53 protein-coding genes (1 of these 53 running past the window's edge) are annotated in these 56,543 nt (G+C 70.2%); 13 read left to right on the plus strand and 40 right to left on the minus strand.

Features of this window, described 5'->3' with window-relative positions; genetic code table 11:
• Positions 1-858: 858 nt before the first annotated feature.
• Complete coding sequence (locus AB0H88_RS43510; RefSeq protein WP_357654656.1) at positions 859-1,302, minus strand: MarR family transcriptional regulator; 444 nt, start codon at positions 1,300-1,302, stop codon at positions 859-861.
• An 88-nt stretch (positions 1,303-1,390) separates the two neighbouring features.
• Between AB0H88_RS43510 and AB0H88_RS43515 the strand changes: the two genes are divergently transcribed.
• Entirely contained in the window at positions 1,391-1,774 is a 384-nt protein-coding gene (locus AB0H88_RS43515) for a PPOX class F420-dependent oxidoreductase (protein WP_357654657.1), read from the plus strand.
• A gap of 230 nt (positions 1,775-2,004) precedes the next feature.
• Here AB0H88_RS43515 and AB0H88_RS43520 read toward each other — a convergent pair whose 3' ends face one another.
• Positions 2,005-2,604, minus strand: a complete 600-nt coding sequence (locus tag AB0H88_RS43520) for an HAD family phosphatase (protein ID WP_357654658.1) — start codon at positions 2,602-2,604, stop codon at positions 2,005-2,007.
• A 31-nt stretch (positions 2,605-2,635) separates the two neighbouring features.
• On the opposite strand from AB0H88_RS43520, the gene AB0H88_RS43525 reads away from it, so the two are divergent.
• Entirely contained in the window at positions 2,636-4,111 is a 1,476-nt protein-coding gene (locus AB0H88_RS43525) for a glycosyltransferase family 39 protein (protein ID WP_357654660.1), read from the plus strand.
• Positions 4,112-4,159: 48 nt separating this feature from the next.
• On the opposite strand, the gene tyrS is transcribed toward AB0H88_RS43525, so the two are convergent.
• Entirely contained in the window at positions 4,160-5,425 is a 1,266-nt protein-coding gene (gene tyrS / locus AB0H88_RS43530; RefSeq protein ID WP_357654662.1) for a tyrosine--tRNA ligase, read from the minus strand.
• A gap of 84 nt (positions 5,426-5,509) precedes the next feature.
• Here tyrS and AB0H88_RS43535 point away from each other — a divergent pair, with 84 nt between their 5' ends.
• Entirely contained in the window at positions 5,510-5,911 is a 402-nt protein-coding gene (locus AB0H88_RS43535; RefSeq protein WP_357654663.1) for a PH domain-containing protein, read from the plus strand.
• Here the strand turns inward: AB0H88_RS43535 and AB0H88_RS43540 are convergent.
• The 9 genes from AB0H88_RS43540 to argC are packed head-to-tail and all read right to left on the minus strand — an operon-like array spanning position 5,851 to position 15,081.
• Positions 5,851-6,684, minus strand: coding sequence for a DNA-3-methyladenine glycosylase (locus AB0H88_RS43540; RefSeq protein ID WP_357654665.1), 834 nt, complete (start codon positions 6,682-6,684; stop codon positions 5,851-5,853). The genes AB0H88_RS43535 and AB0H88_RS43540 overlap by 61 nt on opposite strands.
• Before the next feature lie 8 nt (positions 6,685-6,692).
• Complete coding sequence (argH, locus tag AB0H88_RS43545) at positions 6,693-8,114, minus strand: argininosuccinate lyase (protein ID WP_357654879.1); 1,422 nt, start codon at positions 8,112-8,114, stop codon at positions 6,693-6,695.
• A gap of 32 nt (positions 8,115-8,146) precedes the next feature.
• Positions 8,147-9,346 (minus strand): argininosuccinate synthase, encoded by a 1,200-nt coding sequence (locus AB0H88_RS43550; protein WP_357654667.1) that lies wholly within the window; start codon positions 9,344-9,346, stop codon positions 8,147-8,149.
• Positions 9,347-9,375: 29 nt separating this feature from the next.
• Positions 9,376-9,882 carry an arginine repressor gene (locus tag AB0H88_RS43555; protein WP_357654668.1) on the minus strand — a complete coding sequence of 169 codons (507 nt, stop codon included), beginning with the start codon at positions 9,880-9,882 and terminating at the stop codon, positions 9,376-9,378.
• Positions 9,879-10,820, minus strand: coding sequence for an ornithine carbamoyltransferase (gene argF, locus AB0H88_RS43560; protein ID WP_357654670.1), 942 nt, complete (start codon positions 10,818-10,820; stop codon positions 9,879-9,881). The genes AB0H88_RS43555 and argF overlap by 4 nt, the downstream gene beginning before the upstream one ends.
• Positions 10,817-11,983, minus strand: a complete 1,167-nt coding sequence (locus tag AB0H88_RS43565; RefSeq protein ID WP_357654672.1) for an acetylornithine transaminase — start codon at positions 11,981-11,983, stop codon at positions 10,817-10,819. The genes argF and AB0H88_RS43565 overlap by 4 nt, the downstream gene beginning before the upstream one ends.
• Complete coding sequence (gene argB / locus AB0H88_RS43570) at positions 11,983-12,855, minus strand: acetylglutamate kinase (RefSeq protein ID WP_357654674.1); 873 nt, start codon at positions 12,853-12,855, stop codon at positions 11,983-11,985. The genes AB0H88_RS43565 and argB overlap by 1 nt, the downstream gene beginning before the upstream one ends.
• Positions 12,852-14,003, minus strand: a complete 1,152-nt coding sequence (gene argJ, locus AB0H88_RS43575; protein ID WP_357654675.1) for a bifunctional glutamate N-acetyltransferase/amino-acid acetyltransferase ArgJ — start codon at positions 14,001-14,003, stop codon at positions 12,852-12,854. The genes argB and argJ overlap by 4 nt, the downstream gene beginning before the upstream one ends.
• Before the next feature lie 55 nt (positions 14,004-14,058).
• Positions 14,059-15,081: an N-acetyl-gamma-glutamyl-phosphate reductase gene (gene argC, locus AB0H88_RS43580; RefSeq protein ID WP_357654676.1), complete on the minus strand. Its 1,023-nt coding sequence runs from the start codon at positions 15,079-15,081 to the stop codon at positions 14,059-14,061.
• A gap of 217 nt (positions 15,082-15,298) precedes the next feature.
• Between argC and AB0H88_RS43585 the strand changes: the two genes are divergently transcribed.
• Positions 15,299-16,960: a class I adenylate-forming enzyme family protein gene (locus tag AB0H88_RS43585; protein WP_357654677.1), complete on the plus strand. Its 1,662-nt coding sequence runs from the start codon at positions 15,299-15,301 to the stop codon at positions 16,958-16,960.
• Between the two features lie 44 nt (positions 16,961-17,004).
• Here the strand turns inward: AB0H88_RS43585 and AB0H88_RS43590 are convergent, their stop codons facing one another.
• From AB0H88_RS43590 to nuoB, 6 genes are read right to left on the minus strand one after another with little or no spacing between them, the layout of a single operon-like run.
• On the minus strand, positions 17,005-18,468 hold the full coding sequence (locus AB0H88_RS43590) for an NADH-quinone oxidoreductase subunit C (protein ID WP_357654678.1): 1,464 nt from the start codon (positions 18,466-18,468) through the stop codon (positions 17,005-17,007).
• Positions 18,465-19,973: a proton-conducting transporter membrane subunit gene (locus AB0H88_RS43595; protein WP_357654680.1), complete on the minus strand. Its 1,509-nt coding sequence runs from the start codon at positions 19,971-19,973 to the stop codon at positions 18,465-18,467. Before AB0H88_RS43595 ends, AB0H88_RS43590 begins: the two co-directional genes overlap by 4 nt.
• Positions 19,973-20,632 carry a hypothetical protein gene (locus tag AB0H88_RS43600; protein ID WP_357654682.1) on the minus strand — a complete coding sequence of 220 codons (660 nt, stop codon included), beginning with the start codon at positions 20,630-20,632 and terminating at the stop codon, positions 19,973-19,975. The genes AB0H88_RS43595 and AB0H88_RS43600 overlap by 1 nt, the downstream gene beginning before the upstream one ends.
• A 5-nt stretch (positions 20,633-20,637) precedes the next feature.
• Complete coding sequence (locus AB0H88_RS43605; RefSeq protein WP_357654881.1) at positions 20,638-21,564, minus strand: NADH-quinone oxidoreductase subunit H; 927 nt, start codon at positions 21,562-21,564, stop codon at positions 20,638-20,640.
• A gap of 5 nt (positions 21,565-21,569) precedes the next feature.
• Entirely contained in the window at positions 21,570-23,552 is a 1,983-nt protein-coding gene (locus AB0H88_RS43610) for a proton-conducting transporter membrane subunit (protein ID WP_357654684.1), read from the minus strand.
• The gene (gene nuoB, locus AB0H88_RS43615) at positions 23,549-23,926 is read right to left on the minus strand and encodes an NADH-quinone oxidoreductase subunit NuoB (protein ID WP_357654685.1); all 378 of its coding nucleotides are present in this window, start codon (positions 23,924-23,926) and stop codon (positions 23,549-23,551) included. The genes AB0H88_RS43610 and nuoB overlap by 4 nt, the downstream gene beginning before the upstream one ends.
• A gap of 383 nt (positions 23,927-24,309) precedes the next feature.
• On the opposite strand from nuoB, the gene AB0H88_RS43620 reads away from it, so the two are divergent.
• From AB0H88_RS43620 to AB0H88_RS43630, 3 genes are all read left to right on the plus strand, one after another.
• Positions 24,310-24,708 (plus strand): hypothetical protein, encoded by a 399-nt coding sequence (locus tag AB0H88_RS43620; protein ID WP_357654686.1) that lies wholly within the window; start codon positions 24,310-24,312, stop codon positions 24,706-24,708.
• Positions 24,709-24,773: 65 nt separating this feature from the next.
• On the plus strand, positions 24,774-25,133 hold the full coding sequence (locus tag AB0H88_RS43625) for a nuclear transport factor 2 family protein (protein ID WP_357654688.1): 360 nt from the start codon (positions 24,774-24,776) through the stop codon (positions 25,131-25,133).
• Between the two features lie 165 nt (positions 25,134-25,298).
• The gene (locus AB0H88_RS43630) at positions 25,299-26,591 is read left to right on the plus strand and encodes an MFS transporter (RefSeq protein WP_357654689.1); all 1,293 of its coding nucleotides are present in this window, start codon (positions 25,299-25,301) and stop codon (positions 26,589-26,591) included.
• Positions 26,592-26,697: 106 nt separating this feature from the next.
• On the opposite strand, the gene AB0H88_RS43635 is transcribed toward AB0H88_RS43630, so the two are convergent.
• From AB0H88_RS43635 to infC, 8 genes are all read right to left on the minus strand, one after another.
• Positions 26,698-26,931: a hypothetical protein gene (locus AB0H88_RS43635; protein WP_357654690.1), complete on the minus strand. Its 234-nt coding sequence runs from the start codon at positions 26,929-26,931 to the stop codon at positions 26,698-26,700.
• Between the two features lie 217 nt (positions 26,932-27,148).
• Positions 27,149-29,704: a phenylalanine--tRNA ligase subunit beta gene (locus AB0H88_RS43640; RefSeq protein WP_357654692.1), complete on the minus strand. Its 2,556-nt coding sequence runs from the start codon at positions 29,702-29,704 to the stop codon at positions 27,149-27,151.
• Positions 29,704-30,744: a phenylalanine--tRNA ligase subunit alpha gene (pheS, locus tag AB0H88_RS43645; RefSeq protein ID WP_357654883.1), complete on the minus strand. Its 1,041-nt coding sequence runs from the start codon at positions 30,742-30,744 to the stop codon at positions 29,704-29,706. Before pheS ends, AB0H88_RS43640 begins: the two co-directional genes overlap by 1 nt.
• Positions 30,745-30,914: 170 nt before the next feature.
• Positions 30,915-32,003: a PAS domain-containing sensor histidine kinase gene (locus tag AB0H88_RS43650; protein ID WP_357654694.1), complete on the minus strand. Its 1,089-nt coding sequence runs from the start codon at positions 32,001-32,003 to the stop codon at positions 30,915-30,917.
• 50 nt (positions 32,004-32,053) lie between these two features.
• Positions 32,054-32,857, minus strand: coding sequence for an RNA methyltransferase (locus AB0H88_RS43655; RefSeq protein WP_357654695.1), 804 nt, complete (start codon positions 32,855-32,857; stop codon positions 32,054-32,056).
• Between the two features lie 177 nt (positions 32,858-33,034).
• Positions 33,035-33,418 carry a 50S ribosomal protein L20 gene (gene rplT, locus AB0H88_RS43660; RefSeq protein ID WP_219538506.1) on the minus strand — a complete coding sequence of 128 codons (384 nt, stop codon included), beginning with the start codon at positions 33,416-33,418 and terminating at the stop codon, positions 33,035-33,037.
• A 23-nt stretch (positions 33,419-33,441) separates the two neighbouring features.
• Positions 33,442-33,636, minus strand: coding sequence for a 50S ribosomal protein L35 (gene rpmI, locus AB0H88_RS43665; RefSeq protein ID WP_225298242.1), 195 nt, complete (start codon positions 33,634-33,636; stop codon positions 33,442-33,444).
• A gap of 124 nt (positions 33,637-33,760) precedes the next feature.
• Positions 33,761-34,378, minus strand: a complete 618-nt coding sequence (infC, locus tag AB0H88_RS43670; protein ID WP_357654884.1) for a translation initiation factor IF-3 — start codon at positions 34,376-34,378, stop codon at positions 33,761-33,763.
• 330 nt (positions 34,379-34,708) lie between these two features.
• Here infC and AB0H88_RS43675 point away from each other — a divergent pair, with 330 nt between their 5' ends.
• Together AB0H88_RS43675 and AB0H88_RS43680 are read left to right on the plus strand one after the other, a co-directional pair.
• Positions 34,709-34,984, plus strand: a complete 276-nt coding sequence (locus AB0H88_RS43675) for a type II toxin-antitoxin system Phd/YefM family antitoxin (RefSeq protein ID WP_357654697.1) — start codon at positions 34,709-34,711, stop codon at positions 34,982-34,984.
• Positions 34,981-35,229, plus strand: coding sequence for a hypothetical protein (locus AB0H88_RS43680; RefSeq protein WP_357654698.1), 249 nt, complete (start codon positions 34,981-34,983; stop codon positions 35,227-35,229). The genes AB0H88_RS43675 and AB0H88_RS43680 overlap by 4 nt, the downstream gene beginning before the upstream one ends.
• Here the strand turns inward: AB0H88_RS43680 and AB0H88_RS43685 are convergent, their stop codons facing one another.
• The 9 genes from AB0H88_RS43685 to AB0H88_RS43725 form a co-directional block, all read right to left on the minus strand.
• Positions 35,230-36,087 (minus strand): shikimate dehydrogenase, encoded by an 858-nt coding sequence (locus tag AB0H88_RS43685; protein WP_357654700.1) that lies wholly within the window; start codon positions 36,085-36,087, stop codon positions 35,230-35,232. It abuts the gene before it with no gap.
• Between the two features lie 316 nt (positions 36,088-36,403).
• The gene (mltG, locus tag AB0H88_RS43690; protein WP_357654702.1) at positions 36,404-37,558 is read right to left on the minus strand and encodes an endolytic transglycosylase MltG; all 1,155 of its coding nucleotides are present in this window, start codon (positions 37,556-37,558) and stop codon (positions 36,404-36,406) included.
• Between the two features lie 226 nt (positions 37,559-37,784).
• Positions 37,785-38,807 carry an endolytic transglycosylase MltG gene (mltG, locus tag AB0H88_RS43695; protein ID WP_357654704.1) on the minus strand — a complete coding sequence of 341 codons (1,023 nt, stop codon included), beginning with the start codon at positions 38,805-38,807 and terminating at the stop codon, positions 37,785-37,787.
• A 496-nt stretch (positions 38,808-39,303) separates the two neighbouring features.
• Complete coding sequence (gene ruvX, locus AB0H88_RS43700; protein ID WP_357654706.1) at positions 39,304-39,786, minus strand: Holliday junction resolvase RuvX; 483 nt, start codon at positions 39,784-39,786, stop codon at positions 39,304-39,306.
• 1 nt (position 39,787) lies between these two features.
• Positions 39,788-42,460: an alanine--tRNA ligase gene (gene alaS, locus AB0H88_RS43705; protein ID WP_357654707.1), complete on the minus strand. Its 2,673-nt coding sequence runs from the start codon at positions 42,458-42,460 to the stop codon at positions 39,788-39,790.
• A 17-nt stretch (positions 42,461-42,477) separates the two neighbouring features.
• Positions 42,478-42,708: a hypothetical protein gene (locus tag AB0H88_RS43710; protein WP_357654709.1), complete on the minus strand. Its 231-nt coding sequence runs from the start codon at positions 42,706-42,708 to the stop codon at positions 42,478-42,480.
• A complete protein-coding gene (locus AB0H88_RS43715; RefSeq protein ID WP_357654711.1) occupies positions 42,705-43,079 on the minus strand; it encodes a DUF948 domain-containing protein in 375 nt (124 codons plus the stop codon). Before AB0H88_RS43715 ends, AB0H88_RS43710 begins: the two co-directional genes overlap by 4 nt.
• A 302-nt stretch (positions 43,080-43,381) precedes the next feature.
• Complete coding sequence (locus AB0H88_RS43720; RefSeq protein ID WP_357654712.1) at positions 43,382-44,683, minus strand: replication-associated recombination protein A; 1,302 nt, start codon at positions 44,681-44,683, stop codon at positions 43,382-43,384.
• Positions 44,684-44,826: 143 nt separating this feature from the next.
• A complete protein-coding gene (locus tag AB0H88_RS43725; RefSeq protein WP_357654714.1) occupies positions 44,827-45,306 on the minus strand; it encodes a hypothetical protein in 480 nt (159 codons plus the stop codon).
• A 152-nt stretch (positions 45,307-45,458) separates the two neighbouring features.
• Between AB0H88_RS43725 and AB0H88_RS43730 the strand changes: the two genes are divergently transcribed.
• Positions 45,459-46,382 (plus strand): peptidylprolyl isomerase, encoded by a 924-nt coding sequence (locus AB0H88_RS43730; RefSeq protein ID WP_357654716.1) that lies wholly within the window; start codon positions 45,459-45,461, stop codon positions 46,380-46,382.
• 67 nt (positions 46,383-46,449) lie between these two features.
• Here the strand turns inward: AB0H88_RS43730 and aspS are convergent, their stop codons facing one another.
• From aspS to AB0H88_RS43745, 3 genes are read right to left on the minus strand one after another with little or no spacing between them, the layout of a single operon-like run.
• A complete protein-coding gene (gene aspS, locus AB0H88_RS43735) occupies positions 46,450-48,186 on the minus strand; it encodes an aspartate--tRNA ligase (RefSeq protein ID WP_357654717.1) in 1,737 nt (578 codons plus the stop codon).
• Positions 48,183-49,442, minus strand: coding sequence for a histidine--tRNA ligase (gene hisS, locus AB0H88_RS43740; RefSeq protein ID WP_357654718.1), 1,260 nt, complete (start codon positions 49,440-49,442; stop codon positions 48,183-48,185). The genes aspS and hisS overlap by 4 nt, the downstream gene beginning before the upstream one ends.
• A gap of 10 nt (positions 49,443-49,452) precedes the next feature.
• Positions 49,453-50,133 carry an MBL fold metallo-hydrolase gene (locus tag AB0H88_RS43745; protein ID WP_357654720.1) on the minus strand — a complete coding sequence of 227 codons (681 nt, stop codon included), beginning with the start codon at positions 50,131-50,133 and terminating at the stop codon, positions 49,453-49,455.
• A gap of 139 nt (positions 50,134-50,272) precedes the next feature.
• Here AB0H88_RS43745 and AB0H88_RS43750 point away from each other — a divergent pair, with 139 nt between their 5' ends.
• The 3 genes from AB0H88_RS43750 to AB0H88_RS43760 all read left to right on the plus strand — a co-directional run bounded on the left by AB0H88_RS43750 (position 50,273) and on the right by AB0H88_RS43760 (position 53,662).
• Positions 50,273-51,166: a peptidylprolyl isomerase gene (locus AB0H88_RS43750; protein WP_357654722.1), complete on the plus strand. Its 894-nt coding sequence runs from the start codon at positions 50,273-50,275 to the stop codon at positions 51,164-51,166.
• Positions 51,167-51,226: 60 nt separating this feature from the next.
• Positions 51,227-52,456 carry a DUF349 domain-containing protein gene (locus AB0H88_RS43755; protein ID WP_357654724.1) on the plus strand — a complete coding sequence of 410 codons (1,230 nt, stop codon included), beginning with the start codon at positions 51,227-51,229 and terminating at the stop codon, positions 52,454-52,456.
• A gap of 90 nt (positions 52,457-52,546) precedes the next feature.
• On the plus strand, positions 52,547-53,662 hold the full coding sequence (locus AB0H88_RS43760) for a cupin domain-containing protein (RefSeq protein WP_357654725.1): 1,116 nt from the start codon (positions 52,547-52,549) through the stop codon (positions 53,660-53,662).
• A gap of 5 nt (positions 53,663-53,667) precedes the next feature.
• Here AB0H88_RS43760 and AB0H88_RS43765 read toward each other — a convergent pair whose 3' ends face one another.
• Positions 53,668-55,857 carry a bifunctional (p)ppGpp synthetase/guanosine-3',5'-bis(diphosphate) 3'-pyrophosphohydrolase gene (locus AB0H88_RS43765; protein ID WP_357654727.1) on the minus strand — a complete coding sequence of 730 codons (2,190 nt, stop codon included), beginning with the start codon at positions 55,855-55,857 and terminating at the stop codon, positions 53,668-53,670.
• A gap of 175 nt (positions 55,858-56,032) precedes the next feature.
• Positions 56,033-56,543 carry the 3' portion of an adenine phosphoribosyltransferase gene (locus tag AB0H88_RS43770; protein WP_357654728.1) on the minus strand. It continues 8 nt past the right edge of the window, so only the last 511 of its 519 coding nucleotides appear in the window; its start codon lies off the right edge, out of view; the stop codon is at positions 56,033-56,035.

Below are 56,543 nucleotides of genomic sequence, written 5' to 3' on the forward strand. Positions count from 1 at the left end.
GGTTGTGCATCATGCACTGGCTTTTAACACACTGTTGAGTTCTCAAGAAACGGACGCGTACTCCCCAACCTGCGAGAGGCGTTCATTTCGTTTTCGTTGTGCCTTAATCTTATCGAGCTTGTCGGCTTCGTGCAAATCGGAGACTTGCTTGGAGTCGAGCAACCTAGCTAAGATTGTGCACCCCGTCTCCGGGGCAACCCTCGTAACTTACCGTGCCATCCTGGGCTTGTCGAATCAACCGATTTTCCGGTGATCTGAGCGCACCCGAGACGACTCGTGCCAGCGAGCGCATGGAAGCGCCTGGCCGAGTGGCTCTGTTCTCAAGGGGTTTGCCCTGGGGGCCCGTCCGCCTGCTCGGCGTCCGGCTCACTCCCGGGGCGAAGAGAAGATTAGGTCGCCGTTCGCCCTACGTCAAATCGGCGTTCACGCCCGCTCTCCAGGTCTCCGCAGGATTTCCGGCATGGCCGGCCCTGATCTGCGAAAACGCAGAGCAGATCGGAGACTCGAAGCGTCCAAGCCACGGAAACTAGGGACATTGCGGGACATGTTCCTAGTTTCCGAGGGAGATCGCGGGACATGTCGCGGCTCGGAACCATTGCCGACTCGCCAGGTCGCTCTTGGGGTGCTGCGGCCTCTCCTCCAGGAACGGATCCCGGACCGCACGGATCCCGGACCGAGCAGAAGCGCGGACCGACAGGTGAACGTGGCACTGCGGGATGACGTCCCGCCGAATGGTGATCCACGATCTCGTTGCATGGCCTCTACCAGGGATGATCAGGGCCGAGTGGCCGAGAAACCATACCGCTCTGCGGGACGTCATCACTGCGGAATGCCCGGGATAGAGGCCGGGGTAAGGGTTCACAGTTGCGAGGATGCCCGGTCGATCGCCGTTCCGCAGCGCCGGAGGAGGGAGCGCAGGGTGTCACGCTCCTCTGTGGTGAATTCGTCCGCTATCGCCTGCTCTATTCGCACCGCCCGCTCGTCCGCCTTCTCCAGCGCGGCGCGGCCGGCGTCTGTGAGCCGGGTCTCCAGGACATTGCCGTGCCATGGGTGCGGCGTACGTTCGACCAGCCCGCGTGCCTCGAGGTTTTTCAGCACCACGGTCATCGCCTGCGGGGTCACCAGGCAGGCTCGGGCGAGCGCGGCGGCCGAGATGCCGGGGTTGGCCGCTAATACGTAGAGCGTCGCGTACTGCGGCACTGTCAGCCCCGCGGGCCTGACCGCGACCTGCTTGGCGGCGATCAGTTCCTGCTCGGCTCGCTTGATGTCGAGGCCGAGACGTTCCTCTGCGGGCATGCCCATGGTACGAGATAGTACAAGCAATCTAGCGTTGACGATTATCAAAGCTTTGATAGCGTGCATAGCCGTACACCGAATGAGGAGGCGTCACATGATCCCTGAGAGCCATCTGGACCTGTTGACCAGGCCGCTGTTCGCGCATCTGGCCACCATCGCGCCAGACGGGAAGCCCCATGTGAACCCGGTCTGGACAGTGTGGGACGGGGAGTTCCTGCGCTTCACTACGACCACGGACCGCCAGAAATACCGAAATGTCGCGGCAAATGGGAGCCTGGCGGTTTCCATCAACGACCCCGACAAGCCGTACCGGTACCTGGAGATCCGGGCAGTGGTGGAGCGGATCGATCCTGACCCGTCGGGCGACTTCTTCGACGTGCTCGCCACCCGCTACGGCCTGCCGTATGACCGGCCGGTGGGCGACGCGGAGCGGCGGGTGGTCATCGTCGCCCGGCCGACACGTACGACCAGCCAGTGAAACGATCAACGACCTGCCGGTGAAGCCCGGGGGCGGCCGCCATGACCCGAGCCGCCGCCCGAGCAACTCCGGGAGTGCCACCCCGGAAGGGAGTGCGATCCCGGAAGGGAGTGCGATCCCGGAAGGGAGTGCGATCCCGGAAGGGAGTGCGATCCCGGAAGGGAGTGCCACCCCGGAAGGGAGTGCGATCCCGCCAGTGCGAGACCGCTGCGGGTGGGCGGTATGGACGCTCAAGACCCCCCAGAAAGCGTGAGCGCGCGCACCTGCGCCGGCGACGTGAACAGCTCCGCCGCCATCCCCGCCTCCCGAGCCGCGACCACATTGACCTCGCTGTCGTCGAAGAACAGCGCCTCCCCCAGCTCCACCCCCAACCGCTGGGCGCAGATCTCGTACGCCCGCCGGTCCGGCTTCGCCACCCCGATCCGGCACGAGTACGTCAGCGACGCGAACCGTCCCAGCCAGTCACCGTGCCGCGCCTCCCACACCGGCACCAGGTCGGGGACGATGTTCGACAGCAGCCCCAGCGTCCTTCCCCGATCGGCCAGTTCGTGCACCACGGCGACCATCTCGTCGTCCACGTGGCACCAGCTCTCCAGGTCGGCCGCCATCAGCGCGTCCACGTCGGCGAACCGTGTGCCCAGCCGTCCGGCGACCGCCGCCCAGTACGCCAGAGCGTCCTGACCGGCGTCATAATCGGGCCGGCACCCCCAGTACGCCTCCCAGAAGCGCTCCCCCGGCACGTCGGCAAGGTCGACGAGGTTCTGTTTGGCGTCAGCCGTCTGGACGCGGGCGATAACTCCGTAAAGGTCGAACACGATCACTTCAGGCATAAATCTGAGCCTATGCGCGTATTCTGCCCCGGTGACCACCGCCTCCACCCTCGCCCCTCCAGCCCGGCCAGTCGTACGTTCGCGCAGGTCGAGCCCGTGGTGGGTGGCCGGAATCGCCGGAGCCGTGGCGTTCAGCGGCTCGGGCTCCGCCTCCCTGAACGGTGACGAGCTGGCCACGATCAGCGCCGCGTCGCGGTCGTTGCCGGGGCTGTGGGAGCTGGCGCGGCACATCGACGGTCATTTCCTGCCGTACTACCTGTTCATGCAGCTCTGGGCGCAGGCCGGGACCGCGGAGCTGTGGCTGCGGCTGCCGTCGGCGCTGGCCATCGGGGTCGCCGCGTGGTTCCTGGTGGACCTGGGGCGGCGGCTGCACAGTACGTGGGCGGGGGTGACGGCCGGCCTGCTGTTCGCGGCGCTGCCGTCGGTGTCGTACTACGGTGCCTTCGCCCGATCGTACGCGCCCGCGGCCGCCGCGGTGGTCTTCTCGTTCTGGGCCCTTCACCGCGCCACGCGAGCCCAGGAGCAGGCCCCGCGAGCCCGGCAGGCCCAGCAGCCGGAGGAGCGCGCGCCCTGGGTGATCTATGCGGCGGCAGTGGGGTTGGTGTGCTGCACGCATCTGTTCGCGGTGCTCGTGCTGCCCGCTCAACTGGTCGCCGTCGTCGCGCTGCTCCCCCGCCGTACCGTGCTCCTGAGGTGGGCGCCCGCGGTCGCCGTCGGCTGCCTGCCCGCGCTCATGCTCGGTCTGGTCGGGTACGGCGAGCGGCATGCGATCAGCTGGATCCCGCAGCGCGGGGCGGAGGTGCTGCTGAAGTTCCCGAAGATGGCGGCGGGGAGCACCGAGGTGGGGGTGGTGCTGTTCGTGGTGGCGCTGGCCGGCGTGGTGCTGCTCCGTAACAGGCCGTGGGCGGGGACGCTGCTGGGCTGGCTGGTGCTGCCGCCCGTCCTGCTGCTGGCCGTGTCGCATCTGGTGACGCCGGTCTATGTGGACCGGTACCTGTTCGTCGCCGCGCCCGCTCTGGCGTTGCTGGCGGGGATCGCGGTGGCGAGTGTTCCGCGGGGAGGGGTGGTGGCCTGCTGCGGGCTGGTGGTGGTCGCCGTGGCGGTGGGCGTACCGCAGCAGGTGGAGGTGCGGGAGGCCAACGGGCGCTTCGAGGACTTTCCGTGGGCCGTGCGCAAGGTGGACGCGCGGCCGGGGGACGCGATCGTGTTCGGGCAGAGCTCGGTGCGGGCGGGGTTCGACTACTACCGTGACGGGTCGATGCCGGACGACGTGCTGCGACTGGGGGCCGCTCCGGAGGCCGAGGGGTTCGGCTTTCCTGAGCGCGATGACGTCGGCGCCGCGCTGGCCGATCGGGGGCGGGTCTGGGTCGTGTGGCGCGGGGTGAAGTCCGCCGGGCAGAAGCTGCCGCGGGTGAAGGCCGTACGGGAGGCGGGCTACGAGCAGACCGGGGCCTGGCACTCGGCGGAGACGCCCGGCCTCACCGTAGCCCTGTTCGCCCACAGATAAGCCCAGGGTCCTTCCCCCGGGAAAGGGGAAGGACCCACCCAACTCAAGTCAGCCGACCTCGACGCCGCCGACCGCCTTCTTGCCGCGTCGCAGCACCATGAACCGCCCGTGGAGCAGGTCCGAGGCCTCAGGCACGTACGCCTCATCGGTGATCTTGACGTTGTTGAGGTACGCCCCGCCCTCCTTCACCGCCCGCCTGGCCGCCGACTTCGACTCCACCAGCCCGCTGTCCGCCAGCAGGTCCACGAACGGCGCCCCGAGAGCCGGGACCGTCGCCTTCGGCACCTCGGCCAGCGCCGCCGCCAGCGTCGAGCCGGGCAGCTCTTCGAGCGACCCCTGACCGAACAGCGCCTTGGACGCCGCCACGACGGCCGCCAGTTCGTCGGCGCCGTGGACGAGCGTGGTCAGGTCCTCGGCCAGCGTCCGCTGCGCCTCGCGGGCGAACGGGCGGTCGGCGACCGCCTTCTCCAGCGCCTCGATCTCCTCGCGCTCGCGGAAGGTGAACACCTTCAGGAAGCGCACCACGTCGCGGTCGTCGGCGTTGAGGAAGTACTGGTAGAAGGCGTAGGGAGAGGTCAGCGCGCCGTCGAGCCAGACCGACCCGCCTGCGGTCTTGCCGAACTTGGTGCCGTCGGCCTTGGTGATCAGCTTGCCGGTCAGGGCGTGCACGTGGCCGCCCTCGACGCGCCTGACCAGGTCGACGCCGGCCGTGATGTTGCCCCACTGGTCGCTGCCGCCGACCTGGAGCGTGCAGCCGTTGCGCCGGTAGAGCTCCAGGTAGTCGTTGGCCTGCAGGATCTGGTAGCTGAACTCGGTGTAGCTGAGTCCCTCACCGCCGAGCCGGGCCGCTACCGACTCGCGGGCGAGCATCCGGTTGACGGGGAAGTGCTTGCCGATGTCGCGCAGGAAGTCGATGGCCGACATCTCGGCGGTCCAGTCCAGGTTGCTGACCAGCGCGGCCGAGGTGGGGCTCTGGTCGAAGGTCAGGAACTTCTCCACCTGCACCCGGATCCGGGAGACCCATTCCTCCACGACCTCGGTGGTGTTGAGTACGCGTTCGGTGCTGCGGCCGCTGGGGTCGCCGATCAGGCCGGTGGCGCCGCCGACCAGGCCGATCGGCTTGTGGCCCGCCCGCTGGAAGCGGGTCAGGATCAGCAGGGTGGCCAGGTTGCCCATGTGCAGGGACGGCGCGGTCGGGTCGAAGCCCGCATAGACCGTGATCGGACCCTTCGACAGCGCCCCGCGCAGGGCGTCGATGTCGGTGGTCTGCGCGAGGACGTCGCGCCATTCGAGCTCATCGAGAATGTCGGTCACGGTGCTGGCTTTCCAGGAGACGTCGAGTGGTTACAGACTGCCCGATCGCACCGGATGACCGCCACTTGGATACTCTCGGTCGCCATGTGGAAGGTCCGTCGCGAGCTGGCCGTTTTCAAGATCCTAGGGGCTGTGGTGTGTGCCGGTCTCGCCCTGTTCTGGTATGCGCAGGGTGATGTACGCGGGGTGGTGCTGGCCGTGCCGGCCGCCCTGCTGGTGGGGGCCATGGGGTTGCGTGACGTCCTGGTCCCGGTACGGCTGGCGGCCGACGAGAGCGGTCTCACCGTGGTGCACGGCTTCGCCGGCCATCGGCACGTCCCGTGGGAGGCGATCGAGGACATCCAGGTGGACGTACGCAGGAGGTACGGGCTGCGCAGCGAGATGCTGGAGATCGACACGGGCGACCACCTGCACATCTTCAGCGCTCACGAGCTCGGTGCCTCCCCGACCGAGGTGGCCGCGGTGTTGCGGCGGCGCGGGGCGTGAGCCCGGAAGGGCGAGACGGTCGGGTCGCCGTCGATCCAGAACCGCCACGGGGTGTCCTTGGCGGTTGAGATCCCGGTGCGCGGCCCCGACCTGATCGTGTCCGCCTCGGCGGGCCGCCCGCCGAGCACGGCCACGGTCCCCTTGGGCAGCCCGGTGAGCCAAGCCGCGTGTTCGGGCTGATCACCGCGAGAGCCGCGAGAGCCGTCTCCCGTCTCATGGAAGTGCGGCAACACGGCCGGCGAGCCCTCCCATACGGCGTCGAGCCCGTTGTGCTCGCGCGCCAGCCCGAGGGCGACCGCCAGCCGGGCGGGGCCGCGGGCGAGGTCGCGGTCGGCGATCGGCTTGCGCCGGGAGGCAGGTGGGCCGCCGCCGTCCACATAGGCGCCTCCGGAGCCGTCCACATCGCCGCCTCCTGAGCGGCGCGAGCGGGCCAGGTCGGCCCGCGCCACCACCTCACCGGCCCGCAGCAGCACCGCCGACCCGTGGTCCTCGGGCAGGCACACCAGGTTCGCGCAGAAGTGCATGCCGTAGGTGAAGTACACGTACAGATGCCCAGGTGGCCCGAACATCACCGCGTTCCTGGCGGTCCGTCCCCGGTAGGTATGGGCCGCCGGATCCTCGCCGGGGCCGCCGTACGCCTCGACCTCGGTGAGGCGGACCGCGACCGGACCGTGCACGAGCACGCGCCCGAGCAGGTCGGGCGCGACCACGTGCGACGGCCGGTCGAAGAAGCCCCGTGGCAGGGGCGCCGAATCCAGGGTCCCGGATTCCATGCCGGGCGCTAGGCTCCCGCGGCCCACGCCGCCTGGGCGTCGACCGTCTCGCGCAGCGCGACGAGCTGGTCGCGGACCCGGTCGGGCGCGGTGCCGCCGTGGGACTTGCGGGCGGCGAGGGCGCCGGGGACGTTGAGCACGTCGCGGACGTCAGGGGTGAGGTGCGGCGAGACCTTGCCCAGCTCGTCGTCGGTCAGGTCGCCCAGGTCCTTGTCGTTGACCTGGCACCACACCACCAGGTGGCCGACCGCCTCGTGCGCGTCGCGGAACGGCACGCCGCGCCGCACGAGCAGCTCGGCGAGGTCGGTGGCCAGCGCGAAACCGTCGGGAGCCGACGCCTCCAGGCGCGCGGTGTTGACCCGCATGGTGGCGACCAGGCCGGCCATCGCGGGCAGGACGAGCAGCAGCGTGTCGACCGAGTCGAACACCGGCTCCTTGTCTTCCTGCAGGTCACGGTTGTAGGTGAGCGGCAGGCCCTTGAGGGTCGTGAGCAACGCCATGAGATTGCCGATGAGCCGCCCGGACTTGCCGCGGGCGAGCTCGGCGACATCGGGGTTCTTCTTCTGCGGCATGATCGACGAGCCGGTGGAGTAGGCGTCGTCCATCTCGATCCAGCGGAACTCCTGCGAGGCCCACAGCACGATCTCCTCGCCGAGCCGCGACAGGTGCACGCCGATCAGGGCCGCGTCGAACAGGAACTCCGCCGCGAAGTCACGGTCGGACACCGCGTCCATGGAGTTGAGCGCGGCGAAGGAGAAGCCCAGCTCGACGGCCACGGCCTCCGGGTCCAGCGGCAGCGACGAGCCGGCCAGCGCGCCGGCGCCGAGCGGCGAGACGCCCGCGCGGCGGTCCCAGTCGGTGAGCCGGTCGATGTCGCGGGCGAAGGCGTGCACGTGCGCGAGCAACTGGTGACCGAAGGAGACCGGCTGCGCGTGCTGCAGGTGGGTCATGCCGGGCGCGGCCGTTTCGGCGTGCTGCTCGGCCTGGGCCATCAGCGCCGTCTCCAGCTCGACCAGCCGGGAGACGATCGTGCGGGCGTGGTCGCGCAGATAGAGGCGCAGATCGGTGGCGATCTGGTCGTTGCGGCTCCGGCCGGCGCGCAGCTTGCCGCCGAGCGAGCCGAGCCGCTCCAGCAGGCCGCGTTCGAGCGCGGTGTGCACGTCCTCGTCGGCGACCGTCGGCCGGAACTCGCCCACCTTGCAGGCCCGCTCCAGATCGTCGAGCGCGCCGATCATGCGTTCGAGCTCGTCGTCGCTCAGCAACCCCGCCCTGTGCAGCACCCGGGCGTGCGCCCTGGACGCCGCCAGGTCGTACGGCACCAGCCGCCAGTCGAAGTGCACGCTCACCGACAGCCGGGTCAGCGCGTCGGCGGGACCTCCTTCGAATCGCCCGCCCCACAGCCGCATCGGCTTGCCATCACTCAACGTCATCTCCTTCTCGTCCCCCGCGACCATAGTGCACATCATCCTTTCTTCGCGTCGCGCGCGGCGGCGATCTTGGAGGGCAGGCTGAACAGCTGGACGAAGCCCTTGGCCAGCGACTGGTCGAAAGTGTCGCCGGTGTCGTAGGTGGCCAGCGAGAAGTCGTACAGCGACTGCTCGGAGCGGCGGCCGGTGACGGTGGCCTTGCCGCCGTGCAGAGTCATCCGGATGTCGCCGGTGACGTGCTTCTGGGCCTCGGCGATGAGCGCGTCGAGGGCGTCCTTGAGCGGCGAGAACCACAGGCCGTCGTAGACGAGCTCGCTCCAGCGCTGGTCGACACCGCGCTTGAAGCGGGCCAGGTCCCGTTCGACGGTGACGTTCTCCAGCTCCATGTGCGCGGTGATCAGCGCGATCGCGCCGGGCGCCTCGTACACCTCGCGCGACTTGATGCCGACGAGCCGGTCCTCGACCATGTCGATCCGGCCGACGCCCTGCGCGCCGGCGCGGGTGTTCAGCTCGTCGATCACCTGGTACGGCGTGAGCGAACGCCCGTCGAGCTTGACCGGGACGCCCTGCTCGAAGGTGATGACCACCTCGTCGGGGTCACGGGTGACGGCCGGGTCGGCGGTGTAGGCGTAGACGTTCTCGGTGGGGCCGTTCCAGATGTCCTCGAGGAAGCCGGTCTCGACGGCCCTGCCCCACAGGTTCTGGTCGATGGAGAACGGGTTCTTCTTGGAGGTCTCGATCGGCAGGCCCTTCTGCTCGGCGTACTCGATCGCCTTGTCGCGGGTCCAGGCGAAGTCGCGGGCCGGGGCGACGACCTGCAGGTCGGGCGCGAGCGCGGCCAGGCCGGCCTCGAACCGTACCTGGTCGTTGCCCTTGCCGGTGCAGCCGTGGGAGACGATCGTGCCGCCGAGCTGCTTGGCCGCGCTCACCAGGTGCTTGACGATGAGCGGCCGCGACAGCGACGACAGGAGCGGATAGCGGTCCATGTAGAGGGCGTTGGCCTGCAGCGCGGGCACACAGAAGTCGGCCGCGAACTCCTCCTTGGCGTCCACCACGACGGATTCGACCGCGCCGCAGTCCATGGCCCTCTTCTGGATCACCTCCATGTCCTCGCCGCCTTGTCCCAGGTCCACGGCGACGGCGATCACTTCGGCGTTCATCTTCTCGGCCAGGAACGGGATGGCCACGGACGTGTCCAGACCGCCGGAGAAGGCGAGTACCACTCTCTGACTCATCGGTGCCTCCAAAATCTTCGTAGAACGGGCTAAGTACGCCGGGCGGCGATCCTCAGCAAGGCCTCGGCGACGACACTCCCGCCCTGGGGGTCGCGGCTGATCACGAGGATCGTGTCGTCGCCCGCCACCGTGCCGAGGATGGACTCCCAGTCGGCGTGGTCGATGGCGGAGGCCATGAACTGGGCGGCGCCCGGCGGAGTCCTGACGATGACCAGGTTGGCCGACGCCTCGGCGGAGACCAGCAGTTCCTCCGCGATCCGGTGCAGCCGGGCGGCCGGGGACTCGCCGGTGCCCAGCCTGGCCACCCGGATGCGGCCGCCGCCCTCACCGGGCAGGGCGTAGACCAGCGAGCCGTCCTCGGCGCGCAGCTTGAGCGCGCCGAGTTCGTCCAGATCGCGCGAGAGCGTGGCCTGGGTGACCTCCACGCCGCTCTCGGCCAGCAGCTTGGCCAGCTCCGGTTGGGAGCGGACGGCCTGCCGCTGCAGCAGGTCGGTGATCCTCGCCTGCCGCGCGACCTTGGTCATCGGGATGGTCACGCGGTGCTCACCAGCCAGTGGAGCAGCGCCTTCTGCGCGTGCAGCCGGTTCTCGGCCTGGTCCCACACCGCGCTGCGCGGGCCGTCGATCACTTCGGAGGTGATCTCGTAGCCGCGGTAGGCGGGCAGGCAGTGCAGCACGATCGCGTCGTGTGCGGCGTGCCCCATGAGCTCGGAGTTGACCTGGTATGGCATGAGCGCGCGGACTCGCTCGTCCTTGCCGTCCTGGCCCATCGACACCCAGGTGTCGGTGGCGACGACGTGCGTGCCCTGGACGGCGGCGACCGGGTCGGTCAGCGAGGTCACCGAACCGCCGGTCGTCGCGGCGATCGCGGCGGCCTGGTCGAGGATGACGGCGTCCGGCTGGTAGCCGACCGGGGCGCCGATCCGCACGTGCATCCCGGCCGTGGCGCCGCCCAGCAGGTAGGAGTGGGCCATGTTGTTGGCGCCGTCGCCCAGATAGGTCAGCGTCAGCCCGGTCGTACTGCCGAACCGTTCGCGGACGGTCAGCAGGTCGGCGAGGATCTGGCAGGGGTGGAACTCGTCGGTCAGCGCGTTGACCACCGGCACGGCGGTGCCCGCGGCCATGGCATCGAGGCCCGTCTGGGCGCCGGTGCGCCAGACGATCGCGGCGACCTGGCGTTCGAGCACCCTGGCGGTGTCCTCGATCGGCTCGCCTCTGCCCATCTGGGAGCTGCCGCCGTCGATGACGAGCGGGAGCCCGCCCAGCTCGCCGACGCCGACGGCGAAGGAGACCCGGGTCCTGGTCGAGGGCTTGTCGAACAGGACGGCGACGGTCTGCGGCCCTTCGAAGGGGCGGTAGCCGTAGCGGTCCTTCTTCATCGCGGCGGCCAGGTCGAGAACGTCGGCCTGCTCGGCGGGCGACAGGTCGTCATCCCTCAGGAAGTGCCTGACGGGCCGCGAGTCCGAGGGCCTCATTTCGCCGCCTCGGCGAGGATCTGGGGGAACGCGGCGACGAGCGCGTCGACCTGCTCGGCCGTCACGACCAGCGGCGGCGCGATCCGTACGGCGTCCGGCTGCAGCGCGTTGACCAGGAAACCCGCCTCGGCCGCCGCCGTCTGCACCTTGCCGGAGACCGGCTCGGCCAGCACGACACCCAGCCACAGGCCGCGGCCGCGCACGCCTTTCAGCAACGGATGGGAGACCGCTTCGAGCCCGGCCCGCAGCCGGGCGCCGGTCGTCCGCACGTGGTCGAGGTCGAGGTTGTCGAGTACGGCCAGCGCCGCCGCGCACGAGACCGGGTTGCCGCCGAACGTGGAGCCGTGATCGCCCTTGTCGAACAGCCGGCCCGAGTCGCCGAAGCCGACGCACGCCCCGATCGGCAGGCCGCCGCCCAGGCCCTTGGCCAGGGTCAGGATGTCGGGGGTGACCCCGTCGGCCTGGTGCGCGAACCAGTGCCCGGTGCGGCCGATCGCGGACTGGATCTCGTCGGCGACCAGCAGCGCGCCGGTCGAGTCGCAGATCTCGCGGGCCGCCGCGAAATAGCCGTCGGGCGGCGGGACCACGCCTGCCTCGCCCTGGGTGGGCTCCAGGAACACCGCGATGCAGTCGCCGGTCACGGCCTCCTTGAGGGCGGTGGCGTCGCCGTACGGGACGAACTGGACCTCTACCGGGAACGGGCCGAACTGGTCGCGGATCGACTTCTTGCCCGTCAGCGAGAGCGCGCCGATGGTCCGGCCGTGGAAGCCGTTCTCGGCGGCGACGAAGTAGGTGCGGCCGTCGCGCCTGCCGTACTTGAGGGCCAGCTTGTAGGCGGCCTCGTTGGCCTCGGTGCCGGAATTGGCGAAGAAGACGCGGCCGGGGGCGTTCAGCAGGCCGAGGAGCCGCTCGGCGAGCAGCACCTCCGGCTCGTGCAGGTACAGGTTGCTGGTGTGCGCGAGCGTCGCGACCTGCTTGGAGACCGCCTCGACCAGGGCCGGGTGGGCGTGGCCGAGCGAGCTGACGGCGATGCCGCCGACGAAGTCGAGGTATTCCCTGCCGTCCACGTCCCACACACGGGTGCCCTCGCCTCGTGCCAGGGCGATCGGCGGGACGCCGTAGTTGGGCATGAAGGCTTGTTCGAACCTGTCGCGAAGGTTCATCAGGGCATCACCATGGTTCCGATTCCTTGGTCGGTGAAGATCTCGAGCAGCAGCGAGTGGGAGACCCGGCCGTCGAGTATGTGCGCTTGGGGGACACCGCCCTGGACCGCCGTCAGGCAGGCCTCCATCTTCGGCTTCATGCCGCTGGACAGCGAGGGCAGCATGGCCGCCAGCTCGGCGCCGTCGAGCTTGTCGATCACGTCGGTGTCGTCGGGCCAGCCGGCGTACAGGCCCTCGACGTCGGTCAGGACGATGAGCTTCTGCGCCTGGAGGGAGACGGCCAGCGCGGCGGCGGCCGTGTCGGCGTTGACGTTGTAGATCTCCCCGTTCTCGCCGCGGGCGACGCTGGAGACCACGGGGACGCGGCCGTTGTCGATCATGGCCTGGACGGCGCCCGGGTCGACCTTGACGATCTCGCCCACCTGGCCGATGTCGACCTGCTCGCCGTCGACGAGCGCGTGCTTGCGCTCGGCGGTGAACAGGTGGGCGTCCTCGCCCGACATGCCGACCGCGAGCGGGCCGTGCCGGTTGATCAGGCCGACCACGTCGCGGTTGACCTGGCCGACCAGGACCATCCGGACCACCTGCATGGCCTCGGGCGTGGTGACGCGCAGCCCGGCCGTGAACGTCGACTCGATGCCGAGCCGGTCGAGGTGCTTGCTGATCTGCGGGCCGCCGCCGTGCACCACGACCGGCCGCAGACCGGCGTAGTGCAGGAAGCCGATGTCCTCGGCGAAGCCCTCCATGAGCGATTGCTCGATCATCGCGTTGCCGCCGTACTTGATGACGACGGTCGCGCCGTGGAAGCGGGCCAGCCAGGGCAGGGCCTCGATGAGGGTGTCCGCCTTGGTATGAGCGGTGATGGTCCTCATGAGGAGTACGCCGAGTTCTCGTGGACGTAGTCCGCGGTCAGGTCGGTGGTGTGGACGGTGGCCGAGTGGGCGCCCGCCGACAGGTCGATGGTGATCGTCACGTCGCGCGGGCGCATGTCCACCTTGCTCCGGTCGTCGCCGACGGCGCCGCCGCGGCAGATCCAGATGCCGTTGATGGCCACGTTCAGCCGGTCGGGCTCGAACACGGCGTCGGTGGTGCCGACGGCGGCCAGCACGCGGCCCCAGTTGGGGTCCTCGCCGTGGATGGCGCACTTGAGCAGGTTCGAGCGGGAGACGGTGCGGCCGACCTTGACCGCGTCGTCCTCCGACGCCGCGCCGACCACCTCGATGGCGATGGCCTTGGACGCGCCTTCGGCGTCGACCAGCAGCTGCCTGGCCAGGTCGGCGCAGACCTCGGTGACCTTCTGCCCGAACTCCGCCAGGTCCGGCTTGACTCCGGCGGCGCCGCTGGCCAGCAGCAGGACGGTGTCGTTGGTGGACATGCAGCCGTCGGCGTCGAGGCGGTCGAAGGTCTTGGAGGTGGCCTCACGGAGCACGGCGTCGAGCTCCTCGGCGGTGAGGTCGGCGTCGGTGGTGATCACGCAGAGCATGGTGGCCAGGGCCGGGGCGAGCATGCCCGCGCCCTTGGCCATGCCACCCACCATGTACCCGTCGGCGCGCTTGAAGGAGATCTTGGAGACGGTGTCGGTGGTGCGGATGGCGTCGGCCGCGGCCAGCCCGCCGTCGCGGGACAGCTGCGCCGCGGCGCGCTCCACCCCGGCCAGCAGCGCGTCCATGGGCAGCCGCTCGCCGATCAGGCCGGTGGAGCAGACCGCGATCTCGCCCGCCGAGTCCTGGAGCACCTCGGCCGCCTTTTCGGCGGTGGCGTGCGTGTCCTGAAAGCCCTCGGGGCCGGTGCAGGCGTTGGCGCCGCCCGAGTTGAGGACGACGGCCCGGACCCGGCCGCCGCGCAGGACCTGCTGCGACCACAGGACCGGGGCCGCCTTGACGCGGTTGGCGGTGAAGACACCGGCCGCGGCGTGGTTCGGTCCGTCGTTGATGACCAGGGCCAGGTCGCGCGCGTCGCCGGACTTGATGCCCGCGGCGACGCCCGCGGCTCTGAAACCGAGGGGAGCGGTCACGCTCATGCGCCCTCCTCCGTCGGCCGCGGGACTGCTGTGTCGGTTGGTAGGCTGCGCTCTCTCACGGAGCAACTCCTGTCAGGGGGAGGCCGAGCTCTTCCGGCAGGCCGAGTGCGAGGTTGACGCTCTGGATCGCGCCTCCGGCCGTGCCCTTGGTGAGGTTGTCGATGGCGATGACGGCGACCACGCGGCCCGCGCGCTCGTCGAGCGTCACCTGCAGAGCGGCGGTGTTGGCGCCGTAGGTCATCGCGGTGGCGGGCCAGGTGCCCTCGGGCAGCAGGTTGACGAACGACTCCTTGGCCAGCGCGTTCTCGTACGCCTCGCGCACGGCGGCCTTGGTCAGCCCGGGCGCGGCGGGGGCGGTGCAGGTGGCCAGGATGCCGCGGCTCATCGGGGCCAGCGTCGGGGTGAACGAGACACGGACCGGGGTGCCCGCGACCGCCCCGAGCGCCTGCTCCATCTCCGGAGTGTGCCGGTGGACGCCGCCCACGCCGTAGGCGCTGACCGAGCCCATGACCTCGCTGCCGAGCAGGTTGGGCTTGAGCGCCTTGCCCGCGCCGCTGGTGCCGCTGGCCGCGACGACGACCACGTCGGGCTCGGCCAGGCCGGCGGCGAAGGCGGGCAGCAGGGCGAGGATGACGGAGGTCGGGTAGCAGCCGGGCACCGCGATGCGCTTGGCGTCCTTGAGCACCTCGCGCTGGCCGGGCAGCTCGGGCAGGCCGTAGGGCCAGGTGCCGGCGTGCTCGCCGCCGTAGAACTCCTGCCAGGCGGCCGGGTCGGCGAGCCGGTGGTCGGCGCCGCAGTCGACGACGACCGTGCTCGCGGGGAGCTGGGCGGCGACGGCGGCGGAGTGGCCGTGCGGCAGGGCCAGGAAGACCACGTCGTGCCCGGCCAGCGTTTCGGGGGTGGTGTCCTCGATGATCCGGTCGGCCAGTTGCGGAAGGTGCGGCTGGTGGGCGCCGAGCGCGCTGCCCGCGCTGGCGGCCGCGGTGAGCGTGCCGATCTCGAGCTCCGGATGCCCGAGCAGCAGGCGCAGAAGCTCACCGCCCGCGTAGCCGCTGGCTCCCGCGATCGCCGCTCTCATGCCGAACCCCCTGCATAATCATGCACCTAAACTCATGTCCTTACTGTGACGATGATGCACTCCAGGGCATGAACGCGCAAGCTGGGCGCGCCATTGCGCTCACATAGCGAGACGGTTAACCGCCCGTTTCATCCGGATTTCGCGGTCTAGCGCGACGTACCTACCGGTCGGTACTGTGATTTATCCGATAGAGCCGTCCACCGCGGGAGTACTTCGCATGACTCTTTCTCATGCCCAGGTCCAAGCCCAGCTCACCGGTCCTGGCCAGCTTTTCGAGATGGAGGAGATCGGCGATACGGGAGTGCGGACCTGGAAACATGCGCCGGGTCACTTCCGCGCCCTGCTGGAGATGAGCAGATACCACGGCGAGAAGGAGTTCCTCGTCTACGAGGACGAGCACATCACCTTCGAGGAGCACTTCCGGCGGGCGGCGACGCTCGCCGACCGCCTGGTGACGGACTACGGCGTGGCCAAGGGCGATCGGGTGGTCGTGGCCATGCGCAACTATCCAGAGTGGGTGGTGGCCTTCTCCGCCGCCCTCGCCGCCGGGGCGATCGCCGTGCCGCTCAACGCGTGGTGGACCGAGTCGGAGCTGGCGTACGGCGTACGCGACTGCGACGCCAAGGTGCTGATCGTGGACGGCGAGCGGGCCGTCCGGCTCGCGGACGCGGGCGTGCCGATGATCGTGGCCAGAGGCGAGGTGCCCGCGGGCGCGCGCTCGTTCGGTGAGGTGCTGGGTGAGGTCACCGGGGATGTGACGCTGCCGGACGTCCAGCTCTCCCCCGAGGATCCGGCCACGATCTTCTACACCTCCGGCACGACCGGGCGCCCCAAGGGGGCGCTGGGCAGCCACCGCAACCTGGGCCAGTCGCCGATGACCCTCGCCTACGGGCTGATGCGGGCGGTCGCGCTGGCGGGCAAGGACGTCGCCGCGGCGACGGGCGCGCGCCGGGTGACGCTGCTGACCGTGCCGCTGTTCCACGTCACCGGCTGCTTCTCCGCGCTGACCACCACCATGTTCGCGGGCGGCGGGCTGGTCCTCATGTACAAGTGGGACCCCGGGCAGGCACTGCGGCTCATCGAGCGGGAGCGGATCACCGCGATGATCGGCGTGCCGACCAACGCGTGGCAGCTGATGTCGCATCCCGACTTCGTCAAGTACGACCTGTCGTCGCTGACCACCCTCGGCTACGGCGGGGCACCGGCTCCGCCGAAGCTGCTGGAGCGCATCGGCGAGAACCTGCCCGACCGCGCCGCCTCCAACGGCTACGGCATGACGGAGACGACCGGCCTGGCCATCGGAAACGGGGGCCCTGACTACCTGGCCAGGCCCGACAGCATCGGTCTGCCCACGGCCGTGGTCGACGTGCGGGTGACCGGCCCGCTGGGCGAGGAGTTGCCGCCCGGCGAGGTGGGCGAGCTGTGCGTACGCGGCGCGAACGTCATCATGGGCTACTGGAACAAGCCGGAGGCGACGGCGCAGACCTTCGTCGACGGCTGGCTGCACACCGGTGACCTGGCCAGAATCGACGAGGACGGCTTCGTCTATATCGTGGACCGGGCCAAGGACATGGTCATCAGGGCCGGCGAGAACGTCTACTCCGCCGAGGTGGAGGCGGCCCTGTTCGAGCACCCGGCGGTGGACGACGCCGCGGTGATCGGCGTCCCGCACGACGAGCTGGGCGAGGAGGTGGGCGCGGTAGTCCGGCTCAAGCCGGGCACCTCGACCACCTCCGAGGAGCTCCAATCCTTCCTGGCGGAGCGCATCGCCAAGTTCAAGATCCCCGCCCACATCTGGTTCAGAGAGACGGAGCTGCCGCGCAACCCGGGCGGCAAGATCCTCAAGACCCACCTGCGCCGCGAGGTGCTGGGCGGCTAGAGGCCGTAAAGGGCTGGGCGCCTAGAGGCCGTGAGGCTGGGCGGCTAGAGATCGTTTCCCGCGTAGGACAGGTTGAAGCTCTTGTTCACCAGCGGGAAGTCGGGCACGATCGCCCCGCCCAGCGCGACCGGAAGGGCGGGCCAGTTGAAGAACGACGGATCGGCGATCTTCACTCTGGCCAGCCTGCCGTCCTTGCCCAGCTCGACGCGATGGACGATCGTGCCCCGCCAGCCCTCGACGATGCCCACGCCCGAGCCACGCCGCCCGTCGGGCAGGCTCCAGTCACCCGAGGTGTGCGCCAGCCGATCGATCAGCCCGATCGAGGCGGCGATCTCGTCGGCCCTGACCTGGAAGCGGGCCAGCACGTCTCCCCCGGACCGGATCGCCACCGGGAACGGCCCCAGGTCGATGAACGGATGGTCGCGGCGGGCGTCGACGTCGAGCCCGCTGGCCCTGGCCACGTAGCCGAGCGTGCCCAGGTCCGCGGCCGCCCGCTCGGTGAGCACGGCGGTGCCGGTGAACCGGTCCGACACCACGCCGTGGCCGAGCGCGAGCCCGACGATCTCGGCCACCTCGGCGCCGAGCGCCGCGAGCCTGGCGGTGTCGGGCAGGGCCAGCGGCTCGGCGCCGCCGAGCCGGATCGCGCCGCGCAGCAGGCGGTGGCCGGTGACCTCGGCGTTGACGCGCAGCAGCCGCTCGCGGACGGTTCCGCAGTGGGCCTGCAGCACGCTGTGGGCGACGTCGTTGCACAGCGCGCCCAGGTCGGCGACGTGGTTGTAGAGGCGTTCGAGCTCCAGCAGCACGGCTCGGACGCGCTGCGAATCGGGGTCGACGGCCGTGCCGGTGGCCTCCTCGACGGCCAGGCAGTAGGCCAGGGCGTGGCCGACCGAGGTGTCGCCGCTGACCCGCTCGGCCAGGGCCAGCCCGTCTTCCGGGCGGCGGCCCTCGAAGAGCTGCTCAAGGCCCTTGTGCACGAACCAGAGGCGGGCCTTGAGCTTGAGTATCGTCTCGCCGACCACCGAGAAGCGGAAGTGGCCCGGCTCGATGCAGCCCGCGTGCACGGGGCCGACCGGGATCTCGTAGACGCCGTCGCCCTCCACGTCACCGAACGGGTACGGGCCCTCGGGGTCGCCGAACGACGGTGGCGGGCCCGCGTCGGGCAGCATCGGGTACCAGCCTCGGGGCCAGTGGTGGTGCCGGACCAGGCGGCTGGGCAGCGGGTGGTCTTCGGGGGTGATGCCGTACAGGTCGCGGATCTCCCGTTCGAAGCGGCCGGCGGGGAAGGAGAGTGTGGCCAGGCTGGGCACGGCGGGTTCGGTCAGGCGTACGTGGAGCTCGGTCCTCCTCGCCGGACGGGCGGCGGTGAACAGGTAGACGAGCCGGAAACCATCGTCCTCGGCGTGCGCGGCCACGAGCGCGACGCGGTGTCCCAGGGCCAGCAGCTCGGCGGCGCACCCGACGAGCTCGCCGGGCCCGATCTCGGCGACCAGCGGGAGCGTTGCCGTCATCGCGCACCTCCCATGGCGCTCAGCGGCGGGCCGGCAGTTGCGATGGTGACCGCGGACTCCAGGAGCGGCCGGAGCGGCCCCAGCGTCACACCGAGCACCGCGCACGCCACCAGCCCGACGACCAGCGGCACACCCGCGCCGCGCAACCGCCCGCCGGAGCCGTCCCCCGCCCCGCACGACCGCTCGCCGGAGCCGTCCGGTGGTGCGGTGCCGAGCAGCATGCGGCCCGCCGCCCTGCCCACCCCGGCGACGATCACCAGCATGAGCACCAGCGCGGGCGCCACCGCCCAGCCGAGCCCGGCCGCGAACCCCGCCCGCACGATCCCCAGCTCACTGGCGAACAGGCTGAACGGCGGCAACCCCAGCAGCGCCAGCAGCCCGAGCCCGAAGGCCGTGGCCAGTCCGGGCGCCCGGCCGCCGAGCCCGCGCACCGCGTCGACGCTGCTGCTGCCGGCAGCCTGCTGGATCCGCCCCGAGCCGATGAACAGCACCGACTTGCCCAGCCCGTGCCCGAGGATGTGCAGCAGCACGGCCCCCAGCGCCAGCCCGTTGCCGATGGCCGCGCCGAGCGCGATCAGCCCCATGTGCTCGATGCTCGAATAGGCCAGCATCCGCTTGAAGTCGCGCTGCCCGATCAGCAGCGCCGCCGCCACGGCCAGCGACGCCAGCGCCACCACGATCAGCAGCATCCGGCAGAACCCCGTCCCGAGCGCCACGTCGGAGACCACCTTGACCCGCAGGATCGCGTAGAAGGCCACCGACAGCAGCACCCCGGACATCAGCGCCGACACCGGCGCGGGCGCCTGGCTGTGGGCGTCGGGCAGCCAGGCGTGCAGCGGCGCGAGCCCCGCCTTGGCGCCGAAGCCGAGCACGAGCAGCACCACCGCGATCCGCGTCACCCCCGGGTCCAGCCCCCCGGCGTGCCCGGCGAGCGACACCCAGTCGAGCCCCTCGCGCGAGGACAGCCCGGCGTGTACGGCGGCGTAGTGCACGATCACCAGGCCGAGCAGCGCGAGCGCGATGCCGACCGAGCAGATCACCACGTACTTCCAGGCCGCCTCGGTGGCCTTCCTGGTGCGGCGGTAGCCGACCAGGAACGCGGTCAGGATCGTGGTCGCCTCGACCGCCACCCACAGCATCCCGAGGCTCGCGGCCAGCACGGCCGTCGCCATCGCCGCGACGAAGCACTGGGTGAAGATCCCATAGCTGCGGGCGGCCCGCGGCCCCGTATGGCCGGCGGCCGCCTCGGCCCGCAGGTAGCCGGGGCTGGCCAGCATCGCCAGCAGCGCCACGACGCCGATCACGATCAGCATGTACGCGCTGAGCGCGTCCACCCGCAGCAGCCCCCACAGCCCGCTCCCCTCACCGGCTCGCGCGAGCAGGACGGCGGCGGCGAGCAGCCCGCCCGCGGACAGGGCGCCGAGCCACTCCGTCACACGATTCCAGCCGAACAAGGCATACAGGCACGCGGCCGCGAGCGGCAGCGCCACCGGGACGATCACCATCAGTCGTGCAGCTCCCGTAGCTCGTCGAGGTCGGTGCCGCCGAACGCGGCCCGCATCCGGGTGGTCAGAACCTGCAGCGCCAGTACGGCCAGCAGCACGTCGAGCGAGACGCCCAGCTCCACCACCAGCGGCACCCCGGTGGTGGTGAGGAAGGCGGCGGCGGTGATGGCGTTGTCCATCAGCAGGAAGCCGACCACCTGCGACAGCGCCCGCCTCCTGGTGACCAGCACGAAGAAGCCCACCAGCAGCACGGTCAGCGCGATCGGCACGGCCTGGGTGGCGGGCGTGGGCGCCAGGCGTACGAGGGGCTGGGAGACCGCGTACGCGAGCATCGTCAGGACGGCCGTGACCAGCAGCGACGCGGCGACGCTGACGTGCGGCCGGGCCTCGCGGCCCTCCTCGCCGGCCGCCAGCGCGCGCCTCATGAGGTAGGGCAGGAGCACCGCGCGCAGCAGCCCCACCCCGAGCCCGAGCACGGTCAGCTCGACGTCGGCCTCGTGCAACCCCCTGACCGCGATCAGGGCGCCCAGCGCCACCCCCTGCAGCCCGAACAGCCAGATGATCGCGGCCAGGTCGCGCCGCCACAGGACCAGCACCCCCGTCAGCAGGAAGGCGCCGCAGGCCAGGTCGAGCGCCTGTACGTACACGGGATCAGTCATCTCACTCACGCCAGGAAGAAGGAGGCGGCGACCGCCAGCAGGGCCATCAGGAACGAGCCGGCCAGCAGCTCGGGGATACGGAACAGGCGCAGCTTGGCCATGAACACCTCGCCGGCCGCCAGCACGCCGCCCAGCAGCGCCACCTTCAGGGCGAACGCCACCACGGCGACCAGCAGCATGAGCGGCCCGGCGCCCGCGGTGGCGATGCCGACCGGCGCGAACAGCCCGGCGAACAGCCCGAGCATGACCGTGAGCCGCATCGCCGAGGCCCACTCGATGAGGGCCAGGTCGGGGCCGGCGTACTCCAGGATCATCGCCTCGTGGATCATCGTCAGCTCCAGGTGGGTCGACGGGTTGTCCACCGGGATCCGGCCCGACTCGGCGATCGTGACCACCGCGAGCGCGACGGCGGCCAGCAGGCTCACCGGGGAGATGACCGACAGCGGGCTGTTCGCGGTCTCGGTGACGATCGCGCCGAGGTCGGTGGTGCCCACGCGGATCGACAGGGCGAAGACGGCCAGCAGGATCGTCGGCTCGACCAGGGCGAGCACGGTCATCTCCCGGCTGGCGCCCATCCCGCCGAACGCGGTGCCCGTGTCGAGCCCGCCCAGCGCCAGCGCCACCGAGCCGAGCGCGAGCAGCGCGGCGACCGCGAACAGGTCGGCGACGCCGTCGAGCGGCGAGGCGGCGGTGACCAGCGGCACCGCCGCCGCGACCACCAGCGTGGTCCCGGCCAGCAACGGGGGCGCGGCTCTGAACAGGTAGCCGGTGCCGTGCGGGGCGATGGGCTCCTTGCGGGCCAGCTTGCGCAGGTCGCGCCACGGCTGCCGCACCCCGGCGCCCGCTCGCCCCTCCAGGCGGGCCCTGACCTGGCGCATGAGGCCGACGAGCAACGGCGCGCCCGCGGCCACCAGGAGCACCTGCAGCACCATGGCGATCACGAGATCACCGCCAGCACGATCAAAACGCCGGTCAGCGCGTAGAAGCCGTAGGACAGGTAGCGGTGGACGCTGCCGTCGGCCAGTCGCCGCGCCTGCGCGCCGAGCCTGACCACGGCGGCCAGCACCGGCTCGTACAGGCGCCGTTCGACCCGGTCGGGCACCCTGGCCCGGAACCGTACCCGCTGCACCAGGTAGGCCGACTCCTTGACGGCTGTCACGTCGATGGCGCTCTCCGGTTGCAGGGCGTCGACGAAGACCCGTTGCAGGGGTTCGGCGAAGGAGGTGGCGGTGTACTCCATGCGGGCCGAGACCGGTCCCGCGCCGCAGTCCCACAGGCGGGCCGGGCGGCGTGGGCGCCGGGCGGCCACCACGCGGACCAGCGACAGCACCGCCGCCACTGCCCCCGCCAGCGCCAGCGCGATGAGGACCGGCGAGATCGAGCCGGTGATCGCGCTCAGCCGGAGCGTCACCTCTCCGGTGACCGGCCGGTCCGCGGGGATCACCCGCGTGACGGCCTCGGTGAGTGCGGGCAGGACCAGCGCGGGGTCGAGCGCGAGCACCAGGCAGGCCGCCGCCGCCAGCGCCGTCCCGCAGATCGCCGTACGCGGGCTCTCCACCGCCCGCTCGGCGCCAGGGCTGCGCGGCCGGGCCAGGAACCCGACACCGAACGCCTTAACGAACGTGGCCACCGCCAGCCCCGCCGTCAGCGCGATGGCGCCCACGGCCAGCGGCATCGTGACCGCGCCCGCCACCCCCGAGGCGGGCAGCGCGTGGATGAGGCTCTGCAGCAGCAGCCATTCGCTGACGAAGCCGTTGCCGGGCGGCAGCGCCGAGGCGCACAGGGCGCCGACGGCGAACAGGGCCGTGGTGTAGGGCATGCGGGTGCGCAGGCCGCCGAGCGCGTCGAGATCCCTGGTGCCCGTCGCCCGCTGGACCGAGCCGGCCGCCTGGAACAGCAGCGTCTTGAACGCGGCGTGGTTGACGACGTGCAGCAGGGCCGCGGTGAGGGCGAGGGCGGCCAGCGGGCCGGCGCCATCGGCCGCGAAGAAGCCGGCCGCGCCGACGCCGATGAGCACCAGGCCCATGTTCTCGGTGGAGGAGTAGCCGAGCAGCCGTTTCAGGTCGGTGGCCATGGCGGCGTGGAGCACTCCGTACAGCGCGGACAGGGCGCCGAGCGCCAGGACGATCCACCACCACCAGACGGGACCGCCGCGCAGCAGATCGAGCCCGACCCTGACCACGCCGTAGACGCCCATATTGACCATGGCCCCGCTCATCAGCGGCGACACGTGACCGGGCGCGGCCGGGTAGGCCCTGGGCAGCCACACATGCAGCGGCACGATCCCGGCCTTGGCCGCGAACCCGGCCAGGGTGGCCAGGAAGATCACGTCCCTGGCGGCGGGCGACAGCTCGGCGGCGCGCAGCTGGTCGAAGCCGTCGCCCGTGGCTCCGGCCGCCAGGTAGCAGAGGCCGCACATGATCGTCACCAGGCCGAGGTGGGTCATGACGGCGTACCACAGCGCGGCCTTCCTGACCGACGGCCGGTCGCGGTGCTCGGCCGCCACGAGCAGGAGCGAGGTCATCGCCATCAGCTCCCAGCCGAACAGGAACGTGCTCACGCTGTCGGCCGCGGGCACCAGGAGCAGGGCGGCCACGAACAGCGGCATGACCGCCCGCGTCGCCCTGGCCGCGCCGGAGCCGATGCCGTGGATCGCCGCGCACACCGTCACCGCGCCCGTGATGGCGGTGAACAGGCCGCCGAGCGGGTCGAGCGCCAGGCGCAGGCCGCCCAGGGGCAGCAGGTCGGGCAGCCAGGCCGACCAGCCGTGGCCGAGCGTCGCCCGCACCCCCGCCACGGCCGCCACCACGCCGGCCAGCGCGGTGATCACCTCGGCCACGACGGTGATCGCGCGTGGGGGCAGCAGGGCGACGAGGGCGGCGGCCAGGCAGAGGCCCAGGGCGCACGCGTAGAGGATCATCGCCCGGTCATCCCGCGGAGCGCCTCGATGATCGCCTCGGGCGGCGGCGGGCACCCGGTCACCTCGACGTCGACCGGCACCACGTCACCCACCGCGCCCACGACGCCGTACGCGCCCGCGAACACTCCGCAGTCACGCGCGCAGTCGCCCAGCGCGATCACCATGCGCGGCTCCGGCACGGCCTCGTAGGTGCGGCGCAGCGCCATCTCCATGTTGCGCGTGACCGGCCCGGTGACCAGCAGCGCGTCGGCGTGCCGCGGCGAGGCGACCAGCCGGGCGCCGTAGCGCTCCGCGTCGTAGACCGGCCCGAACACCGAAGCGATCTCCACCTCGCAGCCGTTGCACGAGCCCGCGTCCACGTGGCGGATCTGCACCGATCCCGACAGCTCGGACGTTTCGCAATCTTTCCCGCGTTCCAGCGGTGGCTCGGCCATCCGCCCCGTCTTCCGGATTTTTCCCCACAGACCCACTGCGACCCCCCATCGCCCCGACCTGGGAGAACACCGTCCCGCGCCGGGCTGACCACTATGCCGCGCCTGCGGTTGGCTCGGAGTGCGCACCGCTAAAGATCTCCCTCGGGACGGGTCAACCGCCTCTTTTGGGAGCCTCGGGACCGGGTCAGCCGCCTCTTTTGGGAGCGGCGTCCCAGGTGGAGCCGGAGATAAGCGCGCGCATTACCTCTGGCGTAATCGCGGCGCCCCCACCCCCGCTGACATGGTTCTCATGTCCGAACGAACCGCTCGAAGGGAGCGCCGAAATGACCGCCCTCACTGTGACCGACCACGCCAGGTTCCTGCGCCTGGCGCTGGCCCTCGACGCCGTCGTCACCGGTGTCAACGGGCTCGTCTACCTCGCCGCCGCCGGTCCCGCGAGCGACCTGCTCGGCCCGGACGCGGGCCTGCTCAGGGGGATCGGCGTCTTCCTTCTCGCGTACGGCGCGGCGGTCGGTCTGCTGGCGAGCCGCCAGGCGATCAGCCCGGCGGCGACCAAGGCCGTGATCGCGCTCAACGCCGTCTGGACCGTGGGCAGCGTGGCCGCCGTGGTCACCGGGGCGATGGAGTTCACCACGATCGGCGCGGTGTGGGCGATCAGCCAGGCGATCGTGGTCGGCGTCTTCGCCGAGCTGCAGATCATGGGCCTCCGCCGGCTCCGCTAACCCTCTCTCCCCATTACCTGCAAGATCACCATTACCTGCAAGATCACCCGAAAGGCAGAAAAATCATGAGCAACGAGCTGGTCGAGCGCTACATCGCCGCCTGGAACGAGACCGACGCCGACGCCCGCGCCAAGGCCGTGGCCGAGGTCTGGACCGAGGACGCCACCTACACCGACCCGCTGGCCGAGGTCTCCGGGCACGCCGGGCTCGCCGCGCTGATCGAGGGCGCGCAGGGCATGTTCCCGGGCTTCGTGTTCAGCCCCGGCGAGGTGTACGACGCCCACCACGACATCGCCCGGTTCACCTGGCACCTGGGCCCGGCGGGTGAGGAGCCGGTGGTGATCGGGTTCGACGTGGTGCAGCTGGCCGCGGACGGCCGGATCGCCAGGGTCCTGGGCTTCCTGGACAAGGTGCCCGCCGCCTGAACACGGATTCGCTGGGCCCCCGGAGACGCTCCGGGGGCCCAGCCTTGTGCCGGATAGACCGCTTGCCCGAGCCGGGGACCGCGAGATAAACCACTTGCCCGAGCCCGGGGACCGCGAGATAAACCGCTTGCCCGCGCCGAGGGCCGCGACGCAGAATCAGACCTCGTGGCCGATCAACTGAAACGCCTGCTCCGCGGGCTTGCGCCCGACCTGGGCCCGCTGCGCGACTCGCGCGACTATCGGCTGCTCATGACATCGGGTGTCATCACGATGTTCGGCACGTTCATCACCATGGTCGCGGTGCCGTACCAGATGAAGGAGCTCACCGGTTCCTACGTGGCGGTCGGCCTGGTGAGCCTGGCCGAGTTCGTGCCGATGGTGGTGTGCGGGCTGTGGGGCGGCGCCATCGCCGACGCGCTCGACCGGCGTACGGTCATCCTGCTCAGCGAGCTGGGGCTGATGGTGACCTCGGGGCTGCTCATGGTCAACTCGCTGCTCCCCCACCCGCAGATCTGGGTCCTCTACGTGGTCGGCGCCCTGGCGATGGGCATCGGCTGCCTGCAGCGGCCCAGCCTGGAGGCGCTGATCCCGCAGGTGGTCAGGCACGACCAGCTCGCGGCGGCCGCGGTGCTGGCCAGCCTGCGCTGGAACCTCGGCGCGATCGTCGCCCCGGCTCTCGGCGGGCTGCTGGTGACGGCGTTCGGCACGGCCGTCGCCTACGGGCTCGACACGGTGAGCTTCGTCCTGTCCCTGGCCTTGCTCTGGCGGATCAAGGCGGTGCCGCCCGCCGAGGACGCCGCGCCCGCGTCGCTGAGCTCGCTGGTCGAGGGCGTGCGCTACGCGGCGGGGCGCAGCGACCTGGTCGGCACCTACCTGGTCGACATCGCCGCGATGCTGTTCGCGATGTCGACGGCGCTGTTCCCGTTCCTGGCCGATCAGCTCGGCGCGCCTCAGGCTCTCGGACTGCTCTATTCGGCGGGTGCGGTGGGCTCCCTCGTGGCCTCGCTCACCGGCGGCTGGACCGCGCGCGTACACCGCCAGGGCATGGGCGTGATCATCGCCGCGACGCTCTGGGGCGCCGCGATGGCTCTGGCGGCGGCGATCCCGAACGTCTGGGCGATCTTCTTCTGCCTCGCGCTGGCCGGGGCGGCCGACATGATCAGCGGCATCTTCCGCATGACGATGTGGAACCAGACGATCCCGAGCGAGCTGCGGGGCAGACTGGCCGGCATCGAGCTGCTGTCCTACGCCAGTGGTCCGATGCTCGGCAACGCCCGGGCCGGGCTGATGGCGCAGTGGGGCGGCGCCCGGTTCTCCCTGGGCGCGGGCGGCGTGCTGTGCGTCGCGGCGGTGGCCGGGCTGGCGGCGGTGCTGCCGAAGTTCCGCGGGTACGACTCGCGCACCGACGAGCACGCGCTGACCGAGAAGGCCCGCCGAGAGGGCCGCCTCCCCGCCTAGAGACACGGCTGCGGTCAGCCGCCTCCCCGCGCTGCGGTCAGCCGCCTCCCCGTCCAGAGGCACGCTGTGGTCAGCCCGGCCCCCACGCCTAGAAGCGCTGCTGTGGTCAGCCCGGTTCGCGCCAGCCGTCGTGGTCTTCCACGAGGGCGTCTACCTCCGGCAGGCCGCCCTCGTCGAGCCCTTCCAGGACGACCAGCCACTGCGCGTCCTCGGCGTCATCCTCTCCGGCGAGCGTCTCCCGCACCACCTGGGGTGTCCCCAGCGCGGGGAACCGCTCGCCCAGCGCCTCCGCCACCTCTTCGGCGTCGTCACGCTCGGCGAACACCAGCAGATGCCTCATCTCCGGCCTTTCATGCGTGCGGCCCGATACGGCGGACTCATACGCGAGGTCGCATACACCGGACTCATGCGCGAGTCCCGGCACGTTCGTGCGTAAGGTCCTGTACGACGGACTCATACGCGAGTCCCGGCACGCTCATGCGTAAGGACCTGTACGCCGGACTCATACGCGAGGTCCGGTACGGCGGACCGTACCGGACCTCGTGGCGACTGAACGGTCAGGCGCCGCGGAGCTGGGCGCCGACGCGGTCGGCGGCCATGGCCACGGCGGCGTCGCGAGCCGCCGTCGTCTCCTCCACCGTCAGCGTGCGGTCGACCGCGCGGAAGCGCAGGGTGTAGGCGAGCGACTTGTTGCCCTCCCCCACCTGCTCCCCCGCGTAGACGTCGAACAGCCGGATCGACTCCAGCAGCTCGCCCGCCCCGTCACGCAGCGCCGCCTCCACGTCGGCGACCGGCGTGAAGTCGGGCACGATCAGCGCCACGTCCTGGGTCGCGACCGGGTAGGACGAGACGGCCGGCGCGTCGACCGGACCCGGCATGGCCGACTCCAGCTTGGACAGCTCCAGCTCCATCGCCGAGGTGCGCGGCGGCAGCCCGTAGGCCTCGGCGACGCGCGGGTGCAGCTCGCCGGCGTGGCCGACGAGCGTGTCGCCCACGTAGAGGGCGGCGCACCTGCCGGGGTGCCATGGTTCGTGCTGGTCGGCGATGACCGACAGCTCGACTCCCGCCTCGGCCGCCACCAGCCGGGCCGCCTGTACGGCGTCGGCCCAGCACTCCTGACGACCCTTGCCCCACCAGCCGGACCGCTCGAACTCTCCGGCCAGCACGACGGCGATCCGGTAAGGCTGGTCGGGCAGAGCAGTGGCGATCGAGGCCAGCTCGTCGTCACTGGGCCTGCGCTCGACACCCAGCACCGGCGCGGTGTCCGGCGCTCCCTCGCGTGGCCGGTAGACCGGCCCCGACTCGAACAGCGCCACATCGGAGAAGCCTCGCCCGGCGTTGCGTACCAGGGTCTTGAGCAGCCCGGGCAGCAGCGTCGTACGCAGCAGCGGCTCGTCCTCGGCCAGCGGGTTGGCCAGCCGCAGGGCGCGGCGGCGCGCGTCGTCGGCGGGCAGCTGCAGCGCGTCGAAGTCGCTCTCGCTGATGAACGGGTAGGCGAGCACCTCGACGTAACCGGCGGCGGCCAGTGTCCGGCCGACCCGCCGGCGCAGCCGCTGCCCCTCGGTCAGCCCGGCGCCGGCCGGAGCCTTGGGCAGCACGGAGGGCAGGCGCTCGTAGCCTTCGAGGCGGATGACCTCTTCGGCCAGGTCGTTGGGGTCGGTGAGGTCCGGCCGCCAGGACGGCGGGGTGACCGTGAGCATGTCGTCGCCGGTGACGGCCAGCTTGGCCGCCAGCTCGCCGCCGGTCACGACCCCGGTCGGGTCGACGCCGCCCCTGCGCACGGCCGGGTCGTCGCCCTCGGTCACGACGCAGCCGACCTGCTCCAGGCGGCGTACGACGCTCTCCTTGGCGTAGGGCACGCCGGCCACGTCGCCCGGATGGCTCGCCGGAATGGCGATGCGGGCCGGCTCGACCTCGACCTCGGCGTGCGTCAGGCCCGGCCGCACGGTGGCGCCGCCCAGCTCGGCCAGCAGGCTCACCGCCCGCCACGAGGCGACCAGCGGCAGCTCGCGGTCGACGCCCCGCTCGAACCGCTTGGACGCCTCGGACACGAGGTTGTGCCGGCGGGACTCCCGGGAGATTCCGGTCGCCGAGAAGTGCGCGGCCTCGATGACGATGTCGGTCGACTCGCCGGAGATCTCGGTCTCCAGTCCGCCCATCGTGCCCGCCATCGAGATCGGGCCCGACTGGTCGGTGATCAGGATGTCGTCGGGGTCGAGCTCGCGGGTGACGTGGTCGAGCGTTTCGAGCCGCTCGCCCTGCCCGGCCCGGCGTACGACGATCTCGCCGGTGAGCTTGGCCCGGTCGAAGGCGTGCAGCGGCTGGCCGAGCTCCAGCATCAGGTAGTTGGTGATGTCGACGGCCAGTGACACCGGCCGCATGCCGGCCCGCGTCAGCCGTACGCGCATCCAGAGCGGGCTCTGGGCGGCCGGGTCGAAGCCGGTGACCTCGCGCAGCACGAACCTGTCGCACGCGGTCGGGTCGCCGATCGAGGCGGGCCACGCCTGCTCGTCGGCGGCGGGCAGCTCGACGTCGGCGGGATCGTGGAAGGGCACCTCGAACGCGGTCGCGGCCTCGCGCGCCACGCCCCTGACCGACAGCGCGTAGCCGATGTCGGGGGTGATCTCCAGTTCGATCACGTCGTCGCGGAGCCCGAGCAGCTCGACCACGTCGGCGCCGATCGGCGTGCCGGCGGGCAGGACCATGATGCCGCCGTGGTCATCGCCGAGACCGAGCTCGCGCTCGGAGCAGATCATGCCCTCGGACAGCCGCCCGTAGGTCTTGCGCGAGCCGACCTCGAAGCCACCGGGCAGCACGCCACCCGGCAGCACGACCGGAACGCGGTCACCGACGGCGAAGTTGGTGGCGCCGCAGACGATCTCGCGCGGCATCGCCTCGCCGACCTCGACCTTGCAGTGCCTGATCGGCTTCTTGAAACCGGTCAGCTCCTCGATCTCGAGCACCTCGCCGACCACGACGTTCTTCACATCGTGGCCGTGGGAGGTGATCGACTCGAGCTTGAGCCCGGCCGCGGTGAGCTTGTCGGCCACCTCTTGGGCGGTGACCGCCGGGAGATCGGCGTGCTCCCGCAGCCAGGAGAGCGGGACCTTCATCAGATCTCCAATCCGAACGGAAGCGTGAAGCGCACGTCTCCCTCGACCATGTCGCGCATGTCCTCAGCGTTGTGGCGGAACATCAGCGTGCGTTCGATGCCCATGCCGAACGCGAAGCCCGAGTATCTCGACGGGTCGACGCCGCAGGCGATCAGCACGCGCGGGTTGACCATGCCGCAGCCGCCCCACTCGATCCAGCCCTCGGACTTGCAGGTGCGGCACGGCGGGTTGCCGGGGATCGCCGAGGCGCCGCGGCAGACGAAGCACTTCAGGTCCATCTCGGCCGATGGCTCGGTGAACGGGAAGTAGTTGGGCCGGAACCTGGTGGTGATGCCCTCGCCGAACATGACCTCGGCGAAGCGGTCGAGCGTGCCCTTGAGGTGGGCCATCGTCAGCCCCTCGTCGATCGCCAGGCCCTCGACCTGGTGGAAGACGGGGGTGTGGGTGGCGTCGAGCTCGTCGGTGCGGAACACCTTGCCCGGCGAGATGACGTAGCACGGCGCGCCCCGCTGCAGCAGCGCGCGGATCTGCACCGGTGAGGTCTGGGTGCGCAGCACCATGCCCGACTCGGTGGACTCCACGAAGAAGGTGTCGTGGTCGGAGCGGGCCGGGTGGTCCTTGGCGATGTTGAGGGCGTCGAAGTTGAACCACTCACCTTCGAGCTCGGGGCCCTCGGCCACCTCGTAGCCCATCGCGACGAAGGTGTCGGCGATGCGCTCCTGCATGGTGGTCAGCGGGTGGCGGGCGCCGCGCGGCTGCCGGTCCCACGGCAGGGTGACGTCGACGGCCTCCTCGACGAGCACCCGGGCGTCGCGCTCGGCCTCCAGCTCGGCCTGCCGGGCGGCGAGCGCCTCGTTGATCGTCTTGCGGGCGCCGCCGACGCGCTTGCCGGCCTCGGCGCGGGCCTTGGGAGGCAGGGCGCCGATCTCGCGGTTGGCCAGCGCGATGGGCGAGCGGTCGCCCGCGTGGGCCAGCCGCGCCTGCTTGAGTGCGTCGAGGTCGCCGGCCGTCTTGATCGCCGCCAGGGCGTCGGCCTCCATGCGGGACAGCTCGTCGGCATGCAACGGTGTCACCTCGACGGGGTCGTAGTCAGACAAGAGTGAGCTCCGTATCCAGGGCTTGAGCGTGACAGAGTCTAGTGGGATCCGCCCACCGGGCCCGACTCCCGCCGCTTCCCGTAAATCGGGCCGCGCGGCCTGCACTGTGCGAACTACACCGTGGCGAAGTCGGGTGTGCCGGTGGGCACGGTAAATCGGAACTCCGCCCCGCCCTCGGGCGCGCGCTGCACGGTGATCGTGCCGCCGTGCGCCTCGACCAGGCCCTTCACGATGAACAGGCCGAGCCCGGTGCCGCCACGCCGACGGCTGTTGCCACGCCAGAACTGCCGGAAGACGCGCGGAGCCAGCTCGGGCGCGATGCCCTCGCCCTCGTCGCGCACCGACACGGCAACTCCCCATCCGACGGACTCGATGTCTATGGTGACGGTGCCGCGTCCGTGGCGCACCGCGTTTTCCATCAGGTTACCGAGGATCTGGTCGACCTTGTCCTGGTCCAGCCACATTTCGGGGAGGTGGTCGCCGATGACGAGACGGAAGCGGTCCTCGGCCTCCCCCGCCGCGACGCGGCCCGCGATGATGCGCCGCGCTCTGGCGGGCACGTCGACGACCTGGCGGTGCAGCTCCAGCCGGCCCGACTCGATGCGGGAGACGTCGAGCAGCTCGGTGATCAGCCTGGTCACGCGGTCGGCGTCGTTGTTGACGGTCTCGAGCATGACGCGCTTCTGCTCGTCGGTGAAGCGGGTCCACTTGGCCAGCAGGGTCGCGGTGAAGCCCTTGACGCTGGTCAGCGGCGAGCGCAGCTCGTGTGCGACCGTGGACACCAGGTCGGCGCGGCTGCGCTCCAGCCGGGCACGGGCGCCGCCGTCACGCAGGGTGATCGTCACCCGGTCGACGTCGCCGCACCGCTCGGGCTCGCGGGACAGCCTGGCCGCGACGTAGAGCTCCTGCCCGCCGGGCAGATGGAGGGGGCGCTCGGGCACCCTGCTGCGGGTGCGCAGGCCGCCCTCGGGGTCGAGGGCCTTCCACCACTCGCGGCCGTCATGATCGCGGAAGGGGAAGACCTCGTTCATGTCTCTGCCGACCGCCCGCTCGACGGTGACGCCGGTGAGCCGCGCGGCGGCCCGGTTGACCGCCAGCACGCAACCGAATCTATCGGTCACGATGAGGCCGTCCGGAAGATCGTCGATGGCTATCGTGCACGCGGAGGCGACCACTCGACCATCGGTGTCTGCGCCGTGCACGAACTCGCCTCCTCCGCCTACAAGGCCGACAATAGCGGGTTTCCAGCCGCCTAGGGCACTCGCTGAGCCCTGGCGGAGGAGTAAAGGCATACCGCGGCCGCGGTGGCCAGGTTGAGGCTTTCGGCCTGTCCGTAGATGGGCACTCTGACCACATCGTCGGCTTCGGCGAGAACCTCCTCAGGCAGACCCCATGCCTCGTTTCCGAAGATCCATGCGGTGGGGCCCGACAGGTCGACGTCGTCGAGCGTGTGCTTGCCCGCGCCGTCGGCCGCCAGCACGCGCAGTCCACGCTCTCTGAGTTGACGCACGGCCGCGGCCACCGGTGTACCGATGGCGACGGGCAGGTGGAACAGGCTGCCCGCGCTGGCGCGTACGCACTTGCCGTTGTAGGGGTCGACGGAGGCGTCGGTGAAGATCACGGAGTCGGCGCCCGCGGCGTCGGCGGCGCGCATGACGGTGCCCGCGTTACCGGGATCGCGCACGTGCGCGAGGACCGCTACCAGGCGCGGGTCGCCGGACAAGGCGTCATCGAGCGGCACGTGCACCAGCCGGCAGACGGCCAGCAGCCCCTGCGGGGTCACGGTCTGGGAGAGCTCGGCCATGACCTCGCCACTGGCCCGGTGGAGCGGGATGCCCTTGAGCGTCGCGTCGGTGATCAGCTCGGGGTGGCGCAGCTCGGCTTCCGCGGTGGCGAACAGCTCCAGCGTCACCCCTTCGAGCTTGAGCGCCTCGCGTACGGCCTGGGGCCCCTCGGCCAGGAACTTGCGGTCCTGCTCCCTGAAGGCGCGCTTGGCGAGCCGTCTGGCGGCCTTCACGCGCGGCGACTTCACGTTGGTCAGCTCGGATCCGGCCATGCTCTCCCCTGATGATCTGTACGGCCGGTCGCACCGGCCGCGTGCCCGGCCGTGGCGCCTGTGCGCACAGCAGTCACGCCCGTGCGCGGAGCAGTCGTCTGCCTGCGCACACAGCAAAGGGCCCACCATCAGGTGGGCCCTCGGCTAGAGCCTCGCCGGGCTCCTCTGTCAAGCGCCTCAGCTCGCGGCCGGGGCGTTCACGTTCGCCGGCAGCGCCTTCTTGGCGGCCTCGACGAGCGTGGCGAAGGTCTGGCTGTCGTTCACCGCGAGATCGGCGAGGATCTTACGGTCGACCTCGATGTTGGCCAGCCGCAGACCCTGGATCAGGCGGTTGTACGTCATGCCGTTCTGACGGGCAGCGGCGTTGATCCGCTGGATCCACAGACGGCGGAACGCACCCTTACGGTCCTTACGGTCCCGATAGGCGTACGTCATCGAGTGGAGCATCTGCTCCTTGGCCTTGCGGTACAGACGTGACCGCTGGCCACGGTAACCGGAAGCCCGCTCGAGGACGACCTTGCGCTTCTTCTTGGCGTTGAGCGCCCGCTTCACGCGTGCCATGTTCTATCTCCCCGGGGGTCGCGCTACTTGGCGAGCAGCTTCTTGATTTTCTTGGAGTCAGCGTCGGACAGGACGACTTCGTTCTTGAGACGGCGCGTCAGCGTGGACGACTTCCACTCGTTGTAGTGCGCGCGATTGGCGCGGCGGCGCACGACCTTGCCAGTGCCGGTGAGCCGGAACCGCTTCTTCGCACCGCTGTGCGTCTTCATCTTCGGCATTCGCCGTCTCTCCTCAATTCGTCCGTGCCGGTGGCCGGGCCGGTGCTGGCCGACCCGGTCGCGGCGTCTTCGTCTGGCGGGGTGGCTGTCGGGGTGTGCTGTTAAGGCTAACCCCAACCGCGGGTCACGCTTCCTGTATAGGAGCTTCCTGCTCGGAAGACTCCAGCTCGGAAGGCTCCTCGCCGCCACGCTGGGCCTTGGCTGCGGCCTTTTCGGCCTTCGCCTCAGCCTTCTTCTTGTGCGGACCGATCACCATGATCATGTTACGACCGTCCTGCTTGGCGTGGGACTCGACGAATCCCAGCTCCTGGACGTCGTCCGCGAGCCGCTGCAGCAGCCGGAAGCCGAGCTCCGGCCGGGACTGCTCGCGACCACGGAACATGATCGTGACTTTGACCTTGTCCCCCGCCTTGAGGAACCGCACCACGTGACCCTTCTTGGTCTCGTAGTCGTGCGGGTCGATCTTCGGCCGGAGCTTGATCTCCTTGATGATCGTGTGCGCCTGATTCTTGCGCGCCTCGCGCGCCTTCATCGCGGACTCGTACTTGAATTTGCCGTAGTCCATGAGCTTGCACACGGGCGGTCGAGCCGTGGCCGCGACCTCGACGAGGTCGAGGTCGGCCTCCTGAGCGAGCTTGAGGGCATCGTGAATGGAGACGATGCCAACCTGCTCGCCGTTCGGGCCCACGAGGCGAACCTCGGGAACTCGGATACGCTCGTTGATGCGGGGCTCAGTGCTGATGGGGCCTCCTAGGTTTGCGTTCCCGTACGTGCTCGGTGCCGAGGAACTCCGCGCAAACGCGAAAAGCCCCGCACGTCGCGCATGCGGGGCCACTGAGCTCATTGGCATCGTGGCCGTAAGCTCCCCGGAGTAAGTCCGGCGTGATCCTTAACCCGGCCGCCTCTCGGTGACTCAGGTGGGAGGGAGACCTCCGCTTGCGCGTCCAGCAAGGCATGCCGGACCGATCAGTGAGCTACGTTACCACAACCACGAGACTTCTTCGAATCATCCCCGCTGGCCAGCGGGCTGCACGGTAAATTCTGCCCAGACAACTAGCCAGGAGGAGGGCAGGTGACCGATCTCGAAGGGAGCAAATGGCAGCTACAGGAGGCCAAACAGCGCTTCAGCGAGGTCGTCCGCAGGGCCCATGACGAGGGACCGCAGATCGTCACCAGGCATGGGCAGGACGTGGCGGTGATCCTGGACATGGAGGAATACCGTCAGCTCAAGGGTAAGCAGCCGGACTTCAAGGAATTCCTGCTCTCGGGTCCCGACCTGAGCGCGCTCGACCTCACCCGCGACAAGAGCAGCATGATGCGGGATGTCGACCTCGAGGGCATCGAGTGAGCTACGTTCTCGACACCAACGTCGTGTCGGAAATGACCAAGCGCGTCCGGGACGACAGCGTGCAGGCCTGGCTCGACACCATCACCGGACCCAGCCTCTATGTGAGCGTCATGGTGTTCGGTGAGATCCGCAAAGGTGTCGAGCTGCTGCGCCGCCGCGACCCCCTGCAGACAGGTGGCTACGAGCCCTGGCTGGTTCGACTGGCCGACCGGTTGATCAACCCACTCGACTGGCCGACCGGTTGATCAGTTCGTTCGGCTGGCCGACCGTCTGAGGATCTCCGCCTCGCCGGCCGCGCGCATGGCCTCGACCGGCACATCCGTCCGGCCCGTCATCAGCTCCACCTGCCGCACCGCCTGGTGCAACAGCATCCCGAACCCGCCGACCACGGTGCCGCCCCCAGCCTGGACGGCCGCCGCCGCGCTGGTCGGCCAGGGCGAGTACACCACGTCGAAGAGCGCGGGAACCCGCGCCAGCCGGGCCGCGAAGGCGTCGGCCGCCCCGCTCGGCAGCGTGGACACCACCAGATCCACCCGCGCCGAGACGTCGAGCTTGTCGAACGTCTCGATCGCCAGCGCCATCCCGAGCCGCTCGGCCACCCCTGCCGTGTCCCCCGCCCTGGCGGGATCGCGTACCAGCAGGGTCGCGGAGTGCAGCCCCAGGTTGCGCAGCGCCGCCAGCGTCGAAGCGGCGGTGGCGCCCCCGCCCAGCACGGTCGCCGACCTCGGCGCCGGCACCCCCGCCTCGGCCAGCGCTCGCTCGATGCCGTAGACATCGGTGTTGTCCCCATGGCTCGCGCCGTCGCGGAACACCACGGTATTGGCCCCGCCCACCTCAATGGCCAGGTCGGAAACCGTGTCGAGCAGCGGCAGCACGGCCCGCTTGAGCGGCATGGTCAGCGACAACCCCGCCCAGGCCCCCTCGTCCCCCGGCACCTCGCCGCGGCGCGGCCTGAGCTCCCGCAGCAGCCCGGGCAACCGGGCCTCGTCACACTCGCGGACCTCGTAGCTCCACCCGTCGAGCCCCATCGCCCGATAGGCCGCCCGATGCAGGTAGGGCGACAGCGAATGCGCGATCGGCGACCCCAGCACCCCTGCCCGCACGCGGTTCTCCTCTCCATGCCTTACTGCCTGCTGTTTTTGCCTGACATGTCTTCTGTGCAGCCGCTTCTGTGCAGCACGCCCGGCTGTACAGCATGCCTGGCCGTACGACGCGCCCGGCCGTACACGCGCTTTTTTACGGCATGCCAGCCTGTTTTTTACGGCATGCCAGTCTGTACGGCATGCCCGGCCGACCCCAGTCGCCGTACAGGGCTCAGGGCCTCCAGGGAGACGGCCGCTGAGCCCGCACATGGCAGGGCGCCGTTACGAGACGGTGAGACCGGTGGCGTGGCCGGCTTCCGCCGCTCACCCGGCGGCGTCAGCCACCGTTCTTGCGGTATTCGTTGAGCAATACCTGGAATTCCGCGTCCGTGACGGCGAACCTGGTGATGTTGCTCTTGGGGTCGGTGGCGACGAAGTAGAGCCAGGGACCCTTGGCCGGGTTGAGAGCCGCCTCGATCGCGGCGTCGCCCGGGTTGGAGATGGGGCCGGGCGGGAGGCCCAAGTACCTGTAGGTGTTGTACTTGGAGGTGCTCTCCAGCTGCGCGTGCGTCGCGGACGTGCCCTTCTTGTTCGTCGCGTACATCACCGTGCTGTCCATCTTCAGCTGCATCTCCGGCTCGTGGTCGAGCCGGTTGTAGATGACGCGGGCGATCTTCGGCATGTCCTCGTGTCGGCCGGCCTCGGCCTGGATGATGCTGGCGATCGTGATGATCTCGGCGGGCGTGCGCCGCAGGGCCTTGGCCCCGCCCACGAGGTCGGCCTTCTCCGCCGCCTGGTTGAACCGTTCGACCATCTGCGACAGCATCTCAGTCGGCGTGGACTTCGGCTGGAACTCGTACGTGGCGGGGAAGGCGTAGCCCTCCAGCCTGCCCTTCGCGTAGGACGGCAGCTCCATGTCGCTGGTGTCCTTGGCGGCGGCGACGAAGTCCTTCTGCGGCTTGCCGGTCTTGTCGGCGAGCCGGGCGAGGACATCGGAAAGGCGCAGCCCCTCCTCGAACGCGACCCTGACGATCAGCTTGTTACCCGAGCCGAGCATCGTCACCGCATTGGCGGCCGACATCCCCTTGCGCAGGGTGTATTGGCCCGGCTGGAGCGCGCCGCTCTTGTTGGCGTTGGCGATCGCGTTGGTGAACGCCCTGGCGCTGGCGACGACCCCCTGCCGCTCCAGCTCCACCGCCACGTCGGAGGCGGTCTGGCCGTCCTTGATCTCGATGGTCACGTCGCCCTTGCCCTGGCCGGTGAAGTCGTCGGGCACCAGAGCGCCACTGACCCACTGATAGCCGAAGTAGCCGCCGCCGCCGAGGATGCCCGCCAGGACGATGAAGGCCAGCAGCGGTGCGATGAAGCCGCCTCGGTTACGGCGCCTGCGACGCCTGCGGCTGCCGCCTTTGCCGTTAGCTCGGCCGCGGCGCCGGGAGGAGCCTTCGTCGTCCTCGGCGCCGAGCAGGAAATCCATGTCGAGATCGTTCATAGGTGCGCAGGCCAATCTCCCGGTACGTACGGCCCGGCGTCAAGCGGAACTGCCGAACCGTTGGGGGTCACCGAGCGGGGGGTTCGCCGGACGTGCACCCACGACCGGCGAATATCACTCTGGGTAGCCATGCTAGAGGACGGGAAGAGCGCGCGGGCCCCCTCTCGGGGGCTCCGCTCGGGGATTTCGAAGATCCCTCGCGGGATGAGGGGGCTCCCGGCAAGCATCATTTCGTCCCGAGGTTTCGGTGCAACTCTTCCCGGTATCTCACGAACTCGCTCTCTTTGTCGGTGAATTTGGTGATTCTATGCGCCGGATCCGTCGTCACAAACCAGCGCCAATCACCGCTCGCCGGATGCAAGGCCGCTATCAGCGCCTTCTCTCCGGGATTGGCGATGGGCCCTGGCGGCAGTCCGGTATGCCGGTAGGTGTTGTACGGCGACTGGACCCTGGTGTCGCTCTCGGTGACCTTCAGGGTCCGCTTGCCCAGGGCATACAGGACGGTGCTGTCGATCTGGAGCCGCATATCTCGCTTGAGCCTGTTGTAGATCACTCTGGCGATCTTCGGATAGTCCTCGTCCCTGCCCCCCTCGGCCTGGACCATGCTGGCCACCGTGACGGCCTCCAGCGGGGTCAGATGCACATGCGGGGCCTTCTTCACCAGCTCCACCTGCTTCGCCGCCGCGCCGAACCGCTCCACCATCGCGCTCAACAGGTCGACGGCCTTGTCCCCGGGCTCGACCTCGTACGTGGCCGGGAACAGGAACCCTTCGAGCCCCTTGGCGTATTTGGGCAGCCCGACGAGAGCCGCGTCGACCGCCTGCAACTCCTTGAGAGCCAGCCCGGACTGCGCGGCCAGCCGGACGAGCGTCTCGGAGGCCCGCATGCCCTCGGGGACGGTGACCCGCCTGATCATCCTGGAGGCGGGCGCGAGCAACAGGTCGAGCGCGGCGCCAGCGGCCATGCCCTTGCGCAGCCGGTAGTGCCCCGGCCGCAGGCGTCCCGCCATGGCGCGGTCCTCGGCCGCGTTCACGAATGACCGTGCGCTGGCCACCACCCCTGCCTCGGCCAGCACCGCGCCGACGTCGCCCGCGCTGGCGCCGGGCGGGATCCGCACGGTCACGGGCCCGCTGCCGGTCCCCTCGAAGTCTTCGGGGGTCAGGTACGGCTTGAGCACCACGTACAGCCCAACGCCGAGCGCGGCGATCGACGCGGAGACCACCACACCCAGCAGCGCCGCCGTCCGCACGGCCGTCCGCTTCTTCCGCCGCCGAACCTCACGAACGCCACCGCCACCGACCCCGACAGACGGCGCACCACCCTCGGAAGGCGCATCTCCGGGAAGCCTGCCGCCGTCCGGCGACGTGCCGTCGGGCAGAGCGCCACCGTCGAAAGGGGCGCCACCGTCTGATGGCGCGCGGGGAAGGCTCCCGCCGTCCACCGGGGCGGTCGCGCCGAGGTCGTCCGCACGACACTCTCGTTCGTCGGCTGCGCAATCCTCCGCCACCGGTACGTCCAGAGCCTCTGACACATCTGGCCCCAAGGGACCGTCGGAGTCGAAGGGCATCTCGGCGTCCGAAGGCACCTCGGAACCCGAGGGCGCTTCGGCATCCGAGGACGTCACGGCATCCGAGGACGGGATGAAGGGTTCCGGGACGAACGGGATCAGGTCGTCATCCTCATCCGGTGGCCCGCTCACGCGGCCACCCCCGCCCGATCCCCGCCGCCCCCGGTGAGCGGCCCGATCATGAGGCGGGTCCGCCGTCCACCCCGGAGGGCGGATCGACGGGCCTGCCGGGTGGTCTGTCCGTGGCTCTCTCGACATCGAGCGCGTCCTGCAGCAGCACGACCGCCGCCGCCTGGTCGACGACCGCGCGCTGCTTCTTGGCCCGCACGCCGCTGGCCCGTAGTCCCTGCTGCGCCGCGACCGTGGTCAGCCGTTCGTCGAAGAGGCGGACGGGTGTGGGCGCCAGCCGTCTGGCCAGCGCTGTGGCGAAGTCGCGGGCCAGCGCGGCGGCCTGCCCTTCGCGGCCCGACAGTGAGGTGGGCAGCCCGACCACGACCTCGATCGCCGAGTGTTCGTCGGCGATCGCGGCGATGCGGTCAAGGTCGCCCTGGCCTCGCCTGACGGTCTCCACCGGGGTGGCCAGCAGGCCCGAGGGGTCACTGCGGGCCACGCCGATGCGTACGGACCCGACGTCCACGCCGATCCGTGAACCGAACCGCATGTCAGCCGAGCTGCTCCGCGATGGCCTGCTCGACCAGTCGCAGCGCGTCGCCGACCGCCTCCGGTCGTGTGCCGCCGCCTTGCGCGACATCGTCCTTGCCGCCACCGCCACCCCCAAGCGCCTTGGCGGCGACGCCGACCAGTCGCCCGGCCTTGAGCTGGCGCTCACGTCCCGCCTCGTTGACCGCGGCAACCACCACGGGCCGGTCGGAGGGGACACCCGCGATCACGATGACCGCCGGTCGGTCGGCCGGGAATCTGCCACGCACATCAAGCGCGAGCTTACGCAGGTCGTCGGCACCGGTGCCGTCAGGCGCGCGGTGCGTCACCACGAAGACTCCGTCCAGGTCACGGGCCTGCGCCGCCAGCTCGCCCGCCACCTGGAGGACCTGCGCGGACCGGAGCCGCTCCAGCTCCTTCTCGGCGGTGCGCAGGCGGGTGACGATGCCTTCGACGCGCTCGGGCAGCTCCTCGCGGCGCGCCTTGAGCTGCTCGGTGAGCTGGGCGACCAGCACGCTCTCGCGTGCCAGGAAGCGGAAGGCGTCGATGCCGACGAGCGCCTCGACGCGGCGCACACCAGCGCCGACCGACTGCTCGCCGAGCACCTTGACCAGGCCGAGCTGGCCAGAGCTGTGCACGTGGGTGCCGCCGCAGAGCTCGCGCGAGTAGTCGCCGATCTCCACGACGCGGACCTCGTCGCCGTACTTCTCGCCGAACATCGCCAGCGCGCCCATCGCCCTGGCCTCCGTCTGGGAGGTGTAGAAGGCGTTGACCTTGAGGTCGTTGACGAGGACCGCGTTGACCTCGTCCTCGACGTCGCGCAGCACGCTCGGCGGCACCGCGCCCGCCGCGGTGAAGTCGAAGCGGAAGCGGCCGGGCGAGTTTTCGGAGCCGGCCTGCGCCGCCGTCTCGCCGAGCGCGTTCTTGAAGCCGCGGTGGACGAGGTGGGTGGCGCTGTGGCTGCGCGAGATCGCGCGGCGCCGCTCGATGTCGATCTCCGCCTGGGCCTCGTCGCCGACCTTGAGCTCGCCCTTGCGGATCCGGCCGCGGTGTACGACGAGGCCCGCGAGCGGCGTCTGCACGTCGCGGATCTCCACCTCGGCGCCGCCGGTGCGGATCACGCCCTGGTCGGCGAGCTGGCCGCCGCCCTCGGCGTAGAAGGGGGTGCGGGAGAGCACGACCTCCACGTCGGTGCCCGCGCCCGCCGCGGGGACCGCGCCGCCGTCGACCAGAATGCCGACGATGCTCGTGTCGGCCTCGGTCTGGTCGTAGCCGAGGAACTCGACCCGGCCCGCCTTCTCCAGCAGCTGCCCGAAGACGGAGATGTCGGCGTTGCCGGTCTTCTTCGCCGCCGCGTCGGCCTTGGCGCGGTCGCGCTGCTCCTTCATCAGGCGGCGGAAGCCCTCTTCGTCGACCTGGAGTCCGTGCTCGGACGCCATTTCGAGCGTGAGGTCGATCGGGAAGCCGTAGGTGTCGTGCAGCTGGAACGCCTGCTCGCCGGAGAGCATGGAGCCGGACTTGCGCTTGGTCTCCTCCACCGTGACGTCGAACATGGCGGTGCCGGTGCGCAGCGTGCCGAGGAAGGACGCCTCCTCGGCGTCGATGACCCCGTGGATCTGCGGCGCGTCGGCCTTCAGCTGCGGGTACTGCTCACCCATGACCTCGATCGCGACGGCGGTCAGCTCGTGCATGTAGCGCTCGTCGCCGGAGCCGAGCAGGCGCAGGTTGCGGACCGAGCGGCGCAGAATGCGGCGCAGCACGTAGCCGCGGCCCTCGTTGCCTGGCATGACACCGTCGGCGACCAGCATGGTGCCGGTGCGGACATGGTCGGCGATCACCCGCAGGCTGACGTCGGAGCGGTGGTCGCGGCCGTAGCGGGTCTTGGTGAGCTCGGCCGCCTTGTCGAGGATCTTGTAGGTGGTGTCGATCTCGTAGATGTTGTCGACGCCCTGCAGGATCGCCGCCATGCGCTCCAGGCCCATGCCGGTGTCGATGTTCTTGGCGGGCAGCTCGCCGGAGATGTCGAAGTCGACCTTGCTGCGGACCTCGCCCAGCTGGTCCTGCATGAAGACGAGGTTCCAGACTTCGAGGTAGCGGTTCTCGTCGGCGATGGGGCCGCCCTCACGGCCGTATTCGGCGCCGCGGTCGTAGTAGATCTCCGAGCACGGTCCGCCGGGACCCGGCACGCCCATGTGCCAGTAGTTGTCTTCGAGGCCGCGGCGCTGGATGCGCTCGAGGGGCAGCCCGACCTTGTTGTGCCAGATGTCGAGCGCCTCGTCGTCGTCGAGGTAGACGGTCGCCCAGAGACGGTCGGGCGGGAAGCCGAAGCCACCCTCGGATTCCGGCTTGGTCAGCAGCTCCCAGGCGAACGGGATCACTTCGGCCTTGAAGTAGTCGCCGATGGAGAAGTTGCCCAGCATCTGGAAGAACGTCGCGTGCCGGGTGGTCTTGCCGACCTCGTCGATGTCGGGGGTGCGCACGCATTTCTGCGCGGTGGCCAGCCGGTCCGCCGGAGGCTTGCGCTGCCCCAGGAAGTACGGCTTGAAGGGCACCATACCCGCGTTGACCAGGAGAAGCGTCGGGTCCTCAGCGATCAGGCTGGCCGAGGGCACTACCTTGTGCCCACGCTCCTCGAAGAAGCGCAGGAAGCGGCGCGCGATCTCTGCCGACTCCATGGTGGCCATCCTTTGCGTTAGTCGTTGCTTTCAGCGTTGTCGAGGCCGAAACGGGCCCGCAACTCGATTTCGCGCTCCGCGGCCTCGCCGAGCGCGTCAGAAGTAAAGTCTCTCACCCGTCCGAGCATGCTCGCGGCGCCGCCGACCGTCCGGCGGGCCACGTGGTTGGGGTGGAGTGCCTGCAGCCTGCGCATCACCCAGAGGGTCAGCAGCGCGCCGAGCGACAGGTAGAACAGCCGTCTGATCATCGCCGTCGGCCCGCCTTGCGCGGCCTGCGAACCTCGATGGCCCTGCGCACACCGTAGCCGATGGAGGAGACCTTGATCAGCGGCCCGGTGAAGACGGTCTGGGTGACGGCGCTGAGCTTGGCGGCGTGGGAGCTCACCTGCTTGACGTCCTTGGCGATGGCCTCGACGGCCACCAGCTGCCGGTTGGTCTCGTTGACCGTCAGGCTCATGTCGTCGAGCAGCGGCGCCATGCGGGCGCTCAGGTCGGCCACCGCCCTGCCGGTCTCGGTGATCAGCCGGGTGAGCTTGACCAGCACCATGACGAGCACGCAGACCAAGACGATCCAGCCCGTGGCGGCGATCAGCCCGGCGACCTCTCCAGCGGTAAGCATCCGCTCATCTCCCTCGTACGCTGGGCCGGAACGGCAAGAACCCTATCGCGTTCGCCGGCCCAGATTACTGGCGACGCCCGGCTCCATCGGGCCGCCACGTCGATGGCCCACGTTTCCCCGCTCGAACCGGCCGGCTCGCGAGCGGCAACGATCCCGGTCCCGACCAGCCGAACCCGGCCCGTGCCGGACGACCAGAAGTCCGCCAAGAGCCCATCGACACGCCCGCCCAGCAGTTCGCCAAGAGGCCATCAGGAGCCCGTCGACAGCCCGCCAAGTGGCCGTGAAGAGTGCGCGAAAGGCCGTCAAGAGCCCCGCAGGAAGTCACGTATCCGAGCCCACCGCTCGGCCAGCACGCCCTCACCACCGTGCTTGGTGGGCTCGTAGTAGCGCTTGTCGCGCACCTGCTCGGGCGCGTAGTCCTGGCGGACCAGCCCGTGGTCGAAGTCGTGCGGGTATTTGTAGCCGTCGCCGTGGCCCAGCTTGGCGGCGCCCTGATAGTGGGCGTCGCGCAGGTGGCCGGGCACCTGGCCGATCAGACCGCGGCGCACGTCGCCGATCGCCGCGCCGATGGCCTTCACGACGGCGTTGGACTTGGGCGCCAGCGCGCAGTGCAGGACCGCGTGGGCCAGGTTGATCTGGCCCTCCGGCAGGCCGATGAGCTGCACCGCCTGGGCCGCGGCGACCGCGGTCTGCAGGCAGGTCGGGTCGGCCAGGCCGACGTCCTCCGAGGCGAAGATGACGATGCGGCGGGCGATGAAGCGCGGGTCCTCGCCCGCCTCGATCATGCGGGCCAGGTAGTGGAGCGCGGCGTCGGCGTCGGAGCCGCGCATCGACTTGATGAAGGCGCTGATGACGTCGTAGTGCTGGTCGCCCTGCCGGTCGTAGCGGACGGCCGCCTTGTCGACGGCCTTCGCCACGACCTCGACCGTGATGTCGTCGGACAGCAGCGCGGCGGCTTCGAGGTAGGTCAGGGAGCGGCGGGCGTCGCCGCCGGCCAGGCGTACGAGATGGTCGACGGCCTCGGGGGCGACGGTGGCGCGGCCGCCGAGGCCGCGTTCGTCGGCCACCGCGCGCTCCAGGACCGCGCGGACGTCGTCGTCGGTCAGAGACTCGAGCGTGAGCAGCAACGAGCGCGACAGCAGGGGGGAGATGACCGAGAAGAAGGGGTTTTCGGTGGTGGCGCCGATGAAGGTGACCCAGCGGTTCTCCACGGCGGGCAGCAGGGCGTCCTGCTGGGCCTTGTTGAAGCGGTGGACCTCGTCGACGAAGAGCACGGTCTGCCGGCCGCTCATGCCCAGCTCTCGCTTGGCGACGTCGATGGCGGCGCGTACGTCCTTGACCCCGGCCGAGACGGCGGAGACCTCGACGAAGCGCCGCTTGGTGACGTTGGAGACGACATAGGCGAGCGTCGTCTTGCCGGTGCCGGGCGGCCCCCAGAGGAAGAGCGACATCGGTGCCTCGCTCTCGACGAGCCTGCGCAGCGGGGTGCCCGCGCCGAGCAGGTGACGCTGGCCGATCACCTCGTCGAGCGTGCGCGGCCGCATCCGCACCGCGAGGGGCTGCGGCGTGGCCTCCTCAGCCGCCGAATCGAACAGACTCTCCACAACGCGAGTTTACGGGGTGGACCGCGTCCAGCGATCCACCATCAGCCAAGCGAGCTTCGGTCCACCAGCAAGGAGCGGGCAGCGAAAGGAGCGGGCAGCGAAAGGAGCGGGCGGCGAAAGGAGCGGGCGGCGAAAGGAGCGGGCTACGCACCCCAGACGGCTCGCGCTCCCGAGTCACCGGCGCGGAAGACGAAGTAGCCGACCACCACGGCCAGCAGCACCGTCACGCCGGACAGCACGAGGGTGACCGGGCGGCCGAACCTGTCGCCGAGCGAGCCGCGGCTCGGGCTCGTGGAGTAGACGAGCAGCAACGCGGCGACGCCGAGGCCGGCCGTCGACAGGAGCAACGGGTTGGCGAAGCTCTCATGGGTCTCGATCCGCTGGCCCAGCGTGCCGTCGACCGAGGCGAAGCGGGCCTCCTTGAGGCTCTCGCCACTCTCCTTGGCCGCGAAGACGGCCACGGGCGCCCCCAGCGAGAGCAGAACCACCGCCCACGCCAGCAGCGGCCGCCAGCGATGCAGGGCCGTGTACGCCACGGAGGCGACCGCGAGGAGCGGGGTCAGCACCACGGCGAAGTGGATGATCAGCGGATGGGCGGGCAGGCCGAAGATCTCGTCGAACATGTCTGCACTCCTAGTTCTCATTTCAACTACGAATGGCGACACGATATGGTTCGCGGTCCATCCCGTCACTACGAGTGGTTTCCTCCTCTTACGTCCGGCACATCGCAGGGCCGGTAGCATTCCCGGAGTTGTTTGGTCATGTACTGGCAAAAGTGGAGGACATACCGGTGAGCGGCGAGGACGACCGCCAGAGCCAGTTGGCTCGGGAACACAAGGAGCGGCAGGAACAGCGCGAGGCGGCCGATCGCGCCAAGGGGAAGCGGAACGTCTTCATCGGGGCGGGCCTGGCCGTGGTTGTGGTGGCGGGCGGCATCTACGCCGCGACCACGCTGGTCAACAAGGACGACCCGGGCAAGAAGGTCTCGGCCGAGAGCAGCCCGTCTGCCTCGGCCTCCGCCCCGCCCAGCGCCGCTCCCTCGCCGACCCCGTCGCTGTCCTCGCTGCCGAAGAAGACCGGCAAGGTGTCCTGCACCTACAAGCGGGACACCTCGGGCGTACCGATGAAGTACGTGGGCATGCCCGGCAGCCGCCCGAACATGAAGCTGAAGACGATGACCGTCTTCACCAACCATGGCAAGATCGTCATCGACGTCGACCCGGCCGCGACCCCGTGCTCGGTCAACTCGATGGCCTTCCTGGCCCAGAAGAACTTCTACAACAACACCAAGTGCCACCGCCTGGTGACGCCCGAGACGGCGGGGCTGTTCCTGCTGCAGTGCGGCGACCCCAAGGCCAAGGCCGACGGCAAGAACCCGACGGACGGCCAGGGCACGGCGGGCTACGTCTACAGGGACGAGGCCGTCGGCGCGATTCCGTACACCCGCGGCGTGGTGTTCCTCACCCAGCCGCAGGACGCGGCCGGGCAGAACAGCAGCCAGTTCGCCATCTCACTGTCGGACGAGAACTCGCAGATCGAGGCCCAGTACTCGGTACTCGGCATGGTCCGCTCGGGCCTGGAGATCATCGAGAAGGTCGCCAAGGACGGCGTCATCGTCAACAGCCAGGACATCGTCGGCGACGGCGGCTCGACCGCCCCGAAGAACCCGATCATCATCGAGAAGGTCACGGTCCGCTAGCCGGACACGAAAGAGGGCGCCCCGTCTCTCCTGAACCGGAGAGGCGGGGCGCCCTCTTTCGTGTGGATCAGCCTTCGTTCTTGGGCTTGGCGTCGACGCCCGCCTCCTTGCGCTGGTCCACCGTGATGGCGGTGGGCGCGCCGGTGAGCGGGTCGAAGCCGGAGGCGGTCTTCGGGAAGGCGATCACGTCGCGGATCGACTCACCGCCGGACAGCAGCATGCAGATGCGGTCCCAGCCGTAGGCGATGCCTCCGTGCGGGGGCGGGCCGTACTTGAACGCCTCCAGCAGGAAGCCGAACTTGTTCTCGGCCTCCTCCTTGGAGATGCCGAGCACGTCGAAGACCCGCTGCTGCATCTCCGCCCGGTGGATACGGATGGAGCCGCCACCGATCTCCATGCCGTTGCAGACCATGTCGTAGGCGTAGGCCAGGGCCTCGCCGGGGTGGTCCTGGAAGTTGTCCGCCCATTCGGGCTTGGGGCCGGTGAACGGGTGGTGCACGGCCGTCCAGCCGCCCTCGCCGTCCTCCTCGAACATGGGCGCGTCGACGACCCACAGGAACGACCACAGCGACTCGTCGATGAGGCCGCAGCGGCGGCCGATCTCCAGCCGGGCCGCGCCGAGCAGGTCGCGCGCCGAGTTGCGCGCGCCGGCCGCGAAGAAGACCGCGTCGCCCGGCTGGGCGCCAACCTTCGCCGCAAGTCCGGAAATTTCCTCTTCTGAGAGGTTCTTCGCCACCGGGCCGCCGAGTGTGCCGTCCTCCTGGACGAGCACGTACGCCAGGCCCTTGGCGCCGCGCGAGCGCGCCCAGTCCTGCCAGCCGTCGAGCTCCTTGCGGGTCTGCGAGCCGCCGCCCGGCATGACGACCGCGCCCACGTAGTCGGCCTGGAACACGCGGAACGAGGTGCCGGCGAAGTAGTCGGTCATCTCGACGAGCTCCTGGCCGAAGCGCAGGTCGGGCTTGTCGGAGCCGTAGCGGGCCATCGCGTCGGCGTAGGTCATGCGGGGCAGCGGGGTCGGGATCTCGTAGCCGACCGTCTCGCGCCACACGCGGCCGATGAGCTTCTCGCCGACCGCGATGACGTCTTCCTGGTCGACGAACGACATCTCGACGTCGATCTGGGTGAACTCCGGCTGCCGGTCGGCCCGCAGGTCCTCGTCGCGGTAGCACTTGGCGAGCTGGTAGTAGCGCTCGAGCCCGCCCACCTGGAGCAGCTGCTTGAACAGCTGCGGCGACTGCGGCAGCGCGTACCAGTTGCCCGGCTGGAGCCGGACCGGCACCAGGAAGTCGCGCGCGCCCTCGGGCGTGGACCTGGTCAGAGTCGGTGTCTCGACGTAGACGAAGCCGAGCTCGTGCATGACCTCGTTGGCCAGGTAGGTGGCCTTCGAGCGGACCCGCAGGGCATTGGCCACCTGCGGGCGGCGAATGTCGAGATAGCGGTATTTGAGGCGGGCCTCCTCGGAGACGCCCGCGCTGCCCTCGATCGGGAAGGGCAGCGGCGCGGACTCGCTGAGCACCTCGACCCGCTCGGCGACGACCTCGATCGCGCCGGTGGGCAGCTCGGGGTTCTCGTTGCCCTCCGGCCTGACCCGGACCTGGCCGACCACCTGCACGCAGTATTCGGCGCGCAGGTCGTGGGCGTGGTCCTCCTCGCGGAAGACCACCTGCGCCGAGCCGGAGGCATCGCGCAGGTCGATGAAGACCACACCGCCGTGATCACGGCGCCTGGCCACCCATCCTGCCAGCGTCACCTGCTGCCCGGCGTGCTCCTCTCGGAGCGACCCGGCGGTATGCGTGCGCATCACTGCACTTTCCCCTTCAAGACATCGACGACCTGGGCCAGCGGCACCTCGGTCTGCTCAGCGGTGGTCAGGTCCTTCAGTTGTACGGCCTGCGCGGCCAGGTCACGCTCGCCCAGGATCAGCGCGAACCGGGCACCCGAGCGGTCGGCGCCCTTCATCGCGCCCTTGAGCCCCTTGCCGCCGTATGCCAGGTCGGCGCTGACGCCCGCCTGGCGCAGCTCGGTCACGAGCAGGAACATCCGGCGGCGGGCTTCGTCACCCAGCGGGACACCGTACACCTGGACGCGTCCCGGTGCGGCCTCGCCGATCAACCCCTCGGCCTCCATCGCGAGGAAGGTGCGGTCGACGCCCAAGGCCCAGCCGACGCTGGGCAGGGGCGGCCCGCCGAGCATCTCGCTCAGCCCGTCGTAGCGTCCGCCACCGCCGACCGCGGACTGCGAGCCGAGCCCGTCGTGCACGAACTCGAACGTGGTGCGCGTGTAGTAGTCGAGCCCACGCACCAGCCGCGGATCGTCCTCGTAGGCCACGCCCGCGGCGCTCAGCAGCGCGCGGACCTCCTCGTGGTAGGTCTTGCAGGCGGCGCACAGGTGGTCGACGACCAGGGGCGCGCCGGTCAGCTGTGCCTGCACCTCGGGCCGTTTGTCGTCGAGCACCCGCAGGGGGTTGATCTCGATCCGGGCCCTGGTGTCCTCGTCGAGGTCGAGCCCGCGCAGGAACTCCTGCAGCGCGGCCCGGTAGGCGGGCCGGCAGGTCTTGTCACCCAGCGAGTTGATCAGCAGCCGGACGCCCGCCAGGCCGAGCGAGGCGAAGCCCTGGGCACCCAGCACGACGATCTCGGCGTCGAGCGCGGGGTCCTCGGAGCCCAGCGCCTCGGCGCCGACCTGCCAGAAGTGCCGGTAACGGCCTCTCTGAGCGCGTTCGTAGCGGAACTGGCTGCCGGAGTACCACAGCTTGACCGGGAGCTGGCCGTTGTGCAGGCCGTGCTGCAGGACGGCGCGTACGACCGAGGCGGTGCCCTCGGGACGCAGCGTCAGTGAGCGGCCCGCCTTGTCGGGAAAGGTGTACATCTCCTTGGACACGATGTCGGTCGACTCACCGACGCCCCTGGCGAACAGCTGGGTGTCCTCGAACACCGGCGTCTCGATGTAGCCGTAGCCGGCCAGCCGCGCGGGCGCGACCAGGGCCTCGCGCACGGCGAGAACCTGCTCGGAGCGGGGCGGCAGCCAGTCGAAGGTGCCCTTAGGCGCTTGGAAACTCATGAGATCCCTGTTAGATGCCTCGTGTGGGACCGGCGTGCGGCGCGGCTTCCTTCAGATATGGATTGGTGGCGCGCTCGTGGCCGATCGTGGTCTGTGGTCCGTGGCCCGGCAGGACGACCGTATCGTCAGGCAGCGGCAGGCACTTGTCGGCCAGGCTGCGCAGGATCGTCGGATAGTCGCCGCCCGGCAGGTCGGAGCGGCCGATGGAGCCGGCGAACAGCAGGTCACCAGACAGCATCACGTCGTCGTCAGGCAACCGGAAGCTCACCGACCCCCTGGTATGGCCGGGTGTGTGGTCGACCACGAGCTCCAGCCCGGCCAGCGGCAGCACGGCGCCGTCTGACAGCTCCCGCACGTCGTCGGGCTCGCTCAGCGTGATGCCGCCGAAGATCGCCGAGCTCGACGGCGACCAGCCCGCGGCCGGGTCGCTCAGCAGATGGCGGTCCTCGGGATGGATCCAGGCGGGCACGTCGCGCGCGCCGCAGACCGGGGCCACCGACCAGACGTGGTCGAGGTGTCCGTGGGTCAGCAGCACCGCCACCGGCTTGAGCCGGTGCTCTCTCAGCAGCTCGTCGACCCCGTCGACCGCGTCCTGACCTGGATCGACGATCACGCACTCCTCGCCCGCTGCGGGCGCGACGACGTAACAATTGGTCTGGAAGGCCCCTGCGGGGAAGCCTGCGATGAGCATCTGCCTCAGCTGATCTCGTCAAAAAAGCCAATGGGAATGTAACCGAAGGGTACCGGTGCGGGTCGCCGGGCTGCGAATCATTACCCGTTGGCCGATACGATTCGCCCACCTCAGTTGATTGACTATGGGAGGCAAAGCGGTGGCCACGGGGAAGGACCGGCAGAAACAGCTGGCACGCGAGCACCACGAGCGGCAGCTGGCACGCCGTCTCGAACGCGAGCAGCGCGCCAAGCGCACGGCGATCATCGGCTCCACGGTAGGCGTGGTCGTCGTGGTGGGGGGCATCGTGGCGGCGGTCGCGTTGCTGGGCGGTGGCGGCGACTCGAAGACCGACGCCGCCGCGACGGCGCAGCCCTCGGCTTCCGCCCAGGACACGGCGGCGCCCTCGGCCTCGGCTTCGGCCGCCGCCGGGCCCAAGCCGTACGACGCCAAGACCGGCACCTGCGACTACGTCGCCGAAAAGGGCGGCGGTGTGGTCAAGGACGTCGGACTGCCGCCGAAGAAGGTGAAACTCAAGCCGGCGACCAAGACGATGACCCTCAACACCAACCTGGGCGACATCGAGGTGCAGCTCGACAACGCCAAGGCGCCGTGCACGGTCAACTCGCTGGCCTACCTGGCGGAGAAGAAGTTCTACGACGGCAGCAAGTGCCATCGCCTGGGCAGCGCTCAGTTCCCGATGCTGCAGTGCGGAGACCCGCAGGCCAAGGCAGACGGCAAGGGCCAGTCGGACGGCGCGGGCGGCCCCGGCTACGTCATGGCCGAGGAGAACCTCACGGGCGCCACCTACAAGCGCGGCGTCATGGCCATGGCCAAGACGCAGGCGCCGGGCAGCACCGGGAGCCAGTTCTTCCTGGTCTTCGGCGACCTCGGACTCACCCCGGATTACACACCGGTGGGTACCATCACCAAGGGTCTGGACATCCTAGACAAGGTGAACAAAGCAGGTGTCATCACTCCCATGCAGGATGGTACTGGCGCACCTAAGGAAACCGTCGAAATCAAAAGCGTGACATTCTCTGGCAAGAGCTGACGTAATACAAACTAGGGACAGTAGTCCCGAAGGGTCTGATGGATAGTGCGGGAGGACACGGTGAGCACCGACCCGTGGGGCCGGGTAGACGACGACGGCACCGTCTACGTGCGTACGGCTGAGGGAGAGCGAGCCGTCGGGTCCTGGCAGGCCGGTGAAGCGGACGAGGCACTGGCCTACTTCCATCGCAAGTACGACGAGCTGGCCGGCCAGGTCACGCTGCTGGAGCAGCGCCTGAAAGGCACCGACCTGGCCCCGGCGCAGGCCGAGGCCAGCATCGTCAAGCTCCGCGAAGCGGTCGCCGACGCGCACGCCATCGGCGACCTCGCCGCGCTGACGGCCCGTCTCGACGGCCTGACGGAGGCGGTCGCGCAGCGGCGCGAGGAGGTCAAGGCCGCGCGTGAGCACGCGCGCGCCGAGGCCAGGACGGTCAAGGAACGCATCGTCGACGAGGCCGAGCGCATCGCCGACGAGACCACCCACTGGAAGTCGGGCGGTGAGCGGCTGCGCCAGCTGGTCGAGGAGTGGAAGGCGGCCGACCGCATCGACCGCGTCACCGAGGCCGCGCTGTGGAAGCGGCTCTCGGCCGCCCGCACCGCCTTCGCCAAGCGGCGCAAGGTGTACTTCGCGGGGCTCGACGAGCAGCGCGAGGGCGTACGCGCCGAGAAGGAGCGCATCGTCGCCGAGGCGGAGGCGATCGCCGACTCGACCGACTGGGGCACGACGGCGGCCGTCTACCGCGACCTGATGCAGCGCTGGAAGAGCGCGGGCCGGGCGTCGCGGGAGGTCGAGGACGAGCTGTGGGCGCGGTTCAAGGGCGCCCAGGACCTGTTCTTCCAGGCCCGCTCGGCGGTGTTCGCCGAGCGCGACGCGTCCCTGGCGGCCAACGCCGAGCTCAAGGAGGTGCTGCTGACGGAGGCCGAGAAGATCCTTCCGGTCACCGACGTCCGCACGGCCAGGGCGGCGCTGCGCCACATCCTGGAGCGCTGGGAGGCGGCCGGTCCGGTGCCGCGCGAGCAGCGCGACCGTCTCGAAGGCGGCCTGCGCAAGGTGGACGACGCCGTGCGCAAGGCCGAGGACGCCGAGTGGAAGCGGTCCAACCCCGAGGCCAGGGCTCGCGCCCAGAACGCGGTCGACCAGCTGCGCACCGCGATCGAGCAGCTGGAGAAGCGCCTGGTCAAGGCCGAGGCGGCCGGACGCGCCAAAGACGTGAAGGAGGCCGAGGAGGCCATCACGGCCCGCCGCTCGTGGCTGGAGGAGGCCGAGCGGACGCTGGCCGAGTTCAGCTGAGGTTCCTGCCGGTCCGCGGGCGAAGGGGGTCGCCTGCGTACCTGGTATTCGGAGTGCCCGGTCGGCTCGGGGAGTTCTAGGGTGTTGGGCATGGAAGCTGTGCCCGCCGCGCGTGCCCTGGTCGCCGAGCTGTTCCCGGACGCGCTCTACGCCTTCCTGGGCGGCAGCGTGCTGACCGGCCACCGCACGAGCCGGTCCGATCTCGACGTGGTCGTGGTACTGGACGGCCTGGCCGTGCCCTACCGCGAGTCGCTGCGCTGGCATGACTGGCCGGTCGACCTGCTGGTGCACAACGAGCTGAGCCTGACCGGCTGGGCCGACCGCGATCTGGCCGGCCACCGGCCGACCTTGCCGCGCCTGTGCGCCGACGGCGTGGTGCTCACCGACCGGGCGGGCCGCGCCGCCGAGGTACAGGCGGTCATGCGCGAACGCCTCTCCGCCGGTCCCGGCCCCACCGCGCCCCAGATGCTGGATCGAGCTCGCTACGTCCTGTCGGACCTGCTCGACGACCTGGCGGGCGCGACGGAGCCGGGCGAGCTGGCGTTCATCCGCTGGCAGGTCGTCCAGGAGTCGGCCCGGCTGGCGCTGACGGCCGCGGGCCGCTGGCACGGCTCGGGCAAGTGGCTGCTGCGCGAGTTGCGCGCGTACGACGCGGCGCTCGCCGACGAACTGCTGTCCGCCCACGACGATCCGGTACGCCTGGCCGCCGCGGCCGAAAGCGTGCTGGAGCGGGCCGGAGGGCGCCTGTGGGAGGGCTACCGGGCCGATGGAGACCCTTTCCACCAGCGGCTGCGCCACATCGCCTCAGGCGATCTGACGTCCGAGACCGCCCAGAGCTCCGGCATGCGTCGCCTGGCCGCCGTCAGCGGGCCTACGGCCGGGTCCGGCAAGCTGTGGATGGGCCAGACCCACGTCGCCCCGTCGACGCGCTCGGCGGATCACCATCACGGGGAGTCGGAGACGGCCATCTACGTGGTCAGCGGCACGCCGTCGTTCGTGTTCCTCGACCCCCAGGACGCACGCGAGACGCGGCTGGAGGCGAAGCCGGGGGACTACATCTTCGTCCCGCCCTACATGCCGCACCGCGAGGAGAATCCAGACCCGGAGCAGGAGGCCGTGGTCGTCATCGCCCGCAGCACGCAGGACGCGATCGTGGTCAACCTGCCCGATCTGTCCACGCACGCGCGCCGCCGACCCGGCATCTGATCTGGCTACGTGCTCGCGCCGCTGACCCGGTAGACGTCGAAGACGCCCTGAATGTTGCGGACGGCCTTCAGCACATGACCGAGATGCTTGGGATCGCCCATCTCGAAGGTGAACTTGCTGACCGCCACCCGGTCTCGCGAGGTGGTCACCGAGGCGCTGAGGATGTTGACGTGCTGGTCGGACAGGGTCCGGGTGACGTCGGACAGCAGGCGGGGCCGGTCGAGGGCCTCGACCTGGATGGCCACCAGGAAGACCGAGTCGTCGCCCGGCGACCAGCTCACCTCCACCAGGCGGTCGGGCTGCGACTTGAGCTGCACGATGTTGGTGCAGTCGGCGCGGTGCACGGACACGCCGTGCCCCCGGGTGACGAAGCCGACGATCTCGTCGCCGGGCACCGGGGTGCAGCACTTCGACAGGCGTACCCAGACATCGGAGTCGCCCGCGACGACCACGCCCGCGCCGCCGCCCCGGGGACGGCCGCGCAGGCGCGTCGGGAGCGAGGTCTCGGCGATGTCCTCCTCGGCGCTGTCGACGCCGCCGATGGAGGCCACGAGCTTCTGCACGACCGTCTGCGCGGCGACGTGCCCCTCCCCCACGGCCGCGTAGAGCGCGGACACGTCGGGATAGCGCAGGTCGCGGGCCAGGGCCAGCAGCGACTCGCCGGACATCAGGCGTTGCAGCGGCAGCCCCTGCTTGCGCATGGCCCGGCCGATGGCCTCCTTGCCCGCCTCGATCGCGGTCTCGCGGCGCTCCTTGGAGAACCACTGGCGGATCTTGTTGCGGGCGCGGCCGGACTTGACGAACTTGAGCCAGTCGCGTGACGGACCGGCGTCGGGCGACTTCGAGGTGAAGATCTCGACCGTGTCACCGTTGCCCAGCCGCGACTCCAGCGGCACCAGGCGGCCGTTCACACGGGCGCCGATGCAGCGGTGGCCGACCTCGGTGTGGACCGCGTAGGCGAAGTCGACCGGGGTCGCCCCCTCCGGCAGCGCCACCACCTGGCCGCGCGGGGTGAAGACGTAGACCTCGGAGACCGACAGGTCGAAACGGAGCGACTCCAGGAACTCACCCGGGTCGGAGGTCTCCTTCTGCCAGTCGAGGAGCTGGCGCAGCCAGGCCATGTCGCTGCCCGGCTTGACCTTGCCCGCGGGGCCCGGGGCGCCGACCTCCTCTTTGTACTTCCAGTGGGCGGCCACGCCGTATTCGGCCCTGTGGTGCATGGCGTGCGTACGGATCTGCAGCTCGACGGGCTTGCCCTCGGGACCGATCACCGTGGTGTGCAGCGATTGGTACATGTTGAACTTGGGCATCGCGATGTAGTCCTTGAACCGGCCGGGGACCGGGTTCCAGCGCGCGTGGATCGTTCCGAGGGCCGCATAGCAGTCGCGCACGCTGTCGACGAGGACTCTGATGCCCACCAGGTCGTAGATGTCGTCGAAGGCCACGTCCCTGGCGATCATCTTCTGGTAGACCGAGTAGTAGTGCTTGGGCCGGCCCTTGACCAGCGCGCGGATCTTGGCATCACGCAGGTCGCCGGAGACCTTCTCGATGACCTCCTGCAGGAACAGGTCCCTGCGCGGGGCCCGCTCCGACACCATGCGCGCGATCTCGTCGTAGCGCTTGGGGTAGAGCATGGCGAAGGCCAGGTCCTCCAGCTCCCACTTGATGGTGTTCATGCCCAGGCGGTGAGCCAGCGGGGCGAAGATCTCCAGAGTCTCGCGGGACTTCTGGTGGCGCTTGTGCTCGGGCAGGTAACGCATCGTGCGCATGTTGTGCAGCCGGTCGGCCAGCTTGATGATCAGCACCCGGATGTCGCGCGACATCGCCACGACCATCTTGCGCACGGTCTCGGCCTGCGCGGCGTCGCCGAACTTGACCTTGTCGAGCTTGGTGACGCCGTCGACCAGTGACGAGATCGTGTCGCCGAAGTCGCCACGCAGCTCGTCGAGGCCGTAAGCGGTGTCCTCGACGGTGTCGTGCAGCAGGGCCGCGCACAGCGTCTCGTCGTCGGTGCCCAGCTCGGCCAGGATGGTGGCCACGGCCAGCGGGTGGGTGATGTACGGGTCGCCGCTCTTCCGCTTCTGGTCGCGGTGATGATAGGCGGCGACGTCGTAGGCGTGCTCAATCAGGCGCAGGTCGGCCTTGGGGTGGGTGGCACGAACCGTCCTGAACAGCGGCTCCAGCACCGGATTCATGGCCCCACCCCCAAATCGCCGTCGACGCACCGCCGGGACACCGGGCGCCGTCTCGGCACTCCCTGCGTCAGTTACGTCGGGCACGACCACATCACGGGGCACACAGACTCCTTACCATCGAGTCCAGGCCCCCCAGTGTATCCAGGTGAGAAACCTGGCCTCTCTCGGGTCGGGCTCAGACGATCACAAGGGAGCGCAAATCCACTCCCGCGAGACGCTCGCGTCCCTTGAGAAAGGCCAGCTCCATCAGTACGGCGACGCCGACGACCTCGGCTCCGGCCCTGCGCACCAGTTGTACGGTGGCCTCCGCCGTGCCGCCGGTGGCGAGCACGTCATCGACGATGAGCACCCGGTCACCTTCGGTGAAGGCGTCGCGGTGCACCTCGATGGTCGCGGATCCGTACTCGAGATCGTAGGACTCCTCCAGGGTTTCGGAGGGGAGTTTGCCCTTTTTTCTGATGGGCACGAACCCGGCCCCCGCCCGGTACGCCACCGGAGCGGCCAGAATGAAGCCCCGCGCCTCGATCCCGACGATCTTGTCCACGTCGAACGCGCCGGCCAGTTCGTCGACCACGGCCGTGAACGCCACCGGGTCGGCCAGCAGCGGGGTGATGTCCTTGAACATGACTCCCGCCTGGGGGTAGTCGGGCACGTCCCTGATCCGGTCGCAGATCAGCGAGCTCAGG

Source organism: Nonomuraea sp. NPDC050680, from assembly GCF_040654555.1.
GTDB lineage: Bacteria > Actinomycetota > Actinomycetes > Streptosporangiales > Streptosporangiaceae > Nonomuraea.

Excerpts from the sequence above, each read along its gene's own strand:
- AB0H88_RS43510 (WP_357654656.1), bottom strand. The coding sequence starts at position 1,302 with ATGGGCATGCCCGCAGAGGAACGTCTCGGCCTCGACATCAAGCGAGCC.
- AB0H88_RS43515 (WP_357654657.1), top strand. The coding sequence starts at position 1,391 with ATGATCCCTGAGAGCCATCTGGACCTGTTGACCAGGCCGCTGTTCGCG.
- AB0H88_RS43520 (WP_357654658.1), bottom strand. The coding sequence starts at position 2,604 with ATGCCTGAAGTGATCGTGTTCGACCTTTACGGAGTTATCGCCCGCGTC.
- AB0H88_RS43535 (WP_357654663.1), top strand. The coding sequence starts at position 5,510 with ATGTGGAAGGTCCGTCGCGAGCTGGCCGTTTTCAAGATCCTAGGGGCT.
- AB0H88_RS43540 (WP_357654665.1), bottom strand. The coding sequence starts at position 6,684 with ATGGAATCCGGGACCCTGGATTCGGCGCCCCTGCCACGGGGCTTCTTC.
- argH (WP_357654879.1), bottom strand. The coding sequence starts at position 8,114 with ATGACGTTGAGTGATGGCAAGCCGATGCGGCTGTGGGGCGGGCGATTC.
- AB0H88_RS43550 (WP_357654667.1), bottom strand. The coding sequence starts at position 9,346 with ATGAGTCAGAGAGTGGTACTCGCCTTCTCCGGCGGTCTGGACACGTCC.
- argF (WP_357654670.1), bottom strand. The coding sequence starts at position 10,820 with ATGAGGCCCTCGGACTCGCGGCCCGTCAGGCACTTCCTGAGGGATGAC.
- AB0H88_RS43565 (WP_357654672.1), bottom strand. The coding sequence starts at position 11,983 with ATGAACCTTCGCGACAGGTTCGAACAAGCCTTCATGCCCAACTACGGC.
- argB (WP_357654674.1), bottom strand. The coding sequence starts at position 12,855 with ATGAGGACCATCACCGCTCATACCAAGGCGGACACCCTCATCGAGGCC.
- argJ (WP_357654675.1), bottom strand. The coding sequence starts at position 14,003 with ATGAGCGTGACCGCTCCCCTCGGTTTCAGAGCCGCGGGCGTCGCCGCG.
- argC (WP_357654676.1), bottom strand. The coding sequence starts at position 15,081 with ATGAGAGCGGCGATCGCGGGAGCCAGCGGCTACGCGGGCGGTGAGCTT.
- AB0H88_RS43585 (WP_357654677.1), top strand. The coding sequence starts at position 15,299 with ATGACTCTTTCTCATGCCCAGGTCCAAGCCCAGCTCACCGGTCCTGGC.
- AB0H88_RS43590 (WP_357654678.1), bottom strand. The coding sequence starts at position 18,468 with ATGACGGCAACGCTCCCGCTGGTCGCCGAGATCGGGCCCGGCGAGCTC.
- AB0H88_RS43595 (WP_357654680.1), bottom strand. The coding sequence starts at position 19,973 with ATGGTGATCGTCCCGGTGGCGCTGCCGCTCGCGGCCGCGTGCCTGTAT.
- AB0H88_RS43600 (WP_357654682.1), bottom strand. The coding sequence starts at position 20,632 with ATGACTGATCCCGTGTACGTACAGGCGCTCGACCTGGCCTGCGGCGCC.
- AB0H88_RS43605 (WP_357654881.1), bottom strand. The coding sequence starts at position 21,564 with ATGGTGCTGCAGGTGCTCCTGGTGGCCGCGGGCGCGCCGTTGCTCGTC.
- AB0H88_RS43610 (WP_357654684.1), bottom strand. The coding sequence starts at position 23,552 with ATGATCCTCTACGCGTGCGCCCTGGGCCTCTGCCTGGCCGCCGCCCTC.
- AB0H88_RS43620 (WP_357654686.1), top strand. The coding sequence starts at position 24,310 with ATGACCGCCCTCACTGTGACCGACCACGCCAGGTTCCTGCGCCTGGCG.
- AB0H88_RS43625 (WP_357654688.1), top strand. The coding sequence starts at position 24,774 with ATGAGCAACGAGCTGGTCGAGCGCTACATCGCCGCCTGGAACGAGACC.
- AB0H88_RS43635 (WP_357654690.1), bottom strand. The coding sequence starts at position 26,931 with ATGAGGCATCTGCTGGTGTTCGCCGAGCGTGACGACGCCGAAGAGGTG.
- AB0H88_RS43640 (WP_357654692.1), bottom strand. The coding sequence starts at position 29,704 with ATGAAGGTCCCGCTCTCCTGGCTGCGGGAGCACGCCGATCTCCCGGCG.
- pheS (WP_357654883.1), bottom strand. The coding sequence starts at position 30,744 with ATGGAGGCCGACGCCCTGGCGGCGATCAAGACGGCCGGCGACCTCGAC.
- AB0H88_RS43655 (WP_357654695.1), bottom strand. The coding sequence starts at position 32,857 with ATGGCCGGATCCGAGCTGACCAACGTGAAGTCGCCGCGCGTGAAGGCC.
- rplT (WP_219538506.1), bottom strand. The coding sequence starts at position 33,418 with ATGGCACGCGTGAAGCGGGCGCTCAACGCCAAGAAGAAGCGCAAGGTC.
- rpmI (WP_225298242.1), bottom strand. The coding sequence starts at position 33,636 with ATGCCGAAGATGAAGACGCACAGCGGTGCGAAGAAGCGGTTCCGGCTC.
- mltG (WP_357654702.1), bottom strand. The coding sequence starts at position 37,558 with ATGAACGATCTCGACATGGATTTCCTGCTCGGCGCCGAGGACGACGAA.
- ruvX (WP_357654706.1), bottom strand. The coding sequence starts at position 39,786 with ATGCGGTTCGGTTCACGGATCGGCGTGGACGTCGGGTCCGTACGCATC.
- alaS (WP_357654707.1), bottom strand. The coding sequence starts at position 42,460 with ATGGAGTCGGCAGAGATCGCGCGCCGCTTCCTGCGCTTCTTCGAGGAG.
- AB0H88_RS43710 (WP_357654709.1), bottom strand. The coding sequence starts at position 42,708 with ATGATCAGACGGCTGTTCTACCTGTCGCTCGGCGCGCTGCTGACCCTC.
- AB0H88_RS43715 (WP_357654711.1), bottom strand. The coding sequence starts at position 43,079 with ATGCTTACCGCTGGAGAGGTCGCCGGGCTGATCGCCGCCACGGGCTGG.
- AB0H88_RS43725 (WP_357654714.1), bottom strand. The coding sequence starts at position 45,306 with ATGTTCGACGAGATCTTCGGCCTGCCCGCCCATCCGCTGATCATCCAC.
- hisS (WP_357654718.1), bottom strand. The coding sequence starts at position 49,442 with ATGAGTTTCCAAGCGCCTAAGGGCACCTTCGACTGGCTGCCGCCCCGC.
- AB0H88_RS43745 (WP_357654720.1), bottom strand. The coding sequence starts at position 50,133 with ATGCTCATCGCAGGCTTCCCCGCAGGGGCCTTCCAGACCAATTGTTAC.
- AB0H88_RS43760 (WP_357654725.1), top strand. The coding sequence starts at position 52,547 with ATGGAAGCTGTGCCCGCCGCGCGTGCCCTGGTCGCCGAGCTGTTCCCG.
- AB0H88_RS43765 (WP_357654727.1), bottom strand. The coding sequence starts at position 55,857 with ATGAATCCGGTGCTGGAGCCGCTGTTCAGGACGGTTCGTGCCACCCAC.